The following is a 56,651-nucleotide window of genomic DNA, read 5'->3' as shown; positions in this document are numbered from 1 at the left end:
AGCAACTCGTCCCCGAGGACCAGCACTTCGGCGCGAGGGCGCGGGACGGCGTCGACCGCGTCGTATCCGGCGGCCGCGGCGAGCCCCAGTACGGCCGGGGTGACGAGCGTGCCGACGGGCAGCAGCTGGTCGCCGCTGCGGCACTCCTGGCCGCGCGGGCGGATGTCCTGGCCGGGGGCGACCTCCCGGGTCGCGTACAGGCGGCCCTTGTCGTCGGTACGGCCGTGCTCGCTGCGCAGGACGGCGGTGGTGTCCGGGGGGATGCGGGCGCCGGTGGCGATCTGGACGGCCTCGCCGTCGGACAGCGGCGTGGGCGAGGCGTGGCCGGCCAGGACTCCGTCGTCCCGTACGTCCCAGGGGGCGGGGCCCGCGACCGCCCAGCCGTCCATCGCGGAGGTGTCGAAGGAGGGGAGGTCGGTGAGGGCGTCGAGGGGGGTGGCGAGGGTGAGGCCGAGGGCGGCTTCGAGGGGCACGGAGACGGGGGCGCGTCGAGCGGCCCGGGCGGCGTTGCGGCCGGCGCGTTCGGCGACGGCGCGGGCCTCCGGCCAGGGGGTGGCGCGGTGACGGTCGGGCCGGGGAGAGGTGCCCGGGTGGCCGGGGGTGCGGCCGTCGTCCGTCTCGGCTCGTGGGGCGGGGGTGGGCCGGTGGTGGCCGTTGCTGTCGTTCACGAGGGCGAGCACCTCCTCGACGTCGAGGTCCTCGGCGTCCTCACCGGTCCGGGTACCGTGCGCGGTCATCCGGCGGCGTCCGGGCGGGTGTCCGGGGTCGCGTCCGGGGCGACGTCGGCCGGGGCACCGGAGGACCGAGCATCGGAGGACTGAGTACCGGAGGCCGCGGCACCGGAGGACCGGGCGTCGGAGGTGCTCTCCGCCGCCCAGCGGGCGGCGAGGGCCGCGGCCTTGCGGGCGGCCTCGGCGACCGCCTCGGGGCCGCCACCGGCACGCGCCGCGGCATAGCCGACGAGGAAGGTGGTCAGCGGTGCCGCGGGCCTGGCCACCCCGTGGGCGGCATCTCGGGCGAGGTCGAGCAGGACACCGGTGTCGACGTCCAGGTCGATCCCGAGTTCGTCCTTGGCGGCGGAAATCCATTCATCCAACACGTGCCCATGCTCCCTGATACGTGCCCTGGCGGTGGCGATGTCGTCCCAGGTGTCGCAGTCGAAGGACGCGACCGGGTCGGAGATGCGGGTGAGGCTCAGCTCGGCGACGAGGCGCCGCAGAGGAAGACCGGCGAGCCCGTCGTGCCGGTCGGCGAGGAGGGCGAGCACCTCGTGCAGCCGGGGCGCGCGGTACGCGGCCACGAGCGGCTGGTCACGGCCGTCGGGGTCGGTCAGCAGCACGCCGTCGGCCCCGCTCGTGCGCAGGGTGCTCAGCAGCCGGTCGACGGTGCGCTCCTGAAGGAACGGCAGGTCGGCGGAGAGCACCACGACGTGTTCCGCCGTGGTGTCCCGGAGCCCGGCGTCGAGCGCGGCGAGCGGTCCGCCGCCGGGTGGGTCCTCGCGGGCCCAGGTCACCGGCCGGGCGGTCGGGCGGGGCGCGGCGACGACGACGGTGGTGCGGGCTCCGGCGCAGGCGGCGAGTACGCGGTCGAGCAGGGCCCGGCCGCCTACGCGCACACCGGGTTTGTCGGCGCCGCCCAGTCGGCGCGCGCCACCTCCGGCCGGCACGACGGCGTCGTACCCGGCTGTGTCATGCCCGGTGATGGCATGCCCGGCGGGGTCTTGCCCGGCGGTGCCGGGTTCACCGGGCGGCTCGTTGGCGGTCACCCCCCGAGTATGCGTGCCCCCGCGATCACACGGAACGCGGGGGAACCGGCCCGATCACGAGCACCAGCTCATGCGAGGAACAGGAATCACAGCGTCCGCAGCAGCACCGCCGGCTGTTCCACGCAGTCCGCGACGTACCGCAGGAAGCCGCCGGCCGTGCCGCCGTCGCACACCCGGTGGTCGAAGGTGAGCGAGAGCTGCACGACCTGCCGCACCGCCAGCTCGCCCTCGTGCACCCAGGGCTTGGGGACGATGCGGCCGACGCCGAGCATGGCCGCCTCGGGGTGGTTGATGATCGGGGTGGAGCCGTCGACGCCGAAGACGCCGTAGTTGTTCAGCGTGAAGGTCCCGCCGGTGAGGTCCGCGGGTGTCAGCCTCCCGGCCCGGCCCGCCTCGGTCAGCCGGGCGAACTCGGCGGTGAGCGACTCGGCGTCACGCGCGTGCGCGTCCCGTACGACCGGGACGACGAGCCCCCGGTCGGTCTGCGCGGCGAAGCCCAGGTGCACCTGGTCGAACCGGACGACCTCCCTGGCCTCCGCGTCGACGGTGGAGTTGAGCTCGGGGAAGCGTGCGAGGGCCGCGGTGCAGATCCGGGCCAGCAGGGCCAGGACGGAGATCTTCGGTGCGCCGGCCGCGTTCATGGCGGTGCGCGCCCGCATGAACTCCGTGGCGTCGGCGTCCACCCAGCACGTCGCGTCCGGGATCTCGCGGCGACTGCGCGCCAGCTTGTCGGCGACCGCGCCCCGGATGCCCTTGAGCGGAGTGCGGATCTCGCCGGGGGCCGCTGCCGCGGCGGGCTGCGGTGCGGGGGCCGCTGTCGCGGCGGGCTGGGCAGCCGCGCGCAGGGCGTACTCCACGTCCGCCCGCAGGATCAGCCCGTCCGGCCCGGAGCCGGTCAGCTCCCGCAGGTCCAGGCCGTTCTGCCGGGCCAGCCTGCGGACCAGGGGCGAGATCACGGGGATGGGGCCGTCCTCGGTCTCGGCGCCACCGGTCTGCCCGTCGACCACCCCCGTGGGGGCACTGCCGTCGGCAGGTGCCGCCGCGCCCACCGGTGCCGCCCCAGCGGCGCGACCGCCCGCGGCCACGTCGTCAGGCGTACCACCCCCGTCGGACACCGGCCGGTCCTGCCGTACGCGGCGTCGGCGCGCCGGTGCCTCTGACGTGCCGTAGCCGACCAGGACGTTGCCCGAGCCCTCGGTGTCGGCTGCCGCGGTGCTGTCGGCGGGCATCCGCTCCCCCACCGCCACGGTGATCAGCGGCGCCCCGACGGGCAGTTCCGTGCCCTCCTCGCCGAAGCGGGCCGTGACCACACCGCCGTAGGGGCAGGGCACCTCGACCATCGCCTTGGCCGTCTCGACCTCGACGACGGGCTGGTCGACCGCGACCACGTCGCCGATCTCGACCAGCCAGCGCACGATCTCCGCCTCGGTGAGCCCCTCCCCGAGGTCGGGCAGCTTGAACTCCAGCACCTGTGCCATCAGCTCTCGGCCTCCCACTGCAGGCGCCCCACGGCGTCCAGGATCCGGTCCACACCGGGCAGGTGGTGGCGCTCCAGCATCGGCGGCGGATACGGGACGTCGAACCCGGCCACACGCAGCACCGGCGCCTCCAGGTGGTGGAAGCAGCGCTCCGTGACCCGGGCCGCGATCTCCCCGCCCGGGCCCCCGAAGGATCCCGACTCGTGGACCACGACCGCGCGTCCCGTCCGCCGCACCGAGGCGCACACCGTCTCGTCGTCGAACGGCACCAGGGAGCGCAGATCGACGACTTCGAGGTCCCAGCCCTCGGCCCGGGCCGCCTCGGCCGCCTCCATGCAGACGGGTACGGACGGCCCGTACGTGATGAGCGTGGCGCTCCGGCCCGAGCGCCGCACCACCGCGCGGCCTATCGGTTCAACGGGCGTCGGCTCCTGCGGGTTCCAGGAGTCCTTCGACCAGTACAGCCGCTTGGGCTCCAGGAAGACGACCGGGTCGTCGGAGGCGATGGAAGCGCGCAGCAGTCCGTAGGCGTCGGCGACGGTGGCCGGGGTGACGACATGGAGCCCCGGAGTCGCCGTGTAGTACGCCTCGGAGGAGTCACTGTGGTGCTCGACGCCGCCGATGCCGCCGCCGTAGGGGACGCGGATGGTGATCGGCAGGGGCATCTTGCCGCGGGTGCGGTTGCGCATCCGCGCGACGTGCGAGATCAGCTGCTCGAACGCCGGGTAGGCGAACGCGTCGAACTGCATCTCCACGACCGGGCGCAGGCCGTACATGGCCATGCCGACGGCCGTGCCGAGGATGCCCGCCTCGGCGAGGGGGGTGTCGGTGCAGCGGTCCTCGCCGAACTCCTTGGCGAGTCCGTCGGTGACGCGGAAGACGCCGCCGAGGGTGCCGACGTCCTCGCCCATGACGTGCACGGCGGGGTCGGCGGCCATCGCGTCGCGCATCGCGCGCGTGAGGGCCTGCGCCATGGTGGCCGGCTTGACGGCGACGGTGGTCATCGGTGCGTCCCCTCCGGATCGGCCTCGGCCTCCAGCTCCGCCCGCAGCTGCTCCCGCTGCTCGCGCAGCTGGGGGGTGGGCTCGGCGTAGACGTGGGTGAACAGGTCCATGGGGTCGAGTGCCGGGTCCTGGTTCATGTGCTCGCGCAAGGAGGCGGCCATCGTCTCGGCGGCGTCCCGCGCGGCCTGCTTGCCGGCCTCGTCGAGCAGGCCGCGCCCGGTGAGCTCCCGCTCCAGGAGCTGGATCGGGTCGTGCTCGCGCCAGGTCTCGACCTCGGCGTCGCCCCGGTAGCGGGTGGCGTCGTCGGCGTTGGTGTGGGCCTCGACGCGGTAGGTGATCGCCTCGACCAGGGTGGGGCCGCCGCCCGCTCGGGCGTGGCGCACGGCGTCGCTCAGCACCTCGTGCACGGCGACGGCGTCGTTGCCGTCGACCAGGCGGCCGGGCATGCCGTAGCCGACGGCCTTGTGGGCCAGCGACGGGGCCGCGGTCTGCTTGGCGAGCGGGACGGAGATCGCGAAGCCGTTGTTCTGCACCAGGAAGACGACCGGGGCCTGCCAGACGGCGGCGAAGTTCAGCGCCTCGTGGAAGTCGCCCTCGCTGGTGCCGCCGTCGCCGACCATGGCCAGCGCGACCACGTCGTCGCCCTTGAGGCGGGCGGCGTGCGCGAGGCCCACGGCGTGCGGCAGCTGGGTGGCGAGCGGGGTGCACAGCGGGGCGACCCGGTGCTCGTGGGGGTCGTAGCCGGTGTGCCAGTCGCCGCGCAGCAGGGTGAGCGCCTCGACGGGGTCCACTCCGCGGGCCACGACGGCGAGCGTGTCGCGGTAGCTCGGGAAGAGCCAGTCGCGCTCCTGAAGGACCAGTGCGGCGGCGACCTCGCACGCCTCCTGGCCGGTGCTGGAGGGGTAGACGGCGAGGCGGCCCTGCTTGGTGAGGGCGGTGGCCTGCGCGTTGTAGCGGCGGCCGCGGACCAGCTGCGCGTACAGCGTCCGCAGCAGCTCCGGGTCGGCCTTCGCGGCCGTCTCGGTGCCGAGGACGCGGTACGGCTCCGCGTCGGGCAGCAGCGGCGCGGGGTCCATGCGGGGCTGCCAGGCGGGCGGCGGGGTCGGCCGGTACGCGCCCCGCTGCTCCATGACCGTCATGACGGCACCTCCTCGTGGGAGCGGCTACGGAAGGCGTGTCGGCTGTGACCCGCCTCACCTACCGATTGTTCGGTCGTCGGCACATTTTGGCTACGGGTGGCCTCAGGCTGTGGACAAACGGTTCTCCACAGCCTGAGATGGACGCAGTACGTCCATGGCAGGGAGGGTGGTGCGGGTGGCATCTGAACAAATGGCCGAGAACACGGCCACGAGCCAGGACGATCACGGTGTGCTGCCGCCGCCGCGTCCGCTGGACGCCATCGACGAGGACATCCTGCGCATGCTCCAGGCGGACGGCCGCGCCTCGATACGCTCGGTCGCCGAGCGGGTCCACGTCTCGCGCGCCAACGCCTACGCCCGGATCAACCGGCTCGTCGAGGACGGGGTCATCCGCGGCTTCGGCGCCCGGGTCGATCACGAACGGGCAGGTCAGGGGACGTCCGCCTACATCACCCTGAAGATCGTGCAGAACTCCTGGCGCACGGTGCGCGAGGAGCTCAGACAGCTGCCCGGGGCCTCTCACATCGCCCTGGTGGGCGGCGACTTCGACGTGCTGCTGCTGGTGCACGTCTCCGACAACCGGGCGCTGCGGGAGCTGGTGCTCACCCGGCTCCAGGCGATCCCGCAGGTCCTCAGCACGCGCACGCTGCTGGTCTTCGAGGAGGAGGACCTGGAGCCGCAGAGCTGAGTTCAGGCCCCCTGGCGGAGCCCCCCGAACGCCAGCTGCACCACCGCGTCGGCCACCTCGCGTTCGCTCATGCCGCGCCCGTCCGGCCGGTACCACTCCACGATCGAGTTGATCATCCCGAAGACCAGCCGGGTCACCAGCCGCCCCTCGATGTCGCCGCGCACGTCGCCGTCCGTGGTCGCCGCCTTCAGCAGATCGGCCACCCGGTGGTCGAAGTCGCGGCGCCGCTCCAGGGCCCACCGCTCGGTGTCGGTGTTGCCGCGCACGCGCAGCAGGAGGGTCACGTAGGGCAGCTCGGCTATGAGCACCTCGACCATGCGCCGCACGACGTACTCCAGGCGCTCGGCGGCGCTCCCCACGCGCGCCTGCTCCTCCTCGAGGATCCCGAAGAGGCCGTCCAGGGCCCGGCTCACGGCCCGGCGCAGCAGCTCCTCCTTGCCGACGACGTGGTGGTAGATCGACGACTTGGAGATGCCGGCGGCCTTGGAGAGGTGCTCCATGGAGGTGCCGTCGTAGCCGCGCTCGTTGAACACCTGGACGGCGACGGACAGCAGCGTGTCCGGGGTGTAGGTGTCGCGCTTGGCGGTGGTCATGAGGCGGTGCCCTCCCGCTTGTCGGAGGCGTGGGCGTGGCGGTACAGCGCGAGGGACGGCGCGTAGCGGCCCGAGGGGTCGCGCACGTGCAGGTCGTCCAGGAGCGCGTAGGCCCAGTAGCGGCCGAGCCGGCGGCTCCACTCGAACGGGCCCAGGGGGTAGTTGACACCAAGGCGCATCGCGGTGTCGATGTCCTCCTCGGTGGCCACGCCCTTGGCGACGGCGTCGTGCGCCAGATCGATGATCCGCGCGACCGTGCGGGCGACGATCATGCCGGGGACGTCGCCGATGACGCTGACGTCCTTGCCGAGCGCCTGGAAGAGGCCGGTGGCCTCGGCGAGGGTCTGCGGGGAGGTGTCCTGGGAGGCGGACAGGGCGATCCGGCCGGCCTTGCGGTAGTCGAGGGCGAGGTCGAAGTAGACGACTTCCCGGAACTCCACGGAGGTCTGCCCGTCGGTGAGGACGAGCTGGCCGCCGCTGGGCAGCACCAGGCGGGTGCCGTTGTCCTCGTCCTCGTCGCGGACCGGGATGCCGGCCTCGCGGATCAGCGCGAGCAGGTCGGAGGCCGGCCCCAGGTCGCCCTCGGCGACGACGTACGCGGGCGGCTGCCGCTTCTCGGCGGTGTCCGGCTCCGGGCGCTCGGCGCCGTCCTGGTGGTCGTACCAGCCGTGGCCGGTCTTGCGGCCGAGGCGGCCCGACTCGACCAGGCGCCGCTGGGCGAGGGACGGGGTGAAGCGCACGTCCTGGAAGAAGGACTGCCAGACCGACCGCGTGACGGACTCGTTGACGTCCTGGCCGATCAGGTCGGTCAGCTCGAAGGCGCCCATCCGGAAGCCGCCGGACTCGCGCAGCACGGCGTCGATGGTGGCCGGGTCGGCGCCCTGGGCCTCGTACACCGCGAAGGCCTCGGCGTAGAAGGGCCGGGCGATGCGGTTCACGATGAAGCCGGGGGTGTCCGCGCAGGCGACCGGCGTCTTGCCCCAGGCGCGGGCGGTCTCGTACGCGCGGGTGGCCGACGTGACGTCGGTGGCGAACCCGGAGACGACCTCGACCAGCGGCAGCAGCGGCGCCGGGTTGAAGAAGTGCAGGCCGACGAAGCGGCCGGGGGTGCGCAGCGCGCCGCCGATGGCGGTGACGGAGAGGGAGGAGGTGTTGGTGGCGAGCAGGCAGTCGCCGTCGACGACGCCCTCCAGCTCGCGGAACAGCTCCTGCTTGACGTCCAGCCGCTCCACAACCGCCTCGACGACCAGGGCGCAGTCGGCGAGCTCGGCGAGGGTCTCGGCGGGCAGCAGCCGGGCGCGGGCGGCGTCCCGGTCGGCGCCGGTGAGCCGCTCCTTCTCGACGAGCCGGTCGAGGCGGGCCCCGATCGCGTCGGCGGCCTCCCGGGCCCGCCCGGGGACGGTGTCGTACAGCCGTACGGGATGGCCCGCGACCAGCGCGACCTGGGCGATGCCCTGGCCCATGGTGCCGGTGCCGACGACGGCCACGGGGCTGCTGAGGTCGAGTGCTGTCATGTGCGCGATCCTCCCGCACGGGGTTTTCCACAGATGCGGCGGACCCCCTTGAACCGACCGATCGTTCGGTTACTCTAGCTCTGTCCGAGTGTTCCTGCCCAGGTTTCTGCCCAGGTCATGAACTCGACGAGGAGTTCTTGAGACGAGGAGTTGGTCACCCATGACCGCCGCACTCTCGGCGCACGAGCTGATCGCCCGGCACCGGCCCACCCTCGACCAGGCGCTGGAAGCGATCCGCACCCGCGCGTACTGGTCCCCGCACCCCGAGCACCCCAAGGCCTACGGGGAGAACGGCAGCCTGGACGCGGCGGCGGGCAAGGCCGCCTTCGACGCCCTGCTCGGCACCCGCCTCGACCTCGGCCAGCCCGGCACGGACGACTGGGTGGGCGGCGAGACGTCCCCGTACGGCGTGGAGCTGGGCGTCACGTACCCGCACGCGGACCTCGACGTGCTGCTGCCCGCCATGAAGGCGGGGCAGCGCGCCTGGCGCGACGCGGGCGCCGAGCAGCGCGCGGTGGTCTGCCTGGAAATCCTCAAGCGCATCAGCGACCGGACGCACGAGTTCGCGCACGCGGTCATGCACACCTCCGGCCAGGCGTTCATGATGGCGTTCCAGGCGGGCGGACCGCACGCGCAGGACCGCGGCATGGAAGCGGTGGCGTACGCGTACGTGGAGCAGGTGCGCACGCCCGACAACGCCGAGTGGACCAAGCCGCAGGGCAAGCGCGACCCGCTGGCGATGAACAAGCAGTTCACGCCGGTCCCGCGCGGTGTCGCCCTGATGATCGGCTGCAACACGTTCCCGACGTGGAACGGCTACCCGGGCCTGTTCGCCTCCCTCGCCACCGGCAACGCGGTCCTGGTCAAGCCCCACCCGCGCGCGGTGCTGCCGCTCGCGCTCACCGTGCAGGTCGCGCGCGAGGTGCTCGCGGAGGCGGGCTTCGACCCGAACCTGGTGGCACTGGCCGCCGAGCGGCCCGGCGAGGGCATCGCCAAGACCCTCGCGACCCGCCCGGAGATCCGGATCATCGACTACACGGGCTCCACCGAGTTCGGCGACTGGCTTGAGGCCAACGCCCGCCAGGCCCAGGTGTACACGGAGAAGGCCGGCGTCAACACGGTCGTCGTCCACTCCACGTCCGACTACAAGGGCATGCTCTCCAACCTGGCGTTCTCGCTGTCCCTGTACAGCGGCCAGATGTGCACGACGCCGCAGAACCTGCTCGTGCCGCGGGAGGGCATCTCGACGGACCAGGGTCCCAAGTCCTACGACGAGGTGGTCGCGGATCTCGCCAAGTCGGTGGACGGGCTGCTCGGCGACGACGCCCGGGCGAACGCCCTGCTGGGTGCGATCGTCAACCCGGACGTGAAGGCGCGGCTGGAGGCCGCGGCGGGGCTGGGCGAGGTCGCCCTGGCCTCCCGTGAGATCACCAACCCGGACTTCCCGGGGGCGGTCGTGCGGACGCCGGTGATCGTGAAGCTGGACGGGGCCAAGCCGGACGCGGAGGCCGCTTACATGAGCGAGTGCTTCGGGCCGGTGTCGTTCGCGGTCGCCGTCGACTCCGCGTCCGACGCGGTGCAGTTGCTGCGGCGGACCGTGCGGGAGAAGGGGGCGATGACCGTCGGGGCGTACACGACCGACCCTGAGGTCGAGCGGGATGTGCAGGAGGCCTGTCTGGAGGAGGCGGCGCAGTTGTCGCTGAATCTCACGGGTGGGGTGTATGTGAACCAGACCGCCGCGTTTTCTGATTTCCATGGGTCCGGGGGGAATCCGGCGGCGAGTGCGGCGTTGTGTGACGGGGCGTTTGTGGCCAACCGGTTCCGGGTGGTTGAGGTGCGGCGGGAGGCCTAGGGGCTCGGGGGTTCTCGTTGTCGCGCGGGTGCCGGTGCGTTGTGGTTGCCCGCGCAGTTCCCCGCGCCCCTAGGACGCGAACCCACCGCAGCTCCAGTGGTACAGCGTCATCGCCACGCTGGTCGCGAGGTTGTAGCTGCTGACCTGGGGGCGCATCGGGAGGGACAGCAGGTGGTCCGCCCTCGCGCGGAGTTCGGGCGACAGGCCCGTGCGTTCGGAGCCGAAGGCGAGGACGGCGTCGTCCGGGAGCTTGGTGACCCGGAGGTCGTCGCCCTCCGGGTCGAGCGCGAACACCGGGCCGGGGGGCAGCTCGTCGACCGTCAGGCGTTCCACCGCCGTCGCGAAGTGCAGCCCCGCCCCGCCGCGTACGACCGTCGGATGCCAGGGGTCGACGGTGCCCGTCGTCACCACGCCGGTCGCGCCGAAACCGGCGGCCAGGCGGATCACCGCCCCCGCGTTGCCGAGGTTGCGCGGGTTGTCGAGGACCACGACCGGGGCGGTGCGCGGGGTGTGCGCGAGCCGTGCCAGGTTGGACTCGCGGGACGGCCGTACGGCCAGGGCGGCCACCGCCGTGGGGTGCGGGCGCGGCACGAACGACGCGTATGTCTCGTGCGGCACCTCCGTCAGCAGCGCGGCCAGCGCGTCCCGTACGTCCGGGGCCAGTTCGTCGGCGAGGGCGAGCGTGGCCGCCCGGTCGGCGGTGACCGCCACGGGCACCTCGGCGCCGAACCGCACGGCGTGCTTGAGGGCGTGGAAGCCGTCGAGCAGGACGGTGCTGCCGGCGAGCCGGTGCCAGACGGTGACGGGGTCGGTCATGGCCCGAAGCCTACGTGCGTGGCCTCGGGGTTCTCGGGGGCGTGCTGCTCGGTGACCGGCGTGCGCCGGTCGCGCCGCGGCAGCCGGTCACGCGCGCGTGCCGCCCAGCCGCCCAGGCGGCGCAGGAAGGCCGTCGGCAGGAACACCGCGTCGGCCGCGATCATCGCCAGCGAGAAGAACGGCAGGCCGAGCACGACGGCGATCACCGCGTGCTCGGTGATCATGAATGCCAGCAGGACGTTCTTCACCCGCCGGTTGAACAGCGTGAAGGGGAAGGCGACCTGCACGAGGACCGTTCCGTAGGTCACGAGCATCACGAGCGTGCCGCTGGCGGACAGCAGGTCGGCGAGGGCCGGCCAGGGCGAGAAGTACTCCAGGTGGAGCGGGTAGTAGACCGCGGTGCCGTCCTGCCAGCGGGAGCCCTGGATCTTGTACCAGCCGGCCGTGGCGTAGATCAGGCACGCCTCGGCCATGATCACGAGCAGGGCGCCGTTGTGCACGATGTTGGTGACGACGTCGAGCAGGATCCGCGGCTCACCGGACGGCACCCGGCGCCCGACCAGCCACCACAGGGCCTGCGCCGCCCACACGGTCCACAGCAGCGCCGGTATCAGCCAGTCGCCCTCCATCCGCCCGGCCAGGGTGACCGCCGCCAGCACCGATCCGAGCACGCACCACAGGACGGGGCCGGTCCGGTCGGTGACGCGTTCGCCCCGCTCGCGTGCCGCCCGGGCGCGGGAAGCCCGCCGGGCGTCCAGTGACCACACCTGGGCGCAGCGCGTGAACACCAGGTAGACCGACATCAGGTGCAGCACGTTGTCGCCGCCGTCGCCCATGAAGACGCTGCGGTTCTGCAGGGACAGCACACCGACCATGAACAGCACCGACATGGTGCGGGTGCGCCAGCCCAGCAGCAGCAGGGCACTGGCGAGGATCGCGAGGGCGTAGACGATCTCGAACCAGAGGCGGCCGTCCGACCACATCAGGACGGTGAAAGCCTCGTTGGTCCTGATCAGCTGCTCGGCGAGATCCCAGCTCCAGGGCCCGTCGGGGCCGTAGAGCTCGTGGCGGTGGGGGAGCTCGCGCAGCAGGAACAGCAGCCAGGTCGCGCTGAAGCCGATACGGATCACGGCGGTCTGGTACGGGCCGAGGGCGGCTTCGGCGACGCGGGCTATGCCGCGCGAGAAGGCCAGGGAGAAGCGGTTCACCGCATGCCACCCCCGGTCGCGGCCTCCGGCACGCTCCACCACGGCAGCTCGCGATAGGCCGGTGTCGTGGAGACCTTCTCCCGGCTCCACCCGGGCGGGGGCACGTTGCTGGTGCGGGACCGGACCTGGACGCGTTCGACGGCACCGCCGCCCCCGGTCGCGGCCCGCACCGCGTCGTCGCGGTCGAGACGCAGCTCCACGATCCGGCGCAGATACGTCTCGGAGAGCGAGCCGCGCAGGCCGACCGGGCGGTTCTCGCTGTCGTGCGTCGCGAGGAAGAAGTCCCAGGCGCGGCGCAGCTCGTTCTGCTGGGTGTGGCTGGGCAGCAGGTTGCCGTCGATGGCGCGGCCGTCCTCGGCGGACAGGTCGTACCAGCCGGTGGTCACCGTGCCGCCCTCCCCGTCCCTGACCTCGGCGCGGGCCTGGATCGAGATGTTCTGCTGGAGCGGGTTCGGCGCGAAGAGCTTCCAGTTCTGCTCGAACTCCGGGTAGATCCAGTCGTCCACCGCCTTGCCGTGCTCCCTGGTGACGGTGTTCGGCGGCGCTACGTGCAGGAACGTCATCCCGATGTGCACACAGACCCCGACCGCGACGACCGCGAGCGCCAGGACGACGCCGATCTGACAGGGGAGGGAGAGCGCGGCTATGCCGGTGTGGGGGGCCGTGGGCGGGCCCGGGGCGGGAGACGGGCCCTGGTCGAGGGACGGGCCGTGGGCGGGAGACGGGCCCTGGTCGAGAGGACCGTCCGGGGCGGCGGCGGTCGGGGACGGGTCGGCCGACGCGCTCCGTCCGAGTGGCCCGTCCGGCCCGTGCCGGGCGTTCGAGCCTTCGTCGTACGCGTCCAATTCCGCCCCGTTCCACGATCCCGGTCCGTCGTTCCGTCCGCCCGGCCGGCCGCGGAGGGCGTCCACCGCCCGCGCGACCGCTGCGCGGCGTCGGCACGGGAACGGTACTCAGGCCGCCCACCCGGGCACAGCCCCTGTCCGCCGGTCCCTGCCGTGGCCGTCGCCACACCCCCGGAGGCAGCACAGGAGTGACACCCTACGGCGCCCGCCGCACGCCCATTCCCTTCTTCTAGAACCTGTTCTATCTTGCCGCCCGTCAGCTCAACGGCACCGGCCGGAAGGACAGGCACCGTGGACTTCACCTTCACCGAGGAGCAGCAGGCGGCGGCCGAGGCGGCGAAGGGCGTGTTCGCCGGGGTCGCGCCGGACGCCGTGCCCAGCCCGGCCCTCACCCCGGGCGCCGTCGCCGACGCCTGCGACCACGCCCTGTGGGCCAGGCTCGCCGAAGCGGACCTGCTCAGCCTGCTGCTCGACGCCCGGTACGGCGGGGCCGGCCTGGACGCCATCGCGCTCTGTCTGGTGCTGCGGGAGTCGGCGAAGGTGCTGGCCAGGGTGCCGCTGCTGGAGAGCAGCGCGGCCGCCGCGGTGATCCAGGCCCACGGCGGCGAGGAGGCGAAGTCGGCCCTGCCGGCCCGGGCCGGCAGGGGCGAGCTGGTGCTGACCGTCGCCGCGCACGGCCGCACCGGCCACGACCCGGCCGAGCTCGCCGTGACCGCACGGCAGGACGGCGACGCTTGGGTGCTGGACGGCGTGCAGACGGCGGTGCCGTGGGCCTACGACGCGGACGTCACGGTCGTCCCCGCGCACACGGAGGCCGGCCGGACCCTGCTGGCCCTGGTCCCGCGCGGACACCGGGGGGTGATCCTCGCCGAGCAGTTCTCCACGAGCGGCGAACGCCTCGGCGAGCTGCGACTGGAGTCGGCGCGGCTCGCGGCCCGGGACGTGATCGACGCCGACGGGGCGTGGGAGTGGCTGCGGGACCTGCTGGCCACCGGCACCTGTGCGCTGGCACTCGGGCTGGGGGAACGGGTGCTGCGGATGACCGGGGAGTACGCGAGTGAGCGGGAGCAGTTCGGCTTCCCGATCGCCACCTTCCAGGCCGTCGCCGTGCAGGCCGCCGACCGCTACATCGACCTCCGCGCGATGGAGGCCACCCTGTGGCAGGCCGCTTGGCGGCTCGCCTCGGGGGCCCCGGGCGCGCTGCCCGCCACCGGGGACGTCGCCGTCGCCAAGATCTGGGCGGCGGAGGGGGCACGCCGGGTCGTGCAGACCGCGCAGCATCTGCACGGCGGGTTCGGCGCCGACGTCGACTACCCCCTGCACCGGTACCACGCCTGGGCCAAGCACCTGGAGCTGTCACTCGGCCCGGCGGCGGCGCACGAGGAGGCCCTGGGCGACCTGCTGGCGGCCCACCCTTTGGCCTGAACGCACCGGCGCGAGCGGCTGCTACAGAGCGCTGCCACAGAAGGCTGCTACAGCACGGCTGCTACAGCACGAACCCCGGCTGGCCGTCGTCCGTCACCACGGCACGGCCCGCCGCCTCCCACACCTGCATGCCGCCGTCTACGTTCACGGCGTCGATGCCCTGCTGGGCCAGGTACATCGTGACCTGGGCGGAACGGCCGCCGGAGCGGCAGATGACATGGACCCGGCCGTCCTGCGGCGCGGCCTCGGTCAGCTCGCCGTAGCGGGCGACGAAATCGCTGAGGGGGATGTGCAGCGCCCCCTCGGCGTGACCCGCCTTCCACTCGTCGTCCTCGCGGACGTCCAGCAGGAAGTCGCCGTCCTTGAGGTCCGCGACCGCGACCGTGGGCACACCAGCTCCGAAACTCATGCGTCCGACGCTACCCGAACCGGCCCGTGGGCCGGACGGGACGCGGCTCAGCCCTCCGTGAGCAGCCCGGCCAGCTCGTTCTCGCGCTCGGTGACCTGGGTGCGCAGCTGCTGCCCGATCTCGTCCAGGAGACCGTCCGGGTCGTCCGGGGCCAGCTGGAGCATGTGGCCTATGGCGCTCTCCTCCAGCTCCTTGGCGAGCAGGGCGAGCAGTTCCTTGCGCTGGGCGAGCCATTCGAGCCGGGCGTAGAGCTCCTCGGCGCGGCTAGGGCCCCGCTTCAGCTCGGGCCCCGCCGCCCACTCCTCGGCGAGCTCGCGCAGCTCCGCCTCGTCGCCCCGGGCGTAGGCGGCGTTCACCCGGGTGATGAACTCCTCGCGCCGCGCGCGTTCCTTCTCCTCCTGGGCCAGGTCCGGGTGGGCCTTGCGGGCGAGGTCGCGGTAGAGCTTGCGGGCCTCCTCGCTGGGGCGGACCCGCTGGGGTGGCCGGACCGGCTGCTCCGTGAGCATCGCCACGGCCTCCGGGAACAGGCCGCTGTCGTCCATCCAGCCGTGCAGCAGCTCCTCGACGCCGGGGATGGGGGCGAGGCGGGCCCGGGCCTCTTCCGCCCGGCGCCGGTCATCGGGGTCGCCGCTTCGGGCGGCTCTGGCCTCGAGGATCCGGGCGTCCAGCTCCTCCAGCCGGGCGTAGAGCGGACCGAGCTTCTGTTCGTGCAGCCGGGAGAAGTTCTCGACCTCGACGCGGAAGGTCTCCACCGCGATCTCGTATTCGATCAAGGCCTGCTCGGCGGCCCGTACGGCGCGCTCGAGCCGCGCCTCGGGGCGGGCGGCGTCGCCGCCGTCCTGCTCAGCTTCCGGGGTCGTCACCCGACCAGCCTAGGTCACGGGCCGACTGCCCCTGCCCCGGAGAGCGCCCTGCCCTGTCGCAGCCGGGAACAGGGCAGGGGCCCCCATCGCCCCAGCGGCACGACTGCCCGCGGCCTGAACGGCCACTGCCCGCACCTGGGTCAGACGCCCGGTTCCGCCGCGATCCTGCCCTCCCGTACCGCCGTCACCAGGTCCGAATGGTCCGCCTCCGTACGGTCCGCATACGCCACGGCGAACGCGGACACCGCCTCGTCCAGCTCCTCGTTCTTCCCGCAGTACCCGGCGACGAGCCGCGGATCGACGCTGTGGGAGTGGGCGCGGGCCAGCAACGCGCCGGTCATGCGGCCGTAGTCGTCCATCTGGTCGGCGGCCAGGGCGGCCGGGTCGACGCTGCCCTTGCGGTTGCGGAACTGACGGACCTGGAAGGGGTGCCCGTCGACCGTCGTCCAGCCGAGCAGCATGTCGCTGACGACCTGCATCCGCTTCTGGCCGAGCACGACCCGCCGGCCCTCGTGCTCGACCTCCGGGGCCTCGAAACCGGCCGTCACCAGATGCGGCACCAGCGCCGACGCCCGCGCCTCCTTCACCTGGAGCACCAGCGGTTCACCCCGGTGGTCCAGCAGCAGGACGACGTAGGACCGGGTGCCGACGCTGCCCGTGCCGACCACGCGGAACGCCACGTCGTGCACCGCGTGCCGGGCGAGGAGCGGCAGGCGGTCCTCCGACAGCGTGCCGACGTACTCCTCGAGGGACGCCGCCACCGCCGCGGCCTCCGCGTCCGGGACGCGCCGGAGCACCGGCGGGGCGTCGACGAAGCGGCGCCCGCCGTCCTCGGTGGCCTCCGTCGACTTGGCCGCGAAGCGGCCGCTGGTGTTGTGGCGGGCCTTCTCGGAGACCCGCTCCAGCGTGCCGAGCAGGTCATGGGCGTCCGTGTGGGAGACGAGTTCCTCGTCCGCGATGGCGTTCCACGCGTCCAGCACCGGGAGCTTCGCCAGCAGCCGCATGGTGCGGCGGTAGGCGCCCACCGCGTCGTAGGCGGCCTTGCGGCACCGGTCCTCGTCGGCACCGGCCTCCCGGCCCGCCAGCACCAGGGAGGCGGTGAGGCGCTTGAGGTCCCACTCCCAGGGCCCCCGCACCGTCTCGTCGAAGTCGTTCAGATCGATGACGAGTCCGCCGCGCGCGTCGCCGTACAGACCGAAATTGGCCGCGTGCGCGTCACCGCAGATCTGCGCGAGCACCCGCGTCATGGGGGTACGCGCCAGGTCGTACGCCATGAGGCCCGCGGCGCCGCGCAGGAAGGCGAACGGTGTGGCGGCCATGCGGCCGACCCGTATCGGGGTGAGCTCGGGGAGCCTGCCGCGGCCCGACTCCTCGACCGCGCTCACCGCGTCGGGCCGGGACGCGTCCAGGTCGAGTGTGGCGTGCGCGCCGCGCGGGATCCGCTTGCGCAGGGCCTTGCCCTCCTCCTTGGGGGAGCCCTCGGCCGGCCACTCGGCGAAACCCCGCACCCGGGGCAGCCGACGCCCCGCCGCGTCCTCCGCTCCAGCCCTGGCCGCTCCAGCCCTGGTCATACCGACCGCCTCCCCCGCACGTGCACGAACATCAACTCGTGCCGACCGTACAACCGGCGGCCGAAACGCGTCAGACCCTGGGGACAACTACACGACTGTGGACAACTCGTGCGGAAGCCGGTCGGAGGCGGTCCGGGCGGAGGCGACGCCCTACGCCCCCGAGGAAGCCCGCACCGCCCCCGGCGTGGTCTGCGCCGGCACCGCCGCCATCTGTTCCCGCCCCTCCGCCAGCACCCGCTCCGCCCGCTCCACCGAGATGTCGAGACGGGCCAGGACCGCGGGGACGGCGATGCTCGGCAGGAAGTGTTCGAACATCACGACGACCCGGCGGTCCAGATCCTGCCGCTGGCAGCGCAGCTGGGACAGCAGCTGCACCCCCGAGAAGCTGCCCACCAGCAGCTCCGCCGTCTCCGCCACGTCGACATGCGGCAGCAGTTCGCCCTGCGCCTTCGCATCGGCGAGCCGCTGCACGTTCTGGTCGAACCACATGCCGAAGGCCGGTGTGCGGTCGAGGTCCATGGCCCCCTGGTCGAGGGCCAGTCCCACGCTGGCCCGCACCAGCGGTTCGGACCGCAGCCGGCGGCCCAGCACCAGCCCGGAGTCGACGAGTTCCTGGAGCTTGCTGGACTGCGGCGGGAGCGCGATCGCGAGCTGCTCCTCGAACACCCCCACCGCCAGCTCCTCCTTGGAGCCGAAATGGAAGTACAGCGCGCCCTTGGTGACGCCTGCCCGGTCCAGGATCTCCCCGATGGTCGCCGAGGTGTAGCCGCGTTCGTCGAAGACGGCCGCGGCCGCCTCCAGGATGGTCCGCCGGGTGCGGATCGCGCGCTCCTGTCGCGCCATCGCATGCCTCCTGATCTCCGTCGATCTCTGTGAAACCGCTGTGCAGCGGGGCGCGAGAGGCCTGTTCCAGCGGTGAGGCCCACCCTTTGAAAAAAACCGGCTAGTCCGTATCTTAGTCAAGCTCCGAACACAGCCCGGCAGCCGATCCTGGGGGTTCTCATGCAGCAGTCAGGACCTTTAAGCGCACCCTTGGACGATCAGACCGGACACCGGGCCGCTCCGGCAAACGAAACGTCTGCGGCCGTCGAGAACGCGCCATACGCCACGGTCATCGATTCCATAGCACCCCCCGACTCCACCCCGGTCACCAAAGAGCTGGCCCACCGCACCACAGAGACGGACGTCTTCCCCGACCGGTGGAGCCGAATCTCCGAGACCCGTTTCCGCTTCACCGCTCACTGGCCCGCCGTCCACACCTTCTTCCACTCCGTGGACGACCGCCACCAGGATCCGATGATCGTGGGCGAAACGTTGCGGCAGGCCTCGATGGTGCTCGCCCACGCCGAGTTCGGCGCTCCCGGCGACACGCACTTCGTGATGTACGACCTGACCGTCTCCACCGATCCGTCCGCGCTCGCGCTGTCGGACGCCGCCGAGCCGGTCGAGATCGACGTCGTGTGCTCCGAGATACGCCGCCGCGGCCGGGGTCTGCACAGCATGCGCACCACCATGGAGTTCCACCGGGCGGGGCGCTTCGTGGCCCGGGGCACGGGCAGCACCGCCTGCACCTCCCCGCTCGCCTACCGCCGTCTGCGGGCCCGGCAGCTGGCCGCCCCGGTCACTCCCCTCCCGCTGCCGCCGGGCATATCGCCGAGGGACGCCGGCCGCGCTCGCGCCGAGGACGTCGTCCTCGCCCCCTCCGACCGCCCGGGCGTCTGGCGGCTGCGCGTCGACACCGGCCACCCGGTGCTCTTCCCCCGGCCCAACGACCACGTGCCCGGCATGGTCCTGTTCGAGGCGGCCCGTCAGGCCGCGACCGCCGCCTCCGGCCGGCACCCCTTCCTGCCCCGCGCGATGACGGCCGCCTTCGACCGGTACGCCGAGCTGGACAGCCCGTGCTGGATCGAGGCGGAGCTCCTCGACGGGGAGCCGGACGAGGTCACCGTGCGGGTCTCGGGACGGCAGGACGGCGAGACCGTCTTCAGCGCCACGCTGACCTGTGGGCAGCCGGACCGGGTACGGTCCCTGTCGTGACGGTCAACTTCCTGATCACGGGTGCGAGCGGCTTCGTCGGCAGCCGGGTGGCGGCCGTCGCACAAGAGCAACCGGGCATCCGCGTACGGCACTTGTCCCGCAGGACACAGCCGGGAGCGGTCCCCGGCGATCCCGGCCACGGCGAAACCGGCCACGGCGAACGGCTCTACGGCGATCTCCTCGACCCCCCGTCCCTGCGCGGCGTCTGCGCCGACACCGACGTCCTGGTGCACTGCGCCACGCTGATCGGCGGCGACGCCGAAACCGTCGAGGCCGTCAACGACCTGGGCACCCGCGCCCTGGTCGAGGAGGCCGTCCGCGCCGGAGTGGGCCGCATCGTGTACGTGAGCACGGCCGCGGTGTACGGCCGGGGCCCCTTCCGGGGCGTACGCCCCGGAGAGGTTCCGATCGCGCCCGCGTCGGCCACCAGCCGCACCCGGGCCGCCGCCGAACGGCACGTCCTCGACGCCGGCGGCCTGGTGCTGCGCCCGCACCTCGTGTACGGCGAGGGCGACCGCTGGGTCGTCCCCGGACTGGTCCGGCTGCTGCGCGAGCTGTCGGCGACCCTGACCGGCTGCGCGGCGCTGCAGTCGATGATCGACGTCGGCACCCTGGGCCGTGCGGTGGTGGCCGCCGCCCTGTCGCCGACGCTCGACGGCGGCGTGCACCACGTCAACCACCCCGAGCCCGTCGCGGCCGAGGAGCTGCTCGGGGCGGTGTGCGCGCAGGTGGAGGAGCCCGGCGGCGGCGCGGCGGTGGATGTCGCCACCGCTCTGGACCGGGCCGCCGGGACCCCCTTCGCCCTGCATCACCTCGGCATGCTCACGGTCGACCACTGGTTCGTGGACGACGTGTTCTGGAAGGACCTCGACTGCTCACCCGGCGACGGTTTCGCCGCCGCGTTCACACGCGCGGCACCTTGGTACCGCTCGTACCTCCGAGCTCCGTCAGCTTCCTGATCGCCCCGGCCTCCTCCGGGCGCGGGCCCGGCTGAGGACCCGGGCCCCGGCCGTGCAGCAGCACGGGCAGCTCCTGGTGCCCCGTGGAGATGATGGACCGCAGCCGCTTCGGCGGCCGGGCCGGGTCGGCCAGGGCCAGCCGCGGGAATCGGTCGAAGAGGGACGTCAGGGCCACCGTCGCCTCGGCCATGGCCAGAGGCCGGCCCAGGCAGTGGTGCACACCGTGGCCGAAGGACACGTGGTCGCGGCTGGTGGCCCGGGTGACGTCGAACCGTTCGGCGTCCGGCCCGTGGCGCTCGGGGTCGCGTCCGGCACCGGCGAAGGAGACCACGACCGCGTCGCCCTTCGGGATCGTCAGCCCCGGCTCGATCTCGATGTCCTCCACGGCGTAGCGCAGGCCCGACATGGCGCCGGGTGCCTCGAAGCGCAGCGACTCCTCGAGGGCGTCCTCCCAGGTCACCTGCCCGGAGCGGACGAGTTGGAGCTGGTCGGGGTGGGCGAGCAGGCTGTGCACCGTGTTGTCGATGAGGTTGACGGTCGTCTCGAAGCCCGCGGTGAGCAGCAGGATCAGGTTGTCCATCAACTCCTGTTCGCTGAGGCTGCCTTCGTCGCGCGCCGCGATGAGGGCGGTCGTCAGATCGTCGGCCGGGTGCTCGCGCTTGTCCTGGAGGAACGCGGTCAGCGTGCCGTACAGGTCGACGGCGTTGGCCTGGGCGTCCTCCAGGGAGATCGCCGTGTCGAAGAAGTTGTTGATGATCCGGTAGAGGGCCTTGCGCGGGCCGTCCTCGCCCCCCGGCACGCCGAAGAGTTCGCACACCACCTCGTGCGGCACCGGCGCCGCGAACGCCGCCCGCAGGTCGACGACTTCGCCGGTGGGGAGGCGCTCCAGGTCGTCCAGCGCCCGGTCGACGATCTCCTGGACGCGGGGGAGCAGCGCGTCGACGCGGCGTTTGGTGAAGGCGGCGGCCATCGGCTTGCGCAGCCGGCTGTGTTCGGTGCCGTAGGCGGTGACCATGTTGCGCACCGAGACCCAGATCGCGAGCGGCCAGGTGCGGGAGATGTCCCCGTTGATCCAGGCCGGCCAGTGCTGGAAGGCGTCCTTGCTCGTCTCGGGGCCGGACAGGAGCCGTTTGTTCAGCTCCAGGCCGTTGATCCACCACGCCCGTACACCGCCGGGGAGTTCGATCTCCACCGCCGGGCCCTGGTCTCGGATCCGGGATATCTCGCCGTACAGGTCTTGGCCGGACGCTTCGATCGTCAGGAAGGGGCAGGCCTGCTGTGCCATGACACATCGCTCCTCGGTCCAGGTGCAGGGACACCATCGTGCGTCGTGCACGACGGGAAAACTTGGCGTCCGGTTTGTTTTGGCCATGGTTCAACGCCGTGGGCGCTTCGGAGCCCGGCAGCGGTGGGGGCCTCGGCGCCCGCTACCGCAGCGCGAGCCCTGCCCGGCTGCGGTCCCCCTGCGGCGCGTCCGCGTCGACGTCCGGTCCCGCCTCGACGTCTCTTTCCACGTCGGCATCCAGCTCCACGAGGTGCGGCCCGCTTCCCGCCGGGTCCAGGGCGCCGGCCACGTGCGGTGCGGCCATGCACGGCAGGAGCAACTGCCACAGGTCGGTCAGCGCGTGCCGCCCGAGCCAGCCGTGGTCGTCCCGGGCCAGCACCTCGATGCCGGTCGTGGCGGCGAGGACGACGGCGATGGTGCGGTGCGGCGGCACTCCGGCGGCGAGTTCGCCGCTCCGGTCCGCCTCGGCCAGCAGCTCGTGCACGCACTCCCGCCACTCCCGGCGCAGGTCACGCACCCGCCCGGCGACCGCCTCGGCATTGAGCCGCAGCCCCGCGCGCACCACGACGTCGGCGCGCAGCAGCCGGCCGACGTGGTGGGTGACGTCCACCAGACGCTGCAACGCGCACCCGTCGCCGCCGTGGCCCAGGACCGCGGCCCGGCGCAGGGCACGGGCGGCGGCATGCTCGACGGCCTCGGCCACGGCGGCCTTGTTCGCGAAGTGGAAGTGCAGCGCCCCGGAGCTGACTCCGGCTCCGGCGCTGATCTCCGCCAGGCTGGCGCGGACGTATCCCCGTGCCTCGAAGTGCTCGGCCGCCGACCGGATCAGCGCGAGACGAGTCCGGACGGCCCGGTCCTGTTTGGTCACCCGTGGCTCCCCTGCACGGCTCTGATGGCGACGCAATGAAACCAACTCGGTGGTTTTTACACAACGCGTCGGCAGGCGCGGCGGCTTGGGGCCGGCCTCACGCCCGCAGGTACGTCAGCACGGCCAGCACCCGGCGGTGGGTGTCGTCCGCCGGCGGCAGGTCCAGCTTGGTGAGGATGCCGGAGATGTGCTTGCCCACGGCCGCTTCGGACACGACCAGTTCGCGGGCGATGGAGCTGTTGGACCGGCCCTCCGCGATCAGCGCCAGCACCTCCCGCTCACGCGGGGTGAGCCGTTCCAGCGGGTCGCGGCGGCGGCGCAGCAACTGCCGTACGACCTCGGGGTCGACGACCGTACCGCCGTCGGCGACCTCGCCGAGTGCCTCGACGAACTCCTCGACCTGGCCGACCCGGTCCTTGAGCAGGTAGCCGACGCCCGTGCCGTCACCGGAGTCGAGCAGTTCGGCGGCGTAGCGGCGCTGCACGTACTGGCTGAGGACCAGGACGGGTAGCGCGGGCCGCTCCTCGCGCAGCCGCACGGCCGCGTGCAGGCCCTCGTCCTGGAAGCCGGGCGGCATCCGCACGTCCGTCACGACCACGTCGGGATCGTGCTCCCCGACGGCCGTGACCAGCGCCTCGGCGTCCCCGACGGCCGCGACGACCTGGTGTCCGCAGCGGCCGAGCAGCCCGACCAGACCGTCCCGCAGCAGCACACTGTCCTCGGCCAGGACCACGCGCAGCGGACGCTCAACTCGCAGGGCCACAGGGGATCTCCACACGCAGCAGGGTCGGTCCGCCGGACGGGCTGGACAGGGAGAGTCTGCCATCGAGCACCGACACCCGGTCGGCGAGTCCGGTCAGTCCGCTGCCCGTCCCGGCCCGCGCGCCCCCGCACCCGTCGTCGCGGATCCGCAGGACCAGCAGGCCGTCGCGGTGCCCGCCACTCACCTGCGCCCGGCTCGCCCCGCTGTGCCGGTCCACGTTGGCGAGCGCCTCGCACACCACGAAGTACGCGGCGGCCTCGACCGCTTGGGGCAGCCGTCCGGGCAGCTCCAGGTCGACGTCGACGGGCACGGCCGAGCGGTCGGCGGCGTCGGCGACGGCGGCTTCGAGGCCGTAGTCGGCGAGCACCTTGGGGTGGATGCCGTGGATGAGTTCGCGCAGTTCCGCGAGGGCCGCGCCCGCCTCCCGGTGCGCTGTGGCGAGCTGGTCGGCCAGCGGGCCGGGCGGGGCGTCCAGCCGGGCCAGGCCGAGCGTCATCGTGAGGGCGACGAGCCGCTGCTGGGCCCCGTCGTGCAGATCGCGCTCGATGCGCCGCCGTTCCGCCTCGAAGGCGTCCACCAACCGAACGCGGGACTTGGCCAGTTCGACCACCCTGGCCCCCAGATCGGCCTCCCGCGAGGCGACCAGCAGCCGCGCCAGACCGGCCCGGGCGCCGGCCGCGACGCCCAGCAGGTAGGCGCCCACGACCAGCAGGCCCAGCCCGAGGACGGCGAAGCCGAAGGCCGCCGGCCAGCTGGAGACCAGCCACACCTTGAGCACCTTCGCCTCACCGGTGACGGCCACGACCAACGGGGTCGCGACCACGGTCAGCGGGCCCAGCAGGAAGACGGTGAGGGCGAGAGCGTCCACCGGCCACAACAGTCCGGCGAACAGCAGGGCATGGCCGAACTCCCGCCAGGTGGCCCGCTCCCGCAGCCGCGTCGACAGCCAGGCCCGCAGGCCCGGCTCCCCGGGGCTCTCGTGCGGATCGGGCGCCGGGCCCGGGTCCACCAGCCGCAGCCGGAGCCGCTCCAGCGCCGCCACCGGAATGCCCGCCAGAGCCGTCCCCAGCAGCAGGGGCAACCCCACCAGCGCCAGAGCGAGCACCCCGCCGGCCGTCACGGACGTCACGATCCCCACCAGCACGACCACGCCGGCCACCGTGCCGGAGAGCAGGTAGGCGGCCGCCCGCCAAGGCCACGCCGACAGCAGGTAACCGGGCCGGGCCATGGCCCGCCACACGTTGGGAGGGTGCATGCGGATCACCGTAGAAGCCCCTCGAATCCCCCGCCATGGGCTCAGCGGGAGGCCCGGGGTATGCCTGGCCCTACCCCAGGTCTAGGCCCCACCGCACTGCGCGGACCCGCCCCGGCGCGATTCCGTGGAGGCCAACGGTCAATCGACGTGAGGCAGGGACATGGACGCCATCCGGCTGGACTCGGTCACCAGAACGTACGGCCCCCTGAAGGCACTCGACGGGGTCACCCTGACGTTCCCCGCCGGGACCTTCACCGCCGTCATGGGCCCCTCCGGCTCCGGCAAGTCGACGCTGCTCCAGTGTGCCGCCGGCCTGGACCGGCCCACCTCCGGGTCGGTCAGCGTGGGCGGCACCGAACTCACCGGGCTGAGCGAGCGGCGGCTGACCCTGCTGCGCCGCGAGCGCGTCGGGTTCGTCTTCCAGGCGTTCAACCTGCTGCCCTCGCTGACCGCCGAGCAGAACGTGGTCCTGCCCCTGCGCCTGGCCGGCCGCCGCGTCCCGAAGGCCCGGGTGCGCCAGGCGCTCGAGCAGGTCGGCCTCGCCGACCGGGCCCGGCACAGACCGGCCCGGTTGTCCGGCGGTCAGCAGCAACGCGTAGCCCTGGCAAGGGCGTTGATCACCCGGCCCGAGGTGCTGTTCGCCGACGAGCCGACCGGAGCCCTGGACACGCGGACCGGCCGTGAGGTGCTCGCTCTGCTGCGCGGCCTGGTCGACCAGGACGGACAGACGGTCGTCATGGTCACGCACGACCCGGTGGCCGCCGCGTACGCCGACCGCGTGGTCTTCCTCGTCGACGGGCGCGTGCACGGGGAGTTGGCGGATCCGAGCGCCGACGCCGTCGCCGCGCGCATGACCCGGCTGGAGGCCGTCCCGTGCTGAGCGTCGCCCTGCGCACCCTGCGCACCCGCTGGGTCGCCTTCGCCGGCAGCTTCGTCGCGCTCGCGCTGGGCGTGGCCCTGCTCACCGTCTCGGGCCTCACCCTGGCCTCCTCGGCCGCCGCCCCGGAGCGCCCGCCCGAGCGCTTCGCGGCAGCGCCGGTCGTCGTCAAGGGACCGGACACGCTGCGCGTTGCGACGCCGATCGGTGACCGCGAGGCCCGGCTCGCCCACCCGCGCCCGGTGCCCACGGCGACCGTCGCGCGCCTTCGGGAGCTGGGCCGGGTCGTCGAGGACCGGGTCTTCGCCGTGCGCGCCGGACGCGGCCCCGCCGGCCTCGTCGGCCACCCCTGGTCCACCGCCGCGTTCGCCCCGTACGACCTCACCGCCGGCCGGGCGCCACACGCGGCCGGCGAGGTCGCCGTCACCGGCGACTGGACCCGCCCCGGTGAGCGGATCCGCACCGACCGGGGCACGCTGCGCGTCGTCGGCACCCTCGCCTCGCGCGGCTTCGAGCACGCCGTGTTCTTCACCGACGCGCGGGCCGCCCGCCTGCAGCCGGTGAGCGGTCAGCTGGTCGTCGGCGCCGAGCCGTCCGCCGTACGGGAGGCCGTGCGCGGCAGCGCCGAGGTCCTCACCGGGGACGCGCGCCGCCTCGCCGACGCCGACCCCGGCCGGGACGCCGAGGCGCTCACCGCGATGAACGCCCTGTTCGGCACGGCCGGGGGTGTCACCGCCTTCGTGTCGGTCTTCGTCGTGGCGTCGACGTTCGCGTTCGCGGTCGAGCGGCGGCGCCGGGAGTTCGCGCTGCTGCGCTCCGCCGGGGCGAGTCCGGGTCAGATCCGCCGGAGCGTCCTCGCCGAGGCCCTCGGCGTCGGCGCGCTCGCCTCGGCCACCGGCTGTGTGCTCGGTTCCCTCGGGGCGCCCCGGCTGGCCGCGTGGGTGGCCGACGAGGGCCTCGCCCCGGCCTGGTTCACCCTCGGCGACCACACCTGGCCGTACCACGCGGCCTTCTGGACCGGCCTGCTCGTCGCGCTGTGCGGGGCGACCGCGGCCTCCTGGCGGGCCGGCCGCACCGGTCCCACGGAGGCCCTGCGCGAGACGTCCGCGGACAGCGGGACCCTGCCCCGGGGCCGCCTGCTGTGCGGTACCGCCCTGCTGCTGACGGCCGCGGCGACCCTGGCCCTCGCCCTGACCGGCGACCCGGGGGACCTGCTGCAGCGCAAGACCTATATCAGCCGCCCCATGCTGCTGATCACCGCGGCCGCCCTGCTGTCGCCGCTCGTGCTGGGCCCCGTGATCAGGCTCCTCGCCCGGCTGCCGGGTGCCTGCGCCATGCTGGTGCGGGAGAACACCACCGCCCAGACACGCCGTACCGCCGCCCTCGCGGCCCCCGTCCTGGTCACGGTCGCCCTCGCGGGTTCCCTGCTCGGTGCCACCGCGACCCTGAACGAGGCGAGGACCGCCGAGACCAGGGAGCGCACCACCGCCGCCTTCGTCGTGACCCCGGCGGGCGGAACGGGCTTCGACGACACCACCCTGCGCAGGCTGCGGGCGGTACCGGGCACGGTGGTCTCGCCCTCCTCCTCGACGGCCGTCCACGTCCTGGAGGACGGCGTGGCCCTGGTCCGCTCCGAGGCCCGGGCCGCCGTACCCGGCCCGCTGGCGGCCACCGCGCGTCTGCCGCTCGCGGCCGGAGAGGTGGACGGCCTCGACGACGACTCGATCATCGTCAACGAGGAGTGGCAGCGGCACCGGGTGGGCGAGCGGGTCCGGGTGTGGCTGGGCGACGGGACACCGCGCACCCTGCGGATCGCCGCGGTGATGACCACCGGCACCGGCAACAACGGCGTCTACGTCACCCCGCGCAACGCCCCCGGCGCCCCGGTCGACCGGGTGGACGTGGCCCTGGCCGCCGGCGCGGATCCGGGAGCCGTGGCCACCGCCCTGCGCAAGGCGCTCGGCGCCGGGAGCGGACAGGTCCTCACCCGGGACCAGTGGATCAGCGACAGCCGTCCCGGCACCAACCGCACCACCCGCCTCGGCCTCCTGCTGGTACTCGGCGTCGCCCTGCTCTACACGGGCATCTCCGTGGCCAACACCATGCTCATGGCGACGTCCGACCGGGCCCGGGAGCTGGCGGCGCTGCGGCTGGCCGGGGCCACCCGGTGGCAGGTGCTGCGGCTGACCGGCGCGGAGGCCCTGGCGGTCGTGGCGGCCGGCGCGCTCCTCGGCCTCCTGGTCGCCACCGTCAACCTGGCCGGAATGGGGAGCGCCCTCGCCCTGCTGTCGGCCCCGGCCACGATCACGCTGCCGTGGCAGGCCCTGGGCATGACGACGGCGGCCTGCGCGGTCCTGGCCGTCACGTCCGCGCTCGTCCCGGCCGCCCTCACCCTGCGCCGCCGCCCGGTGGAACTGGCGGGTGTGAAGGAGTGACGTAGCGACAGCGGGTGCATCTCATGATGAAACCGATAACCTGGCAGCCGTGAAACGGACCTCGTTCGGCTCCTGGCCCTGCTCGATCGCCCGCACCGCCGACATCCTGGGCGACGCCTGGTCCCTGCTGGTGCTGCGCGAGGTCTTCTACGGCGAGTCCCGCTTCGACGGCTTCATCGGCACGCTCGGCATCGCCCGCAACACCCTCACCGACCGGCTGCGGCGGCTGGAGGCCGAGGGCCTGCTGGAGCGGCAGGCGTACCAGAGCGACCCGGTCCGCCACGCGTACCTGCTGACCGACAAAGGCCGGGACTTCTTCGGTGTGCTCGCCGCGATCAACGCGTGGGGCGACCGCTGGCTGGCCGGCGACGAGGGCGCCCCGGTGGTGCTGCACCACACCTCCTGCGACCACGACACCCGCGCCGAGGTCGTCTGCTCCTCCTGCGGCGAGCCCCTGCGCCACCAGGACCTGACCGCCCGCACCGGCCCCGGCTACCCGGCCCGGCTGCTCGACGACCCCGCTGTCAAGGCTCGCTTCGGGCAAGGTCGTCCGCTCGGGGACGGCGGCGCCGACGCCACCTGAGCTCGGGCGGCAGCCGAGCAGAAAACCCTCGAGAGCCGGATCAGTCCAGCGAACCCAGCAACGCGATCGCCCGCTCCAGGTACTCCTCGAAGTGGGCCAGCTCCTCGGCCGTGAACTCGGCGCTCAGCGAGCCCTCGACGCGCAGTGCCGCCTTGTCGGCCTTCTTGGCGATGGCACGGCCCGCCCGGGTCGCCCGGTTGACCACGACCTTCTGATGGAGTTCCGAGGGTTCCCGGTACACCAGATCGGCCTTCTCCAGATTGGTCAGGACCGTGGCCATCGTCTGCGGCGTGACCATGCACTCCCGGGCGAGCTGGGCCGCGGACATACCGTCGGAGACCGACAGCAGCAGCAGGACCGAGTACTGGGGCACCGTCAGGCCGAATTCCCGCAGCACTTCCGTCTTGCGCGCGATGAGAGCCTGTTCCGCCCGCTTGATCGTGTGCCCGAGTCGGCCGGCGGCGACCGTCCCCGTCGTCCTGTTCGCCATGTCAACAGTCTTCCATACGACAGAAGGCGAAGCCTTGGTCGTGCATTGCCTGATCGTCGCTGAGCCATGACCCCGTCCCTCAGTGCGCGGAGGCGGGCTCGGGCGACGCCGTGGACGGGTTGTCGGTCGCCTCGGCGGGCGCGTCACCGGACGGCTTCGCACCGGAGAGCAGGCTGAAGACCACGACCGCGCTGACCGCGCACGCCGCCGCGACGATCCACAGGGTGGTGTGCAGACCACTGGCGTACGCGTCGGTGACCGCGTGCACCGCCCGGTCCCGCACCTCGCCGGCCGGCAGCGACCCGGCGGCCTCGGTCAGTCCGCCCTGCAGCGCGCGCGAGGTCAGCGCCTCGGCACCGCCGGGGTACCCGGACACCGCGCCACTGTCGAGAGCGCTCTTGGTGAGCGCCGTGACGAGGGTGCCGAGCCCGGCCATGGAGACCGCGTCGGAGGCGAGCCGCACGGTGTTGAACATGCCCGCGGCCATGCCCATCCGCTCCGGCTCGACGGCTGAGACCGCCGCGCCGTCCAGGATGCCCAGCGAGATGCCGTAGCCGATGCCCAGGAAGAGCAGGGGCCCGGCCGGCGCGGCCGTGGAGGCACCCGCGTCCACCATGGCCAGCCAGGCCGCGCCGACGGCGGAGAAGCACAGCAGCACGACGAACAGCACGCGCTGCGAGACCTTCTGCGCGAGCACGCCGGTGATCGCCGGCATCACCAGGGACGGGCCCGTCAGGAGCAGCAGGACCAGGCCGATGCGGAAGGCCGACATACCGCTCGTGGAGGTCAGGTACGGCGGCAGCACGATGACGAGCGCCACGAAGCTGAAGGCCAGCACCAGCGGCACCAGGCAGACGGCCAGGAATTGCGGGCGGGCGAACAGGCCCAGGTCGAACATCGGGTGCTCGGTGCGGCGCTCGACCGCCACGAAGGCCGCCATCAGGACCAGGCAGCCGACGGCCGAGCCGAGCACCACCGGGTCGGTCCAGCCCCGGCCCGGCCCCTCCACCAGGGCAAGGACGAACAGGGCGACGCCGAAACCGAAGGCGAAAGTGCCGGTCCAGTCGAAGCGGGGTCCGCGGTGGGGCTCCGAGCGGGGCAGCAGCGGCGTGCTCAGCAGTACGAGCGCGGAGACCGCGGCCAGGACGAGGAAGACCGAACGCCAGCCCCCCAGGTTGACCAGGGCACCACCGAACATCGGCCCAAAGGCGAGGCCCGCGCCGAGGAACGTACCGAAGAGGCCGAACGCCTTGGCGCGGGCGGCGCCGTCGAAGGACTGGGCCAGGATCGCGGTGATGGAGGCGAGCGCCGCGCCGCTGCCGAAGCCGGCGACGGCGCGCGAGACGTCGAGCAGCAGAATGCTGTTCGCCAGGCCCGAGACCGTCATCCAGAAGGCGAAGAAGGCCATGCCCCAGGTGAACATCCTGCGGTGGCCGATGCGGTCGGCGAGCGAGCCCATGGCCGCGAGGCTGCTGGACGCGGTCAGCATGTAGCCGTCGACCACCCACTGGGCGGCGGCGAGTGAACTGTGCAGATCGGCGCCGATGTCGGGGACGGCCACGGACGGGCCGGTCACCACCAGGGTCATGAGCGGACCGACGACGCACGCCGCGGCGAGCGTGGCCCGCGGGTTGCCGGTGGACACGGAGGATCACCTCTGTCTGATCATGGACAGCTTTATGATCGATGTCAGTTTTATGATCGCTGTCATTGATGTATAAGAACTCTGGCATAGAGTAGAGGCCTGTGCACAGACGTGCACACGAGCGAGTGGGAAAGGCGGTGCGCACGGCGATGCGCAGGATCCAACTGGGCGGCTCGGAGCGGACCTTCGCGGCCGTCGGCCTCGGCTGCATGGGCATGTCGTGGGGGTACGACGAGCTGGGCCGGGACGAGAACGAGTCCATCGGGGTCATCCGGCGGGCCCTCGAGATCGGCGCCGACCTGATCGACACGGCCGACCAGTACGGCCCGTTCACCAACGAACTGCTCGTCGGAAAGGCGCTGCGCGGTCACCGCGACAAGGCGCTGCTCGCCACCAAGGGCGGCCTCGTCGTGGACGACCCCGCCACCTACCGCAGTCACCGGGACGGCCGGCCCGAGTACCTGCGCGCCGCCGTCGACGCGAGCCTGCGCCGGCTCGGCGTGGAGCACGTGGACCTCTACCAGCTGCACCGCATCGACCCGGAGGTGCCGGTCGAGGAGAGCTGGGGCGCTCGCGGAACTGGTGAAGGAGGGCAAGCTCGGCGCACTCGGCCTGTCCGAGGCGTCGGCGGAGGAGATCGGCCGGGCGCACGCGATCCACCCGGTCGCCTCCGTGCAGAGCGAACTCTCCCTGTGGAGCCGCGACGCCCTGACCGACGGCGTGGTGGAGCACTGCGGGCGCGAGGGCATCGCGTTCATCGCGTTCGCCCCGCTCGGCCGGGGTTTCCTGTCCGGGCTGATCAGCAGCCCGCAGGACCTGCCCGAGGTGGACGGACGGCACCGCATCCCGCGGTTCCAGCCCGAGGCCATCAGCGCCAACCAGGCGCTCGTCGACCGGGTGCGGGCCGTGGCCGAGGAGCTGGGTGCGACCGTGGCGCAGGTGTCGATCGCGTGGGTGCTGGCCCAGGGCGACCACGTGGGCGTCATCCCCGGCACGAAGACCCGCCGCTACCTGGAGGACAACGTGGCGGCGGGCTCCCTGATCCTGCCGCCGCAGGCCCTGGCGCAACTCGCCGAACTCCCCGAGGCGGTGGGCGCCCGCTGAGGGCCGCGGGGGCACCGGCGGAGTCGGTGACATCGCCGGACAGGGCTCATGGCCGGTCCGGACGCGACGATGCGGCCGGTGGCCTCGATCCTGTCCACGCCGGGCATGCACACGCCCATGAGGACGACGTCGGGGCGGAGCTCGGCGGCCATGCGGATGTCCTCGACTGCGTGTTCGGCTGGTCGTCGGCGATGCGGACGGTGGTCATGACATGCGCTCTCCCGGTGGTACGTCGAGCACGACGTCCACGAGCCGGCCGTGGCCGCTGTCGCGCGGCCCGATGACGATCGCCCAGGGCCACGGCGGCCGGCTGGAACTGGAGACGGCCGAGGGCCACGGCAGCGTCTTCCGGCTCGTGCTGCCCGAGGCCGGTGGCGGACCACCGTTGCCCGGCAGGCTCTCGCCGTGAGCTTCCTCACGGGCGGAGCCCGTCTCCCGCCGCCTGATCAGGCTGTGTGATGCCTCACAGCGACAACGGAAACGAGAAACGGGCCCCTGCGGTGACTTCGTCACCGACAGAGACCCGTGTCTCACTGTGCGCGAGGGGGGAGTTGAACCCCCACGCCCTTGCGGGCACTGGAACCTGAATCCAGCGCGTCTGCCTATTCCGCCACCCGCGCATTGGGTGTGTCCTGGGCGTTGGCCCCTTGGGGGCCGGCGCCTTCCGACACCCAGAACATTAGCACGCTGGACGGGGTGGGTTCACATCCGTTCTTCCGCAGGCAGGAGCCCCGCCGAACCTTCGGTGCCCTGGCCACGTATCAACGCGTACCGCTTCACGTATCAACCTCGTACCGGTACAGCCTGTCTCCCCAGGAGGCGGTCCGGGTCCACAGTCAGGTGCGGGACACTGGTCTGCGGCCGCCTCTACGATCCTTGCGAGGAGTACAAGAAGCGGTCGCGCGCAGCAGTATTAGCGGAGGAGTTCGATGGGGAGCTCCACAGGGAACTTTCGTCATCCGTCGACACCCGTCGACCGGCCTGACAGGGGGAACCAGCCGATCGAGCGGCGCGTGGATACGATCAGTAAGCAGTACCAGGCAAGTGGCCCGCAGGGCAGTACACAGGACGGCAGCGACGGAGGAGGTGCCCCATGGGAGTCCTGAAGAAGTTCGAGCAGCGTCTCGAAGGTCTGGTCAACGGCACCTTCGCCAAGGTGTTCAAGTCCGAGGTCCAGCCCGTGGAGATCGCCGGAGCGCTCCAGCGCGAGTGCGACAACAACGCCACCATCTGGAACCGTGACCGCACGGTCGTGCCCAACGACTTCATCGTGGAGCTGAGCACACCGGACTTCGAGCGGCTCAGCCCCTACTCCGGCCAGCTCGGCGACGAGCTCGCCGGCATGGTGCGCGACTACGCCAAGCAGCAGCGCTACACCTTCATGGGCCCGATCAAGGTGCACCTGGAGAAGGCGGAGGACCTCGACACCGGCCTGTACCGGGTGCGCAGCCGTACGCTCGCCTCCTCCAGCAGCCAGCAGGGCGGCCCCGCAGGCGGCGGCGCCGCGCCCGCCGCCCCGCAGGGCGGACGCCCCGGCGGCTACGGCTACCCGCCGTCCGCCGCGCCCGCGGGCGCCCCTCCCATGCCGTCCGCGCCGCCGCCCGGCGGCCGCCCCGGCGGATACGGCTACCCGCAGCCCGCGGGCGGCCAGCGGCCCCCGGCCGCCCCGGCAGCCGGCGGACGAACCCGCCACTGGATCGAGATCAACGGCACCCGCCATCAGATCTCCCGCGCGACGCTCGTGCTGGGCCGCAGCACCGACGCCGACGTGCGGATCGACGACCCCGGCGTCTCCCGCCGGCACTGCGAGATCCGGACCGGAACGCCCTCGACGATCCAGGATCTCGGATCCACCAACGGCATCGTGGTGGACGGGCAGCACACCACCCGCGCTACGCTCCGCGACGGCTCGCGGATCGTCGTGGGCAGCACCACCATCATTTACCGGCAAGCCGAAGGGTGAAGCGGGGGCAATGTCAGAGCTGACCCTCACGGTCATGCGGCTGGGTTTCCTGGCCGTACTGTGGCTGTTCGTGATCGTGGCCGTGCAGGTCATCCGGAGCGACCTGTTCGGTACGCGTGTCACCCAGCGCGGATCGCGCCGCGAGGCAGGCCGGCAGCAGCAGGCCGCCCGCCAGGCGCCGCCGCAGCAGCGCCAGCAGTCCACCGGCGGCCGCCGCGGCCGTAACGCCCCCACCAAACTGGTCGTCACCGAGGGCACCCTCACCGGCACCACGGTCGCGCTCCAGGGCCAGACCATCACCCTGGGCCGGGCGCACGACTCGACGATCGTGCTGGACGACGACTACGCCTCCAGCCGCCATGCCAGGATCTACCCGGACCGCGACGGTCAGTGGATCGTCGAGGACCTCGGCTCCACCAACGGCACCTACCTTGACCGGAACCGGCTGACGACTCCCACACCGATTGCGCTGGGCGCGCCGATCCGCATCGGCAAGACCGTCATCGAGCTGCGGAAGTAGTACGAAAATGAGCGAGCGGAGCGAGCACGCAGTGGCGGGCACCACCCCGGGCCCCGGCGCGCTCCCGACCGGAGGGTGGGCAGTGTGGCTCGACACGACCGGCTGTACCCGGAGCCGACGGGCGAGGTGCGCATGAGTCTGTCCCTGCGCTTCGCCGCCGGATCGCACAAGGGCATGATCCGGGAGGGCAACGAGGACTCCGGATACGCCGGCCCACGCCTGCTCGCCATCGCCGACGGCATGGGCGGCGCCGCCGCCGGCGAGGTCGCCTCCTCCGAGGCCATCTCCACCATCGTCGCGCTCGACGACGACGTCCCCGGCTCCGACGTCCTCACCTCCCTCGGCACGGCCGTCCAGCGCGCCAACGACCAGCTGCGCTCCATGGTCGAGGACGACCCGCAGCTGGAGGGCATGGGCACCACCCTGACCGCCCTGCTGTGGACCGGTCAGCGCCTCGGCCTGGTCCACGTCGGCGACTCCCGCGCCTACCTCCTGCGCGACGGCGTGCTCACACAGATCACCCAGGACCACACCTGGGTGCAGCGCCTGGTCGACGAGGGCCGCATCACCGAGGAAGAGGCCACGACCCACCCGCAGCGCTCGCTGCTGATGCGGGCCCTCGGCTCGGGCGACCACGTCGAACCGGACCTCTCCATCCGCGAGGTCCGCGCCGGCGACCGCTACCTGATCTGCTCCGACGGCCTCTCCGGCGTGGTGTCCCACCAGACCCTCGAGGACACCCTCGCCAGCTACCAGGGCCCCCAGGAGACCGTCCAGAACCTCATCGAGCTGGCACTGCGCGGCGGCGGCCCGGACAACATCACCGTCATCGTCGCCGACGTCCTCGACCTGGACACCGGCGACACCCTCGCCGGCCAGCTGTCCGACACCCCGGTCGTGGTCGGCGCCGTCGCCGAGAACCAGCACCAGCTGCACGACAACGGCATCATGCAGACCCCCGCCGGCCGCGCCTCCGGCCTCGGCCGCCAGGGCCACGGCCACGGCGGTTCGGGCGGCGAGTTCGGCCCGCCCGGCTCCGGCGACACCACCGGCTACGTCCCGGCGGCCGGCTTCGACTACGGCGACGACGACTTCGTCAAGCCGAAGAAGCGCGGCAGGTGGCTGAAGAGATCGTTCTACGGCGCCCTCGCGCTGGCCGTCGTCGGCGGCGGTCTGTACGGCGGCTACCGCTGGACACAGACCCAGTACTACGTCGGCACCGAGGACGAGCACGTCGCGCTCTACCGGGGCATCAGCCAGGACCTGGCCTGGGTCTCGCTCTCGAAGGTCGAGAAGGACCACCCCGAGATCGAACTCAAGTACCTGCCGCCCTACCAGCAGAAGCTGGTCGAGGCGACCATCGCCGAAGGCGGGCTGAAGAACGCCCAGGCGAAGATCCAGGAACTGTCGGTCCAGGCCTCCGCGTGCAAGAAGCAGGCGCAGCGGCGCGAGGCCGAGAGCCGGAACAACGCCAAGACCGGCGAGGGCGAGGCCGGGGGCACCACGGGAACCACTCCCGCCTCCTTCACGTCCAAGGCCACACCGACGCCGAACCCGTCGAACCCATCGGGCTCGCCGTCGACGCCTGAGAAGTCCACGCCCCCGACCACGACCGCACCCACTCCCAGCCCCGGCCCCAGCCTCTCGGAGGAAGAGCAGAAGGTCGTCTCGCTGTGCGGGAAGCAGTAGGCAAGCCGTGAGAGGCCCTGTCACAAGATGAGCGGTACGAATACGTCGCACTCGTCGACGCACCACACGTCCACGATCGGCGCGATCGGTGCGCCGAGTCGCCGCAACACCGAGCTCGCGCTGCTGGTGTTCGCCGTCGTCATTCCGGTGTTCGCCTATGCCAACGTCGGCTTGGCGATCAACGACTCGGTGCCTCCGGGCCTGCTGAGCTACGGGCTCGGACTGGGCCTGCTCGCGGGCGTCGGCCATCTCGTCGTACGGAAGTTCGCGCCGTACGCGGACCCGCTGATGCTGCCGATCGCGACGCTGCTGAACGGACTCGGCCTGGTCGTCATCTGGCGCCTGGACCAGTCCAAGCGACTCAGCAACTACGCCGAGGCCGCACCGCGTCAGCTGCTGTACTCGGCGTTGGGTGTCGCCCTGCTGGCGGCCGTGGTGATCTTCCTCAAGGACCACCGCGTTCTGCAGCGCTACACGTACATCTCCATGGCCGGAGCGCTGTTCCTGCTGATCCTGCCGCTCGTGCCCGGACTTGGCGCGAACATCTACGGCGCGAAGATCTGGATCAAGATCCCCGGTCTCGGCACGCTCCAGCCCGGCGAGTTCGCAAAGATTGTCCTCGCCGTCTTCTTCGCCGGCTACCTCATGGTCAAGCGAGACGCCCTGGCCCTGGCCAGCCGCCGCTTCATGGGCCTGTACCTGCCGCGCGGCCGCGACCTCGGCCCGATCCTCGTCGTCTGGGTCATCTCGATCCTCATCCTGGTCTTCGAGACCGACCTCGGTACGTCCCTGCTGTTCTTCGGGATGTTCGTCATCATGCTGTACGTCGCCACCGAGCGGACCAGCTGGATCGTCTTCGGTCTGCTGATGTCCGCAGCCGGCGCCGTCGGCGTGGCGAGCTTCGAGCCGCACATCCAGACGCGTGTCCAGGCCTGGCTCGACCCGGCGCACGAGTTCAAACTCTCCCGCGCCGGCGTCCAGGACGGCGTCGTCCACTCCGAGCAGGCCATGCAGGCCCTGTGGGCCTTCGGCTCCGGCGGCACCCTCGGCACCGGCCTCGGCCAGGGCAACTCCGACCTCATCGGCTTCGCCGCCAACTCCGACTTCATCCTCGCCACCTTCGGCGAGGAACTCGGACTGGCCGGCGTCATGGCGATCCTGCTCCTCTACGGCCTGATCGTCGAGCGAGGTGTTCGCACCGCACTCGCGGCCCGCGACCCGTTCGGCAAACTGCTCGCCGTCGGCCTCTCCGGTGCCTTCGGCCTCCAGGTCTTCGTCGTGGCCGGCGGTGTCATGGGCCTCATCCCGCTGACCGGTATGACGCTGCCGTTCGTCGCCTACGGCGGATCCTCCGTGATCGCCAACTGGGCCCTGATCGGCATCCTGCTACGCATCAGCGACACCGCACGCCGTCCGGCACCTTCTCCCGCCGGCAACCCCGACGCCGAGATGACCCAGGTGGTCCGCCCGTCATGAACAAGCCCCTGCGCCGGATCGCGATCTTCTGTGGCCTGCTCGTGCTGGCCCTGCTCATCCGCGACAACTGGATCCAGTACGTCCAGGCCGACGAACTCCGCACCGACAAGAACAACCGCCGCGTCATCATCGAGCGGTACGCCTCGCCCCGCGGCGACATCATCGTCGACGGCAAGCCCATCACCGGCTCCAAGGAGACGTCGGGCAGCGACTTCAAGTGGAAGCGCACCTACAAGGACGGCGCGATGTGGGCGCCGGTCACCGGCTACGCCTCGCAGGCCTTCGGCGCCACACAGCTGGAGAACCTCGAGGACGGCATCCTCACCGGCAACGACGACCGGCTCTTCTTCCGCAACACCCTCGACATGCTCACGGGTAAGAAGCAGGAAGGCGGCAACGTCGTCACGACCCTGAACGGCGCCGCCCAGAAGGCCGCCTACGACGGTCTGAAGAAGCAGGGCGGCAAGGGCGCCGTCGCCGCCATCGAGCCGTCCACCGGCAAGATCCTCGCCCTGGCCTCCTACCCGTCGTACGACCCGTCGTCCTTCGCCGGGAACTCCACGACCACGGACACCAAGGCCTGGCAGAAGCTGGAGAAGAAGAACAACCCCGACGACCCGACGCTCAACCGGGCGCTGCGCGAGACCTACCCGCCGGGCTCCACCTTCAAGGTGCTCACCGCGGCCGCCGCGCTGGAGGACGGGCTGTACACGGACCCGGACCAGAACACCAAGACGCCGCTGCCGTGGACCATGCCGGGCACCACGACCCCGCTGAAGAACGAGGGGAACATCCCCTGCAAGAACGCGACCCTGCGGACGGCGCTCCAGTACTCCTGCAACACCGTGTTCGGCAAGATCGGCTCCGACCTCGGCAACGAGAAGATGCTGGCGATGGCCAAGAAGTTCGGCTTCACCGAGGAGCATTTCACCCCGGTGCGCGCCAACGCCTCGGTCTTCGGTGACGACATGAACCCGTCGGAGACCGCGCTGTCGTCGATCGGCCAGTTCAACACCGCCGCGACCCCGCTGCAGATGGCCATGGTGTCCTCGGCCATCGCCAACGACGGCAAGCTGATGAAGCCGTACATGGTCGACGAGCTCCAGGCCCGCAGCGTCGACACCATCGAGAAGACCGAGCCGGAAGAGCTCAGCCAGCCGCTGTCCTCGGACAACGCCCAGATCCTGCAGTCCATGATGGAGACGGTCGTCGAGAAGGGCACCGGCACCAACGCCCGCATCCCGAATGTCACCGTGGGCGGCAAGACCGGTACCGCCCAGCACGGTGTCGACAACAAGGAGAACCCCTACGCGTGGTTCATCTCCTACGCCAAGGGCGAGGACGGCAGCTCCCCCGTGGCGGTGGCGGTCGTGATCGAGGACGACAAGGCCGTCCGTGACGACATCTCCGGCGGTGGCCTCGCGGCGCCGATCGCGAGGAACGTGATGGAGGCGGTCATCAACAGCAAGAAGTGACCCCGCTCACGTCTGTTTCACATCGGTGCACGTTGCGATACCGGTCCTGTATCGGCTGACGGGCTTGGCCAGGTCACACAAAGCGAGCCGGGTACGGTAGGCCCGGACGGCAGCCTCCGGCCGCAGCAGTTTGCGGTCGGGACCGACGGAGAGGGCTGGTAGGTAGCTATGGAAGAGCCGCGTCGCCTCGGCGGCCGGTACGAACTGGGCCAGGTGCTCGGGCGTGGTGGCATGGCGGAGGTCTACCTCGCGCATGACACCCGCCTCGGCCGCACCGTGGCGGTGAAGACGCTGCGCGCGGATCTCGCGCGCGACCCTTCCTTCCAGGCCCGGTTCCGCCGGGAGGCCCAGTCGGCCGCCTCGCTCAACCATCCCGCGATCGTCGCGGTCTACGACACGGGCGAGGACTACATCGACAACGTGTCGATCCCGTACATCGTCATGGAGTACGTGGACGGCTCGACCCTCCGTGAGCTGCTGCACTCCGGCCGCAAACTGCTGCCGGAACGCGCCATGGAGATGACCATCGGCATCCTCCAGGGCCTGGAGTACGCCCACAGAAACGGCATCGTCCACCGCGACATCAAGCCCGCGAACGTCATGCTGACGCGCAACGGCCAGGTCAAGGTGATGGACTTCGGCATCGCCCGCGCCATGGGCGACTCCGGCATGACGATGACGCAGACCGCCGCGGTCATCGGCACGGCCCAGTACCTCTCGCCGGAGCAGGCGAAGGGCGAGCAGGTCGACGCCCGGTCCGACCTGTACTCCACCGGCTGTCTGCTGTACGAACTGCTGACCGTCCGCCCGCCCTTCGTCGGCGACTCCCCGGTCGCCGTGGCCTACCAGCACGTCCGGGAGGAGCCGCAGTCGCCGAGCGTCTTCGACCCCGAGATCACGCCCGAGATGGACGCGATCGTGCTGAAGGCGCTCGTCAAGGACCCGGACTACCGCTACCAGTCGGCCGACGAGATGCGCGCCGACATCGAGGCCTGCCTCGACGGCCAGCCGGTCGCGGCGACGGCCGCGCTGGGCTCGGTGGGCTACGGCGGCTACCCCGACGACCAGCCGACGACGGCCCTGCGCGCGGACTCCGGCGCCGGCGCCACGTCGATGCTGCCGCCCATGAACCCGGACGACGGCGGCTACGGCTACGACGACCGCCCGGACCGGCGCCGCGGACAGCAGCGCAAGGGCAACACCTCCACGATCCTGCTGGTGGTGGCGGGCGTCCTCGTCCTGGTCGGGGCGATCCTCATCGGGCGGTGGGCGTTCAGCGGAGACGGGGTCGCCAACGACACGGTTCCCGCTCCGAACCTCGTCGGTGAAACGCTGCCTACCGCCAGACAACTGGCGAAGAACAGCGATCTCAAGCTGAGCACCACCAACAAGCCCTGCGAGGACCAGAGCAAGGGCAAGGTCTGCGACCAGGACCCGGACGCCGGGGTGAAGGTCAAGAAGGGCGACACCATCAACCTCGTGGTGTCGACCGGGGCGCCGAAGGTGGCGGTGCCGAGTGTCGTCGGCGACAGCCTGGATGACGCCAAGGCGACGCTGACGGGCGACAAGTACCAGTTCGAGGTCGAGACGGAGACGAAGGAGTCCTCGGAGGACCCCGGCACCGTCCTCGAGCAGAACCCGGCGCTGGGCGAGGAGGTGGAGAAGGGCTCCACCATCACCCTCACCATCGCCAAGGCGGAGGCGAAGTCCACCGTCCCGGACGTGCTCGGCCAGAGCTGTGACCAGGCCAAGGCGCAGATGACCGCCAACGAACTGGTGGGCAACTGCACCGAGGTCGACACCCAGGACGACAACCAGGTCGGCAAGGTCATCCAGACCACGCCGCAGGCCGGTGCCTCGGTCGACAAGAACTCGTCGGTCAACATCCAGATCGGCAAGAAGCAGAAGCAGAAGACCCGCGTGCCCCAGGTCGTCGGCCAGACGGTCGGCCAGGCCAAGCAGGCCCTCGCCCAGGCCGGCTTCACGAACATCCAGTTCGCGAACGGCAGCGACCAGAACGACAACGCTCTCGTCGCCGGCCAGGACCCGCAGCCCAACCAGGAGGTCGACGACCCGGCCTCCACGACGGTCACCCTGCAGACCGTCGGCGTCGGAGGCAACAACAACGGCGGCAACGGCAACGGCGGCATCTTCGGCGGCCTCACCGGCCGCAACGAGGACTGACCTCCACCCGTAACGCGGACAGCAAGGCGCCCCAGCACCCTCCGTGCTGGGGCGCCTTGCTGTCCGTCCGCCTGGCCGGAAAGGAGTGACGGGCACCACCCCGAAAAGCCCCACAGACATGGCTGGATCCTGCGTTATGATCACGTCTTGTTCGCGTCTTGAACGCGACATGACCATATGGGGGTAATCATCAAGAAGCGAATCGTGGCCGCCCTGGGGGCTGCCTGCGCCCTGACCTTCCTCGCCTCGGGAACGGCCAACGCCGGGACCAACAGCGGCTTCGTCTACACGACGGACTGGGACCCGGGCGGCAAGGGTGCTTTCGGTCATGACGGGGACTGCCTGACCGTCTACGACGACCAGAGCGACGGGTACGCCGTCGAGATCCACCTCTTCAGGATGAGCGACTACAAGACGATCGCCGAACTGAAGACGACGCAGCCCGCCCTCTCGCACGAGTACAAGTGCTTCGGCAGCCAGGTGCCCGAGAACATCAAGGTCGGCGTGCGCGTCTCGCTCATCAAGAGCGGCGACAAGTTCAGCGGCTTCAAGTACAACCTGACCACCTGAGCCGCGGCGGAATGACGAGTGGCTGAAAGAAGGGCCGGCCCGCAGGACCTGCGGGCCGGCCCTTCTCCGTGTCGCTAGGGCCTGTCGTTTGGATCAGGTCGGCTGAGAGGGACTGTGTCTTTCAGCCGAGCCGAGCGGGGCGTGGTGCGTGCAGCTGCAAGGCGGAGGAGGGAGTCGACGCGGAGCGTCGGCGACCGACGACAACGCGGCAGATGTGCGTGCCACGCCCCGCGACGCCGGCATGATCCAAACGACAGGCCCTAGGCCGCGCGCCGTGCGAACGAGCGGGCCCTGCTGCGCCGCCCGGGGTCGAACGCGTCCGTCGCCCCAGCCCCCTGGTCCCCGGGGCCTTCCTCCCATCCGAGGATCTTCCGGGCAACGCCCTTCAGCCGCGGATGCCCCGGCTTGACGCCGATCTCGAAGTGGGACTCCTTCGCCGGAGTGAAGTCACCGCCCCAGCGGACGACTCCGTCCAGTTCGGCGAGGATGTCCCGGACCACGACGACTTCGTTCGGGTACAGGCCGTCCTTCACGCCGACCGGGTACGCCCTCGGCCGGATGGCGATCGCCGTGCCGGAGAGGTAGTTCGACTCGTACTCCGTCGAGATCCGGCGCTCACCCACCCAGCCCTGGACGTCGCCGTCCCGCAGCCGGTCGATCTCGTAGTGGAACCGGCGAGCCACGTGCAGCAGAACCACGGCGGCGTCACCGCCGGCGAGTCTGACCTCCTGGTCACTGCCCTCGATGGTGAACGACTCCGCCTCCTCCAGAAGGGGCCAGCCGTTGCCGGTGGTGTCCTCCGTCCAGGAACCGGCACCGGCCCCGGTCACCGCGACGGCCTGTCCGGCGGGCAGCAGCGAGCCCAAGGCCGCCGCACCCGCCACGCCGACGGTGGCCCCGGCGAAACGACGCCTCGTCAGGTCACCCATCTTCATCTGTTTCTCCTCGTCCTCAGAGCCGTCACCACTGCGGCAGCGAGGCACAGCACGCCGATCGCCGCCAGCAGCACGAAGAACACAATGGCTGGGTTGACCCAGGCGGGAACCAGGTCGAAGTCCTCGTTGCACTTGCTGTGCAACGGGAACCAACGGTTGAACTCCTGCGCGTGTGCTTCCCGGAAGGCATCGTCGTAGCGGACACCGTGCCCGTAGACACAGGCCTCCTGGACGTCCAGGCCGCCGGAGAAGATCCCGGTCAGATAGGCCACCACGAAACCGCCGACCCCGGTGGACACACAGGCCACGCCCAGGGACAGCCAGGTCCTGGGCCGGCTCCATCTGCCGGCCCGCACGGCGCGGACACCGCTGCGGCCTCCGGCGACCATGCCGATACACAGCACAGCCGCCACCGACGTCACGACGATGCCGGTGCCGCCGAGGAGGAACAGCAGCGCGACGCCCATCACCGCGAGTCCGGCCAGGTAGGCGAACCGTTCCGGCCGGAAGGACTTGTTCCCGCCGGTCATGACTCAGTCCCGGGCGGAACGCGCGGCCCGGCTGCGCGCCGCCTTGAGGAAGGCCTCGTGGTTGGCCCGGTACTGCGCCGCCTTGCTCTTCTCCATGCCCATGCGGGCGAGGAGAGCGTCCACGAATCCCTGCTCGAACCTCTGGAGCTTGTCGAATCCACCCGGAGCATTCTGGTAGACCGCCGGCAGCACGGCGCCCTTGAGACTGATGAGCTGCTTACGGCCCGGCCCCAGGACGGTGTCGGAAGCGGTCAGGGCGTTGTGCGCGGAGTCCTTGCAGTCGGTCGCGTTCCCCCAGCGCTGGGCGAAGTAGTTGTTGAAGCGACGCAGCCCGCCGTCCTTCTGGTAGTGGTCCTTGACCGCGTCGACGATGGTCCTGTTGTTGCGGACCGCGCGGGCGATCAGGTAGCCGTCCGCGTCCTCGATGAGGTCCTCGAAACCGAACGAGGACGACACACCGGGTACGGCGAGCCTGTCGTGGCAGAAGGCGAGCGGATCGGCGTACTCCTTCTCGGAGTTGCGCCAGTCGGACCAGAACGTCATCAGGTCACCGGCCCAGCCTCCGACGTCACCCCCGTTGGCGCCCTTCCGGTTGGACGGCTGGTCCGTCAGGAGATGGGCGTTCGCGGTGGCCATCATGTGCTCGGCGCCCAGGTCGTAGCCGGTGAAGGGATCCTTGAAGCTCTTCCTCACCGACATGCCGCGGTCGTTGCAGTAGTTGACGAACCCCTGGTCGTACCCGCCGATCAGGTACCACCAGCCGATCTTGTTCAGCGTGTCCTTGTCGCCGTACTCGTGGTGGCGGATGTACTCCATGACGAGCTGGCTGCGCTTCTGCCCGCTCGCCCCGTAGGAGCCGGCCAGGTCGTACAGCGTCTGGACGTAGGCGATGAAGTCGTCCGCCGGTTTGGCCTTGTCGCTGATCGAGGACGCACCGCGGTCGCGCCCGGAGGAGACGTCGCGGTCGAGGTCGAAGGAGTCGGTCCCGTTCTGGACCTTGAACTCCTTGATCTGGTTGAACGACCAGTTCCGCGGGATCGGGAAACCGAGGTTCCCGGAGAACCCCCAGGACATGCCGGAGACGAAGGAGTAGCGGGCGAACGTCTTGTTGGTGACGTTGATGCAGACGTTGCGGGATCCGTAGACGCCGTGGTTGTACTTCTTTCCCTTGCTGGCAAGGGCGGCCTGCACACCGTGGAAGTAGGCGACGACTCCTTGCGGTTCGCTGTCGATGGCTTCCTGGGTGGCGTCGTAGTCGACGGCGAAGTAGATGGTGGTGCCGCGGTTGAAGCCGTACCCGCTGGCCAGCTGATGGGCGTTCAGACCGTGCTGGTAACCCTGCTGGTAGGTGAAGTCGCTCAGCTCGCGGGCGTTGTCCTGGTAGATGGGGAAGACGCTCAGTCCGTGGGAGAAGATCGTCTCCAGCTCCCCGGGCTTGATCTCCTTGTCCTTGGTGGAGCCCGGCGGATCGTAGAGATAACGGCCGACGACCTCGAAGCCGTTGTCCTTGAGCCACTTCGCGCGCGACGCGGTGATCTCGAACCGCGTGTCCGATCCCGTGGCCGGCCGGTCGGGGTCGCCCATGGAGACCAGGAGCTGGGACCAGGTCTGGTAGTCCCCCTTGCCGGTCTGGCTCAGCCTGTTGAACTTCTGGAAGGCGCGGAGCCACTCGGCGAGCTTCGCGTCGAACGTGTCCCGCCAGGAGGTACGCACCTCCTGGAGCTCGTCGTCGTAGGTGGGGGAGTTGAAGACACAGGCGGCGGAGAAGATCTTCGTCAGGGTGCCGCCGGCTCCCTGGTCGAGGGTGCGGGTCCGCAGGCCCGCCTGTGTGGCCGGGCCGTAGTTGCCGTTCGGCTCCGCGATGCCCAGCTCGTACTGAAGGGCGATCATGAGCGACTTCTGCACGTCACGGGAGTAGATCCCGTCCGTGGGCCCGATGTTGTAGGCGCTCTTGCTCCAGTAGTCCTTGTTCAGCCACTGCTGGATGCTGCGGATCTCCTCGCTTCCGCCCGCGACGACGACGTAGGCGTCCATGTTGAGGATCGCCTTGATGATCTTCGCGTTGAGCGTGCCGTCGCCTTCGGGAAGACCCATGTTGGAGCGGAGCTTCTTGACGGCGTCACGCGTGACGCCGGTGAACCAGCCCTCGCTCTCCGGCTCGACGGCCCAGTAGCCCTTGCACCACATGCCGAACTGGATGCAGGCCAGCAGGTTGCGGTTCTTGTCCCACCCGAACCCGATCTCGCCCAGGGCGGCGACGCGGGAGTAGGTCCCCGGGCCGAAGCTCGCGACGACCGGACTGATGCCGAGTTCGTGCTGGAGCCCCATCGTCAGGCTGTACATGGTGGACCAGCCGCTGCGTCCGTCCTCCGGGCATCGCTGGTAGCCGGCGACGCTCTTGTACTTCTCGTTGACCCACTTCTGAGCTCTGAGGACTTGTTGGTCCATCGCAGGTTCCTCTCTCGGTAACAAGGGGGGTGGCGGAACGCGGGACTCAGGCAGGACGGCGGCCCCTGCCGTGTGGTGCGGGGGCCGGAGGCCGGTGTGCTCAGGGCGTCGAGCGACGATCAGCGCGGATGGCCGCGGTGCGACGGCTCGCGAGGGATCGGCGGCATCTCGTCAGCGCCGGAGAGCCCGGCGCCTGCGGTGTTGCGGGGGCGTGTGCGCGGGCGGGCGGCGACAGCCCCGCCCACGCACACGCGTCGCGGATCAGCAGCGCGGCCCGTAGCTGCGCTTGCCGCTGATGAGCCAGGTGGTGTCCGCCTCGTTCCGCATCTTGTACGCGGCGGTGAAGCAGCCGGTGTCGGTGATCGTGATCGGACCGGCGTGGGACGCGTAGTCACCGTGGTCGGTGCCGCATCCGGGACCGCTCACCTTGCCCGGGCAGACGTTGAAGTACATCTCGTTCTTCCCGCCCGGCGTCTCGTTGTAGAAGACGACGCACAGGTAGCCGGTGCCGCCCGCGTAGGCGACCATGCTGCCGTCGTCGTTGCCGCCGTCTCCCGGGAGGCGTCCGTCGACGTAGGCGATGGTCTGGTACGGACCGCCGCACGGATTGCCCGCCGCCTGGGCCGGGGCACTGCCCACGGCGAGGAAGGAGGCGGCGCTGAGGGCGGAGATACCGATGGCCAGTGACTTCTTGAGCATGCGGACACACCTTTCTTGGCGTGCCCCTGACACGCCAACGGAGACAGGAAGGCACTCCGGGAAAACCGGGACACGCCCTCTTGCCGAACTGCGGGATTACGGAAGGCCCTGGCCGTGACGGTCAGAAGAACGCAGACAGGGAAGAGACACGCAGACGCGCTACGACGCCGCACCCGGGGACGTCGAGGAAGGTTGGACCATCGCCTTCACCGGAGACACGGGTGACCTTGGTGGCCTCGGTGTTGACAGCACAGCGATATCCACAGAAAACCCATCCCCCCAGGTGGTCAACCGTGCGATTACCCTACCAAGGAAGCGCCAGTTCCCCACACAATTCCCCCCTCACCGACGCCCCGGCCTGCCCCGCACACACTTCCCATGATCAACAACGGCGCTGGGTCAAGGCCCTGTCGCTACTGCCGGACGGGATGCATGTGACGACGGCGATGGTGGCGGCGTACTTCGAGGTCGGCCTCGAAGCCATCAAGTCCAACGCATCACCCACATCCTGAGCAAGACCGGGCGCGAGTTCGAAGAACACGTCGTCGTGCAAGGCGGCGGGAGGAACCGCGGCATCGACATCACCGCGCTCACGGCCGGCGGACGGCAGCTCGTCGTCCAGTGCGACGCCCTGAACATCGCGGCGGAGAGCGGCATCACCGCCGTACATCGTGGACAACCGGACGGCGACAAAAGGCCCGAAGCCGCAAAACAAGGTTGCGGCTTCGGGCCTCCGTCATGGCACCGGCCGATCTCTCACGAGAAGGGCGGTCAGAGCAGCTCCTTCGGAGGCGTTCGCTCGCTGTCGACCTTCTGCACCCGCTCCAGCTCACCCCACACGACATACCGGTACGTGCTCGTGTACACCGGCGTGCAGGTCGTCAGGGTGATGTAGTGGCCCGGCTTCTTCCTGCCGGACTCCTTCGGGACCGCCGAGAGGACCTTGACGTTGTACTTCGAGGTCTCGGGAAGGATGTCGTAGACCTTGTAGACGTACCACTTGTCCTTCGTCTCGAAGACGATCGGGTCGCCCTTCTTCATCTTGTCGATGTTGTGGAACTTGGCACCATGACCGTCGCGATGGGCGGCGAGAGCGAAGTTGCCGGTCTTGCCCGACATCGGGAGAGCCGACTTGACCGGATCGGTGTAGTAACCGGCGACACCGTCGTTGAGGATCTTGCTCGAGGTGCCCTTCTCGACCAGGACCTCACCGTTCTTCATGGCCGGCACATGCAGGAAGCCGATGCCGTTCTTGGTGTCCAACGCCCCGGGCCCACCCCGGCCGTGCGCCCAGCCGTCACGAACCTTGTCGGCCTGCTTCCCGGCCGCGCGGTCCGCGACCACGTTCGTCCACCACAGCGAGTAGACGACGAACAGGCCCAGCACCAGGCCCGCGGTGATGAGGAGTTCCCCGAAGACACTGACCGCCATCGCGATCGGACCGGGACGGCGGCGTGCCGCCGACGGCCGGGACGCCGCCGCGCCGGTGTGCTCTTCGTGCTCCGTGTCGGTGGTCGCTGCCACTGGTCATCTGCCCTTAACTGACGAGCGCATCCGGCTTGCCCTTGCTGCGCGGCCGTTCCTCGACCATCTTGCCCCAGACGATCATCCGGTACTTGCTGGTGAACTCCGGCGTGCACGTGGTCAGCGTGATGTAACGGCCGGGCCCGGTGAACCCCGACCCCGTCGGGACCGGATTCAGGACGCTCGTGTTGCTCGGCGAGGTCACCGGCAGGATGGACGACATCTTGTACACGTAGTACTCGTCCTGCGTCTCCACGACGATCGGATCGCCCGGAGACAGCTTGTTGATGTACCGGAACGGCTCACCGTGCGTGTTGCGATGACCCGCGAGCCCGAAGTTCCCCGACTTGTCACCGGGCATCGCGGTCTTCAGCGCACCCTCGGCGTAGTGGCCGACCATGCCACGGTCCAGGACCCCCTTGTTGCTGGTGCCCTCGGCGATCGGCACCACCACGTCCAGCTTCGGAATGTGCAGGATGGCGAAACCCTGCCCCGGCTCGAAGGCCCCCGGATTGCGCTTGCCGCTCGCCCAGTCGTTCTGCAGACTGCTCGCCTCGCTGCCCGCCTGCGCATGCGCCCGGACGTTCGTCCACCACAACTGGTAGGTGACGAACAGCAGCATCAGCACACCGGTGGTGATGAACACCTCACCGATGGCCCGACTGGCGACCACCGCCGGGCTCGCCTTGCGCGCCCGCGCCTGCCGCCTCGCCTCGACCCGCGACAGCGGCGCCCGCCGCTCCTCCCGAGCCTCCTCAGCCCTCTGCGCGGATCCCGCAGCCGAGCCCGTGCCCGGAGCACCGCCATGACGCCCGTGACGGCGCTTGGCGGCCTTCCTGCGGGCCGCCCGGCCCCCATGGGAGGATCCGGCACGCCGCGCAGCGGAAGAGGCCGGAGAACCGGACACGGCGGCACTGCCCGCGGCCGGCGGATCCGGTATCCGCAGCGCCACCGTCTCCTCGTCGACAGGCGGCAGATACGACTCGTCCGGCAGCGGCTCGTCCGGCAACGGCTCGTACGACGCCGAGTACGACCCTGGCTCCGGCGCAAACAACTCGGACCGGGACGCGACCGGCTCCGGCTGGGCCCCGTAAGACTGCGACTGCGGCGGCTGCGACGGCGCCTCCGGCCGCGGAGAAGCCCCGTACTCCCCACCCGCCGGCCAGTCCTCGAACGCACCCGGCACCCCGTACGACTGCTGCCCGTACGAGGTGTCGGACTCGCGCTCGGGGCGCAGCGCCGTCACGCCGAGGCCCTGCCCACCACCGGGGCGAGCCCGGCCGACCTCGCCACGGCACCCTGGTCGCCGCACTCCACCAGCCAGTTGGCCAGCATCCGGTGCCCGTGCTCCGTCAGCACCGACTCGGGATGGAACTGCACGCCCTCGACCCGGAATTCACGATGCCGCAGACCCATGACGATGCCGTCCTGCGTCCGGGCCGTCACCTCCAGCTCAGCCGGCACCGTCTCCGGCTCGGCCGCCAGCGAGTGATAGCGCGTCGCCGTGAACGGCGACGGCAACCCGGCGAAGACACCCCCACCGGCGTGCTCCACCAGCGAGGTCTTGCCGTGCAGCAGCTCGGGCGCCCGGTCCACCACACCGCCGTACGCCACCTGCATCGACTGCATACCCAGACAGACCCCGAAAACCGGGACCCCGGTGGCCGCACAGTGCCGAACCATCTCGACACACACCCCCGCCTCCTCCGGAGTCCCCGGCCCCGGAGAGAGCAGGACACCGTCGAAACCGTCCTGAGCGTGAGCCGTCGACACCTCGTCGTTACGCAGGACCTCGCACTCGGCACCCAGCTGGTACAGGTACTGGACCAGGTTGAAGACGAAGCTGTCGTAGTTGTCGACGACGAGAATGCGCGCACTCACTGGTTGTCCACCGTCACATCGTTGAAGGGCAGCAGCGGTTCCGCCCACGGGAACACGTACTGGAAGAGGACGTAGACCACGGCCACGACCAGGGCGAGTGAGATCAACGCCCTCACCCACGTGTTCCCCGGCAGATGCCGCCAGATCCAGCCGTACATGCCGTCCCTTCCGTCGTACCACGGCACCAGACCCACGCCGTACAGCCACCAGACTAACGGCGCAACGCCTCAGGTTCCCCGGCCTCCACGGGCTGTGTGGAGTCCAGGTGCGCCCAGACGATCAACCGATGACTGTGCCCCCATTCCGGTTCGCACGTGGTCAGCGTCAGATACCGGCCCGAACGCGTGTACCCGGATGTACGTGGGACAGGGTCGATCACCTCGACATCCGTCGGCACTGTTTTGTACGGGCCTTTGTCGATCCGATACGTGAACCAGGTCCTACCGTCGGTCAGCACCACGGCGTCACCCCGCCGGAGCTCGGGAAAGTCCTTGAAGGGATCACCATAGGTACGGCGGTGGCCGGCGACCGCGAAGTTCCCCTTCTGCCCCAGCTGCGCGGTCTCCGCGTAGTGCCCCAGCCCCTTCTTCAGGATGCCGGTACCGGTGCCTTCCAGGACCGGCTTGTTCCACGTGAAACCAAGGCGCGGAATGTACATGATCGCGAAAGGCCTGCCCTCGGCGTACGGCGCCGGTCTCGCAGGACTCGCGGACGCGGAACCGGACGTCACGGGAGGCGCGCCCGCCTCCGACCACTGCTCCCGAAGCTGATCGATCTGGTCGTCCATGACGTCGTCGGCCCGTACACCCGTCCAGAACAACGCGTAGACCACGAACAGCACGATCAGGCTGCCCACGGTGATGCACAGTTCGCTGACGGTCCTGACGATCACGCGCACCGGCAGCTCCCCCGGTTCGGCTACTGCTCCACAGGCTTCGCGTAATGCAGATCCACTGTGCCCGAGTAGCCGGGCAGAGTCACCGGGCCGTTCTCCTCGACTTTCCAGCCGAGCCCGTAGACATTGACGTAGACCATGTAGTTCTGGATCGCCGGAGAGGCCGCGAGCGCCTTCTGGAGCTTGTCCGTGTCACCGACCGCCGTGATCTTGTACGGCGGTGAGTAGACACGGCCCTGGAGGATCAGCGTGTTGCCCACACAGCGCACCGCGCTGGTGGAGATCAGCCGCTGGTCCATGACCTTGATGCCCTTGGCACCGCCCTGCCACAGCGCGTTCACCACGGCCTGGAGATCCTGCTGGTGGATGACCAGGTAGTCGGGCTGCGGCTCGGGATAGCCGGGGAGCTTCGCCGTGGCGTCCGGCGGAGCGTCGTTGAGCGTGACCGTGAGCCCCTTGCCGCTGAGCCGCTGCGTGCCCGCCCGCTCCTCCAGGGCGCTGAGCTTCTCGTCCTCCGCCTTGGTGCTGCCGTCGTCACGCTCGGCGAGCGCCTCTATCTCCTTGCGCAGGGTGCCGTTGGTCTCGTCCAGCGCACCGTTCCCCCGGCTCCGCTCGTGGATGAGGTCGGACAGCTTCAGCAGGGAGGTGTCCGTACGGATGTTGGTGCCCTTGGCGGTGTTGAAGCTGGTGAAGAAGATGAGCCCCGCGAGAGCGAAGACGGCCGCCGTGAGGATCCGCACGGGCCGAAAACGACGCGCGCGCTCAGGGTTGGAACCCGTCCCGGGGGAGTCGGCAGAATTGCTCAACGTACCCTTATCTCCTTCGGCGCCGCGGAAGCACTACGCTAACGGACGCCCGGGGGAGCACTCGGAGTCCCCTACGCCACCCCGAGCCCGACCCAGTTCCCTGCGCGGCCACGCAGCGCATCGACAGGAGAGACCCTCGTGCCGAAGTCACGTATCCGCAAGAAGGCCGATTACACGCCGCCGCCCGCGAAGCAGGCGACAGCCCTCAAGCTGAACAGCCGTGCCTGGGTCGCGCCCGTCATGCTGGCCATGTTCCTGGTGGGCCTGGCCTGGATCGTCGTCTTCTACGTCACGGACGGCTCGCTGCCCATCGACTCTCTGGGCAACTGGAACATCGTGGTGGGCTTCGGCTTCATCGCCGCCGGATTCGGTGTCTCGACCCAGTGGAAGTAGCGGTCACCGGACGGTGAACGCAGCTCTGCCCAGGGCTGTTCGCTGAGTTATCCACAGCAGTTATCCACAGGTGGATAATGAAGACGATCTGTGGATAACTCGTTGGACGTTGACGCCGGTATGACGGAAGTACCGGTAGTCGAAAACCTGTTCGCCCCCTGTCTGACCTGCGGAAACGCAGGTCGGTTACAGGGGGCACATGTGTTCCCGCACCGTGTGCACAAGATCCGACACCCGCTGTGGACAACACTCGCGCTCAGCTGAGCTGGGCGGTCCTCAACAGGGTCATCAGAACGACCACGCCCAGGACCAGCGCACAGGTGCCGTACTGGATCAGGGCGCGTCGCTCGCGCGGGGCGTGGACCATGGCGTATCCGACGACGACACCGGCGACGAGACCGCCGATGTGGGCCTGCCAGGAGATGTTGAAGCCCGGGCTGAAGGTGAAGATCAGGTTGATCGCCAGCAGGGCGATGATCGGCCGCATGTCGTAGTTGAGCCGGCGCATCAGCACGGCCGTGGCGCCGAAGAGGCCGAAGATCGCGCCGGAGGCACCGAGGGTCGCGGTGTTCGGAGGGGCCAGCAGGTAGGCCAGTGCGCTGCCCGCGAGTCCTGAGACGAAGTAGAGCGCGAGGTAGCGGGCGCGGCCGAGTGCGGCTTCGAGCGGGCCGCCGAGCCACCAGAGGCTGAGCATGTTGAACGCGATGTGCCAGATCTCCTGGTGGGTGAACATCGATGTCACCAGGCGGTACCACTCGCCGTCCGCCACGCCCTGGGTGGGTGTGAAGGGTGCGGGCGGCCAGGCGCCGAGCAGGACGATGTCGTTGAGCAGCGACTCGTGGACCTGGACGGCGATGAAGACCGCCAGGTTGATGCCGATGAGGATCTTGGTCAGCAGGCGGGGGTCGGACGCGATGCTGCCGCCCGCGATGGTCCGGGGCATGGTGGCCGTGGGTGCGTGGCCGGTGCCGGAGCCGCTGCGGACGCACTCGGGGCAGTGGAAGCCGACGGAGGCGTTGACCATGCATTCGGGGCAGATCGGGCGTTCGCAGCGGGTGCAGCGGATGCCGGTCTCGCGGTCCGGGTGGCGGTAGCACTTGGGGACGCTGTGGGCGTCCTGCGAGCTGCCCGCAGCCTGGTCGTCCATGAGATCCCCTGGGTCGTTGGTGAAGAAAAGCCGGCCCCGCCCTTCCTTACGGATGAGCGGGGCGATTGGTTCCCTATGGGAGCCTTCGCGCTCAGCGGGTCTCGATGACGACCGACTCGATGACCACGTCGTTGAGCGGCCGGTCGGTGCGCGGGTTCGTCTGGATCGTGGCGATGGTGTCCACGACCTTCTGGCTGCCCGCGTCGGTGACCTCGCCGAAGATGGTGTGCTTGCGGTTCAGCCAGGCCGTCGGGGAGACGGTGATGAAGAACTGCGAGCCGTTGGTGCCCGGGCCGGCGTTGGCCATGGCCAGCAGGTAGGGCTTGTCGAAGCGCAGGTCCGGGTGGAACTCGTCCTCAAACTGGTAGCCGGGACCGCCGGTGCCGTTGCCCAGCGGGTCTCCGCCCTGGATCATGAAGCCACTGATCACCCGGTGGAAGACCGTGCCGTCGTAGAGCTTGTCCGTGGACTTCTGGCCCGTCTCCGGGTGGGTCCACTCCCGCTCGCCCTGGGCGAGCTCGACGAAGTTCTTGACCGTCTTGGGGGCGTGGTTCGGCAGCAGCCGGACCTCGATGTCGCCGTGGTTGGTCTTCAGGGTGGCGTAGAGCTGCTCAGCCACGATCTGCCTTCCGTTGTCTTTCTGTGACTCCCTGATCCTCGCATGGACGGGGCTCCGCGTCGCCCGACCTCCGTTCAGCGGAGGGAAACCGGGCCGATCGGTTGCAGAAAACCGGTCTGGTCGTCCCGGGGCGGGGGCGCCTGGCAGCGATCCGTGGCATTGTCGACGACAAGCTCACGTTGCCCCCTATTCATCCGTAGTTGTACTCGATCAAGGCCATCGGCACCCGTATGCCCGTCTCGCATGGCGCGAAGCGTCCGGACAGGCATGATCCGTAAAAGGGTGGAAAGTCGAAATACCGTACGCCACCGAGGAGGAGGATCCCGTGACCCGCATCGACAGCGTGCGCGCCGCGACCGGTTCGGCGAAGGACAGCGTGCTGCACGCCGCGGAAGTGGTGGCGCCCTACGCCGACACGGCCAAGGACAGGGCCGCGCACTACGCACAGGAGGCGCGCGTACGGCTGGCGCCCAAGGTGACGCAGGCCGCCGGACAGGCACGTGTCCAGTACGGCGCCCATGTGCAGCCATATCTGAATCAGGCCCGCTCGCATGTGCCGCCGAAGATGGACCAGGCCGCCCACGAGGCCGCCGTCCGCACCCGTAAGGCCGCCCGGCAGGCGGCGGAGTACTCCCGGCCGAGGCTGGAGCAGGCGGTGGCCGCGGCTGGGCCCGTCACGACCGAGGCGGCGGCGCGGAGTGTGGCCGCGATGGCCGCGTTGCGCGGTCAGGTCTCGTCGAAGGAGATCAAGAAGCTGGTCCGCAAGCAGGAACGGCGGGCGAAGGCCGGCCGGGCCATGAAGTCCCTGGTGATTCTGGGGGCTGTCGCGGGCGGTGCCTTCGCCGCCTGGAAGTGGTGGGACAAGCAGGCCAATCCGGACTGGCTGGTGGAGCCGCCCGCCGCGACGGAGGTCCCTGAGTCTGGCCGTCTGTCCTCTGTGGACGGCAGTGGCCAGTCGGTGCTGGACCCCGAGGTGGAGGCGAAGCAGGCCGAGGAGGAGGCCGCCCGGCGCGACGACCGTTCCTGACGGCAGCCGCCCCTACAGCACGGCGGGGCGGGAGACTTGAGGCTCGTCCTTGGGTCCCCCGCCCCGCCGTGCTGTTTCACGTGAAACACCGGTCGCTGGGGGCGCCTGGGCCATGGAAAATGCCCTCCGGACCGCGTTTCCGCAGTTCGGAGGGCATCCGGTTGTGGAGCCTAGGGGAGTCGAACCCCTGACATCTGCCATGCAAAGACAGCGCTCTACCAACTGAGCTAAGGCCCCGGAAGAGGAACGACCAACCGGAGAAATCACGTCTCGGTGGGCGTCGGAGACCAGAGTACCGGGTCACCCCCGTGATTCCGCAAAAGGATTGGGGGTCCCCGTGACCGACCACTCTCCGTAAGATGCTCGGCGTGGTTCGCTACCGCGAACCGCCGTACTTGGGGAAGCGATGGGGAGACGCAATGGACGCCGCACAGCAGGAAGCCACCGCAAGAGCGCGGGAGCTGCAGCGGAACTGGTACGGGGAGCCGTTGGGGGCGCTCTTCCGTAGGCTGATCGACGATCTTGGTCTCAACCAGGCTCGTCTCGCGGGGGTTCTGGGACTGTCCGCGCCGATGCTGTCGCAGCTGATGAGCGGTCAGCGGGCGAAGATCGGCAACCCTGCCGTGGTGCAGCGGGTACAGCTGCTGCAGGACCTGGCGGGGCAGGTCGCGGACGGCAGTGTGAGCGCGGCCGAGGCCACCGAGCGCATGGAGGAGATCAAGAAGTCGCAGGGGGGGTCGGTGCTCAGCAACACCACGCAGACGACGAGCAGTTCGGGGGCGCCCACGGTCAAGCGCGTGGTCCGGGAGATCCAGTCGCTGCTCCGCTCGGTCGCGGCGGCGGGCGACATCATCGATGCGGCGGACACACTCGCGCCGACCCACCCGGAGCTGGCGGAGTTCCTCCGGGTGTACGGCGCCGGCCGCACCTCGGACGCGGTTTCGCACTACCAGTCCCACCAGAGCTGATCCCGCAGCCCGGCGGGCCGAAGGGGGTTCGGCAGCCGGCTCGGGTGATGTGACGGGGGGTGCGGGGGTGTGGGGGATGGACCGCTGTTACGGGGGACAGCGCAGGGCCTGGACGGCACAGGCGGACACGTGGGGGCGTGTTCCGCACGGGGGGCCGGCCGGCGCGGGGGATTCGTATCGCTCATCGGGGGCCGCACCGCTCGTCGGGTCCGGCACCGCACCGCCTGTCTCGTCGGGTCCGGCACCGCCCGTCGGGAGCCGTTCGGCCCGTGAGGGGGACTCGTTTCGTCCGTCGAGGACTCGTTTCGCCCGTCGGGGAGTCGTTTCGCTCGCCGAGGGGGAAGCAAGGGGGGAGACCGCAGGGGGAGGAGCGACGTACAGCCATGGGTGAGGTGTTCGCCGGCCGGTACGAACTGGTCGACCCGATCGGGCGTGGAGGGGTCGGTGCCGTCTGGCGTGCCTGGGACCACCGCCGTCGTCGCTATGTGGCCGCCAAGGTCCTGCTCCAGAGCGACGCGCACTCGCTGCTGCGCTTCGTCCGGGAGCAGGCTCTGCGGATCGACCACCCCCATGTGCTCGCCCCCACCAGCTGGGCCGCCGACGACGACAAGGTCCTGTTCACCATGGATCTGGTGGCGGGTGGTTCCCTGGTCCACCTCGTCGGGGACTACGGCCCCCTGCCTCCGGCCTTCGTCTGCACCCTGCTCGACCAGCTGCTGTCGGGGCTGGCCGCGGTGCACGCGGAGGACGTCGTGCACCGTGACGTCAAGCCCGCCAACGTGTTGCTGGAACCGACCGGCACGGGTCGGCCGCGGCTGCGGCTCTCCGACTTCGGCATCGCGATGCGGCTGGGCGAACCCCGGCTGACGGAGACGAACCTGGTGGTGGGGACGCCCGGCTATCTCGCGCCCGAGCAGATGATGGGCGCTGAGCCGGACTTCCCCGCCGACCTGTTCGCCGCTGGGCTGGTCGCGCTGTATCTGCTGGAGGGCGCCAAGCCGGACAGCAAGGCGCTCATCCAGTACTTCGCCGAGCACGGGACGCCCAGTGCCCCCAAGGGCATTCCGGAGCCGCTGTGGCAGGTGGTGGCCATGTTGCTGCAGCCGGATCCGCAGGCGCGGTTCCGTACGGCCACGGGGGCGCGCAAGGCGCTCGCCGCCGCCGCGGAGCTCCTCCCGGAGCCGGGACCGGACGACGAACTGATCGAGATCTTCGACCAACTCGGCCCGCTTCCACAGGGGTTCGCCCCAGAGGGCCCTCTGGAGAGAGCGCGGGGGCTCGGCCCGAGAGGGGAGCCGGCCGGCACGGGGACAGGCGAGGAGAGGCCAGGGCAGAGGCCCGGCGAGAGGCTCGAACACAGGGCCGACCAGAGCGTCGGCGAGGAGCAGCCCCGCGAGGACGCCCAGGCGCCCTCAGGATCGGACCCGGCGT

General features: G+C 70.9%; 53 protein-coding genes, 2 tRNA genes and 2 pseudogenes (2 of these 57 cut by a window edge). 21 read left to right on the top strand and 36 right to left on the bottom strand.

Translation table 11 applies throughout. The features are described from left to right. The 5 genes from ABZ016_RS31300 to pdhA all read right to left on the bottom strand — a co-directional run. Positions 1 to 737: the 5' portion of a molybdopterin molybdotransferase MoeA gene (locus ABZ016_RS31300; RefSeq protein ID WP_356920052.1), read on the bottom strand. 649 nt of this gene lie to the left of the window's left edge; only the first 737 of its 1,386 coding nucleotides appear in the window; the start codon lies at positions 735 to 737; its stop codon lies off the left edge, out of view. Then, positions 734 to 1,702 carry an NTP transferase domain-containing protein gene (locus ABZ016_RS31295; RefSeq protein ID WP_356920069.1) on the bottom strand — a complete coding sequence of 323 codons (969 nt, stop codon included), beginning with the start codon at positions 1,700 to 1,702 and terminating at the stop codon, positions 734 to 736. The genes ABZ016_RS31300 and ABZ016_RS31295 overlap by 4 nt, the downstream gene beginning before the upstream one ends. 149 nt (positions 1,703 to 1,851) lie before the next feature. Then, positions 1,852 to 3,243, bottom strand: a complete 1,392-nt coding sequence (locus tag ABZ016_RS31290; protein ID WP_356920051.1) for a dihydrolipoamide acetyltransferase family protein — start codon at positions 3,241 to 3,243, stop codon at positions 1,852 to 1,854. Beyond that, positions 3,243 to 4,247, bottom strand: coding sequence for an alpha-ketoacid dehydrogenase subunit beta (locus ABZ016_RS31285; protein ID WP_356920050.1), 1,005 nt, complete (start codon positions 4,245 to 4,247; stop codon positions 3,243 to 3,245). The genes ABZ016_RS31290 and ABZ016_RS31285 overlap by 1 nt, the downstream gene beginning before the upstream one ends. Further along, the gene (gene pdhA, locus ABZ016_RS31280; protein WP_356920049.1) at positions 4,244 to 5,386 is read right to left on the bottom strand and encodes a pyruvate dehydrogenase (acetyl-transferring) E1 component subunit alpha; all 1,143 of its coding nucleotides are present in this window, start codon (positions 5,384 to 5,386) and stop codon (positions 4,244 to 4,246) included. The genes ABZ016_RS31285 and pdhA overlap by 4 nt, the downstream gene beginning before the upstream one ends. A 190-nt stretch (positions 5,387 to 5,576) precedes the next feature. On the opposite strand from pdhA, the gene ABZ016_RS31275 reads away from it, so the two are divergent. Further along, positions 5,577 to 6,074 carry an Lrp/AsnC family transcriptional regulator gene (locus tag ABZ016_RS31275; RefSeq protein ID WP_356920068.1) on the top strand — a complete coding sequence of 166 codons (498 nt, stop codon included), beginning with the start codon at positions 5,577 to 5,579 and terminating at the stop codon, positions 6,072 to 6,074. 2 nt (positions 6,075 to 6,076) lie between these two features. Here the strand turns inward: ABZ016_RS31275 and ABZ016_RS31270 are convergent, their stop codons facing one another. Then, the gene (locus ABZ016_RS31270) at positions 6,077 to 6,667 is read right to left on the bottom strand and encodes a TetR/AcrR family transcriptional regulator (RefSeq protein ID WP_356920048.1); all 591 of its coding nucleotides are present in this window, start codon (positions 6,665 to 6,667) and stop codon (positions 6,077 to 6,079) included. Beyond that, entirely contained in the window at positions 6,664 to 8,181 is a 1,518-nt protein-coding gene (locus ABZ016_RS31265; protein ID WP_356920047.1) for a 3-hydroxyacyl-CoA dehydrogenase, read from the bottom strand. Before ABZ016_RS31265 ends, ABZ016_RS31270 begins: the two co-directional genes overlap by 4 nt. Positions 8,182 to 8,341: 160 nt before the next feature. On the opposite strand from ABZ016_RS31265, the gene paaN reads away from it, so the two are divergent. After that, on the top strand, positions 8,342 to 10,033 hold the full coding sequence (paaN, locus tag ABZ016_RS31260; RefSeq protein WP_356920046.1) for a phenylacetic acid degradation protein PaaN: 1,692 nt from the start codon (positions 8,342 to 8,344) through the stop codon (positions 10,031 to 10,033). 69 nt (positions 10,034 to 10,102) lie between these two features. Here paaN and ABZ016_RS31255 read toward each other — a convergent pair whose 3' ends face one another. From ABZ016_RS31255 to ABZ016_RS31245, 3 genes are read right to left on the bottom strand one after another with little or no spacing between them, the layout of a single operon-like run. Next, positions 10,103 to 10,849 (bottom strand): TrmH family RNA methyltransferase, encoded by a 747-nt coding sequence (locus ABZ016_RS31255; protein WP_356920045.1) that lies wholly within the window; start codon positions 10,847 to 10,849, stop codon positions 10,103 to 10,105. After that, a complete protein-coding gene (locus ABZ016_RS31250) occupies positions 10,846 to 12,057 on the bottom strand; it encodes an HTTM domain-containing protein (protein WP_356920044.1) in 1,212 nt (403 codons plus the stop codon). Before ABZ016_RS31250 ends, ABZ016_RS31255 begins: the two co-directional genes overlap by 4 nt. Then, a complete protein-coding gene (locus tag ABZ016_RS31245) occupies positions 12,054 to 12,902 on the bottom strand; it encodes a DUF5819 family protein (RefSeq protein ID WP_356920043.1) in 849 nt (282 codons plus the stop codon). Before ABZ016_RS31245 ends, ABZ016_RS31250 begins: the two co-directional genes overlap by 4 nt. 291 nt (positions 12,903 to 13,193) lie before the next feature. Here ABZ016_RS31245 and ABZ016_RS31240 point away from each other — a divergent pair, with 291 nt between their 5' ends. Beyond that, positions 13,194 to 14,327 (top strand): acyl-CoA dehydrogenase family protein, encoded by a 1,134-nt coding sequence (locus ABZ016_RS31240; protein WP_356920042.1) that lies wholly within the window; start codon positions 13,194 to 13,196, stop codon positions 14,325 to 14,327. Positions 14,328 to 14,388: 61 nt separating this feature from the next. Here ABZ016_RS31240 and ABZ016_RS31235 read toward each other — a convergent pair whose 3' ends face one another. The 4 genes from ABZ016_RS31235 to ABZ016_RS31220 form a co-directional block, all read right to left on the bottom strand. Further along, positions 14,389 to 14,718, bottom strand: coding sequence for a rhodanese-like domain-containing protein (locus tag ABZ016_RS31235; RefSeq protein ID WP_003991565.1), 330 nt, complete (start codon positions 14,716 to 14,718; stop codon positions 14,389 to 14,391). A gap of 65 nt (positions 14,719 to 14,783) precedes the next feature. Beyond that, complete coding sequence (locus ABZ016_RS31230; protein ID WP_356920041.1) at positions 14,784 to 15,599, bottom strand: hypothetical protein; 816 nt, start codon at positions 15,597 to 15,599, stop codon at positions 14,784 to 14,786. 140 nt (positions 15,600 to 15,739) lie between these two features. Next, positions 15,740 to 17,170, bottom strand: a complete 1,431-nt coding sequence (locus ABZ016_RS31225) for a DUF2252 domain-containing protein (RefSeq protein ID WP_356920040.1) — start codon at positions 17,168 to 17,170, stop codon at positions 15,740 to 15,742. A 150-nt stretch (positions 17,171 to 17,320) separates the two neighbouring features. Beyond that, positions 17,321 to 18,013, bottom strand: coding sequence for a ScbR family autoregulator-binding transcription factor (locus tag ABZ016_RS31220; RefSeq protein WP_356920039.1), 693 nt, complete (start codon positions 18,011 to 18,013; stop codon positions 17,321 to 17,323). Between the two features lie 189 nt (positions 18,014 to 18,202). Between ABZ016_RS31220 and ABZ016_RS31215 the strand changes: the two genes are divergently transcribed. Both ABZ016_RS31215 and ABZ016_RS31210 read left to right on the top strand, forming a co-directional pair. After that, entirely contained in the window at positions 18,203 to 19,207 is a 1,005-nt protein-coding gene (locus ABZ016_RS31215) for a ScbA/BarX family gamma-butyrolactone biosynthesis protein (RefSeq protein WP_356920038.1), read from the top strand. Further along, positions 19,204 to 20,166, top strand: a complete 963-nt coding sequence (locus tag ABZ016_RS31210; RefSeq protein ID WP_356920037.1) for an NAD-dependent epimerase/dehydratase family protein — start codon at positions 19,204 to 19,206, stop codon at positions 20,164 to 20,166. Before ABZ016_RS31215 ends, ABZ016_RS31210 begins: the two co-directional genes overlap by 4 nt. Here the strand turns inward: ABZ016_RS31210 and ABZ016_RS31205 are convergent. The 4 genes from ABZ016_RS31205 to ABZ016_RS31190 all read right to left on the bottom strand — a co-directional run bounded on the left by ABZ016_RS31205 (position 20,111) and on the right by ABZ016_RS31190 (position 24,337). Further along, entirely contained in the window at positions 20,111 to 21,451 is a 1,341-nt protein-coding gene (locus ABZ016_RS31205; RefSeq protein ID WP_356920036.1) for a cytochrome P450, read from the bottom strand. The genes ABZ016_RS31210 and ABZ016_RS31205 overlap by 56 nt on opposite strands. A gap of 142 nt (positions 21,452 to 21,593) precedes the next feature. Then, positions 21,594 to 22,319: a ScbR family autoregulator-binding transcription factor gene (locus tag ABZ016_RS31200; protein ID WP_356920035.1), complete on the bottom strand. Its 726-nt coding sequence runs from the start codon at positions 22,317 to 22,319 to the stop codon at positions 21,594 to 21,596. A gap of 97 nt (positions 22,320 to 22,416) precedes the next feature. Continuing rightward, complete coding sequence (locus ABZ016_RS31195; RefSeq protein WP_356920067.1) at positions 22,417 to 23,076, bottom strand: response regulator transcription factor; 660 nt, start codon at positions 23,074 to 23,076, stop codon at positions 22,417 to 22,419. After that, a complete protein-coding gene (locus ABZ016_RS31190) occupies positions 23,066 to 24,337 on the bottom strand; it encodes a sensor domain-containing protein (RefSeq protein ID WP_356920034.1) in 1,272 nt (423 codons plus the stop codon). Before ABZ016_RS31190 ends, ABZ016_RS31195 begins: the two co-directional genes overlap by 11 nt. Before the next feature lie 160 nt (positions 24,338 to 24,497). On the opposite strand from ABZ016_RS31190, the gene ABZ016_RS31185 reads away from it, so the two are divergent. Genes ABZ016_RS31185 through ABZ016_RS31175 form a run of 3 tightly spaced genes read left to right on the top strand, consistent with a single transcriptional unit; the run spans position 24,498 to position 28,232 of the window. Beyond that, positions 24,498 to 25,217: an ABC transporter ATP-binding protein gene (locus tag ABZ016_RS31185; RefSeq protein WP_356920033.1), complete on the top strand. Its 720-nt coding sequence runs from the start codon at positions 24,498 to 24,500 to the stop codon at positions 25,215 to 25,217. Then, on the top strand, positions 25,211 to 27,649 hold the full coding sequence (locus tag ABZ016_RS31180; protein WP_356920032.1) for an ABC transporter permease: 2,439 nt from the start codon (positions 25,211 to 25,213) through the stop codon (positions 27,647 to 27,649). The genes ABZ016_RS31185 and ABZ016_RS31180 overlap by 7 nt, the downstream gene beginning before the upstream one ends. A 49-nt stretch (positions 27,650 to 27,698) precedes the next feature. Then, positions 27,699 to 28,232, top strand: a complete 534-nt coding sequence (locus ABZ016_RS31175) for a helix-turn-helix domain-containing protein (RefSeq protein WP_356920031.1) — start codon at positions 27,699 to 27,701, stop codon at positions 28,230 to 28,232. Between the two features lie 40 nt (positions 28,233 to 28,272). Here the strand turns inward: ABZ016_RS31175 and ABZ016_RS31170 are convergent, their stop codons facing one another. After that, a complete protein-coding gene (locus ABZ016_RS31170; RefSeq protein ID WP_356920030.1) occupies positions 28,273 to 28,722 on the bottom strand; it encodes a MarR family transcriptional regulator in 450 nt (149 codons plus the stop codon). Positions 28,723 to 28,801: 79 nt separating this feature from the next. Continuing rightward, positions 28,802 to 30,367, bottom strand: coding sequence for an MFS transporter (locus ABZ016_RS31165; protein ID WP_356920029.1), 1,566 nt, complete (start codon positions 30,365 to 30,367; stop codon positions 28,802 to 28,804). A gap of 149 nt (positions 30,368 to 30,516) precedes the next feature. Here ABZ016_RS31165 and ABZ016_RS31160 point away from each other — a divergent pair. Continuing rightward, positions 30,517 to 31,471 (top strand): annotated as a pseudogene (locus tag ABZ016_RS31160) (aldo/keto reductase). A gap of 56 nt (positions 31,472 to 31,527) precedes the next feature. Here ABZ016_RS31160 and ABZ016_RS31155 read toward each other — a convergent pair. Continuing rightward, positions 31,528 to 31,679 (bottom strand): annotated as a pseudogene (locus ABZ016_RS31155) (DNA-binding response regulator); the annotation flags it as partial. Positions 31,680 to 31,682: 3 nt separating this feature from the next. On the opposite strand from ABZ016_RS31155, the gene ABZ016_RS31150 reads away from it, so the two are divergent. Beyond that, a complete protein-coding gene (locus ABZ016_RS31150) occupies positions 31,683 to 31,880 on the top strand; it encodes a hypothetical protein (RefSeq protein ID WP_356920070.1) in 198 nt (65 codons plus the stop codon). 127 nt (positions 31,881 to 32,007) lie between these two features. On the opposite strand, the gene ABZ016_RS31145 is transcribed toward ABZ016_RS31150, so the two are convergent. Next, positions 32,008 to 32,091: transfer RNA gene (locus tag ABZ016_RS31145), tRNA-Leu, on the bottom strand. A gap of 473 nt (positions 32,092 to 32,564) precedes the next feature. Here ABZ016_RS31145 and ABZ016_RS31140 point away from each other — a divergent pair. From ABZ016_RS31140 to ABZ016_RS31110, 7 genes are all read left to right on the top strand, one after another. Continuing rightward, positions 32,565 to 33,434, top strand: a complete 870-nt coding sequence (locus tag ABZ016_RS31140; RefSeq protein ID WP_356920028.1) for a DUF3662 and FHA domain-containing protein — start codon at positions 32,565 to 32,567, stop codon at positions 33,432 to 33,434. A 10-nt stretch (positions 33,435 to 33,444) separates the two neighbouring features. Then, positions 33,445 to 33,954, top strand: a complete 510-nt coding sequence (locus ABZ016_RS31135) for an FHA domain-containing protein (protein WP_356920027.1) — start codon at positions 33,445 to 33,447, stop codon at positions 33,952 to 33,954. A 132-nt stretch (positions 33,955 to 34,086) separates the two neighbouring features. Continuing rightward, positions 34,087 to 35,643, top strand: a complete 1,557-nt coding sequence (locus tag ABZ016_RS31130) for a Stp1/IreP family PP2C-type Ser/Thr phosphatase (protein ID WP_356920066.1) — start codon at positions 34,087 to 34,089, stop codon at positions 35,641 to 35,643. A 27-nt stretch (positions 35,644 to 35,670) separates the two neighbouring features. Continuing rightward, positions 35,671 to 37,119 (top strand): FtsW/RodA/SpoVE family cell cycle protein, encoded by a 1,449-nt coding sequence (locus ABZ016_RS31125; RefSeq protein WP_356920026.1) that lies wholly within the window; start codon positions 35,671 to 35,673, stop codon positions 37,117 to 37,119. Further along, entirely contained in the window at positions 37,116 to 38,594 is a 1,479-nt protein-coding gene (locus ABZ016_RS31120; protein WP_356920025.1) for a penicillin-binding protein 2, read from the top strand. Before ABZ016_RS31125 ends, ABZ016_RS31120 begins: the two co-directional genes overlap by 4 nt. Before the next feature lie 168 nt (positions 38,595 to 38,762). Continuing rightward, positions 38,763 to 40,778, top strand: a complete 2,016-nt coding sequence (pknB, locus tag ABZ016_RS31115; protein WP_356920024.1) for a Stk1 family PASTA domain-containing Ser/Thr kinase — start codon at positions 38,763 to 38,765, stop codon at positions 40,776 to 40,778. Between the two features lie 204 nt (positions 40,779 to 40,982). Next, positions 40,983 to 41,348 (top strand): hypothetical protein, encoded by a 366-nt coding sequence (locus ABZ016_RS31110; protein WP_158681063.1) that lies wholly within the window; start codon positions 40,983 to 40,985, stop codon positions 41,346 to 41,348. 260 nt (positions 41,349 to 41,608) lie between these two features. Here ABZ016_RS31110 and ABZ016_RS31105 read toward each other — a convergent pair whose 3' ends face one another. The 11 genes from ABZ016_RS31105 to ABZ016_RS31055 all read right to left on the bottom strand — a co-directional run bounded on the left by ABZ016_RS31105 (position 41,609) and on the right by ABZ016_RS31055 (position 51,066). After that, a complete protein-coding gene (locus tag ABZ016_RS31105) occupies positions 41,609 to 42,277 on the bottom strand; it encodes a hypothetical protein (RefSeq protein ID WP_356920065.1) in 669 nt (222 codons plus the stop codon). A gap of 2 nt (positions 42,278 to 42,279) precedes the next feature. Beyond that, a complete protein-coding gene (locus tag ABZ016_RS31100) occupies positions 42,280 to 42,813 on the bottom strand; it encodes a hypothetical protein (protein ID WP_356920023.1) in 534 nt (177 codons plus the stop codon). A gap of 3 nt (positions 42,814 to 42,816) precedes the next feature. Next, on the bottom strand, positions 42,817 to 45,261 hold the full coding sequence (locus ABZ016_RS31095) for a glycoside hydrolase domain-containing protein (RefSeq protein ID WP_356920022.1): 2,445 nt from the start codon (positions 45,259 to 45,261) through the stop codon (positions 42,817 to 42,819). A gap of 261 nt (positions 45,262 to 45,522) precedes the next feature. Further along, a complete protein-coding gene (locus tag ABZ016_RS31090; protein ID WP_356920021.1) occupies positions 45,523 to 45,960 on the bottom strand; it encodes a hypothetical protein in 438 nt (145 codons plus the stop codon). 382 nt (positions 45,961 to 46,342) lie between these two features. Then, a complete protein-coding gene (locus ABZ016_RS31085) occupies positions 46,343 to 46,630 on the bottom strand; it encodes a hypothetical protein (RefSeq protein ID WP_356920020.1) in 288 nt (95 codons plus the stop codon). A gap of 101 nt (positions 46,631 to 46,731) precedes the next feature. Next, entirely contained in the window at positions 46,732 to 47,484 is a 753-nt protein-coding gene (locus ABZ016_RS31080; RefSeq protein WP_356920019.1) for a class E sortase, read from the bottom strand. Positions 47,485 to 47,497: 13 nt separating this feature from the next. Beyond that, positions 47,498 to 48,730, bottom strand: a complete 1,233-nt coding sequence (locus tag ABZ016_RS31075) for a class E sortase (RefSeq protein ID WP_356920018.1) — start codon at positions 48,728 to 48,730, stop codon at positions 47,498 to 47,500. Next, a complete protein-coding gene (locus ABZ016_RS31070; protein ID WP_356920017.1) occupies positions 48,727 to 49,365 on the bottom strand; it encodes an aminodeoxychorismate/anthranilate synthase component II in 639 nt (212 codons plus the stop codon). Before ABZ016_RS31070 ends, ABZ016_RS31075 begins: the two co-directional genes overlap by 4 nt. After that, positions 49,362 to 49,559 (bottom strand): hypothetical protein, encoded by a 198-nt coding sequence (locus tag ABZ016_RS31065; RefSeq protein WP_059417127.1) that lies wholly within the window; start codon positions 49,557 to 49,559, stop codon positions 49,362 to 49,364. Before ABZ016_RS31065 ends, ABZ016_RS31070 begins: the two co-directional genes overlap by 4 nt. Before the next feature lie 17 nt (positions 49,560 to 49,576). Further along, complete coding sequence (locus ABZ016_RS31060) at positions 49,577 to 50,263, bottom strand: class E sortase (protein ID WP_356920016.1); 687 nt, start codon at positions 50,261 to 50,263, stop codon at positions 49,577 to 49,579. Between the two features lie 20 nt (positions 50,264 to 50,283). After that, positions 50,284 to 51,066, bottom strand: coding sequence for a DUF881 domain-containing protein (locus tag ABZ016_RS31055; RefSeq protein WP_356920015.1), 783 nt, complete (start codon positions 51,064 to 51,066; stop codon positions 50,284 to 50,286). Positions 51,067 to 51,204: 138 nt separating this feature from the next. Here ABZ016_RS31055 and crgA point away from each other — a divergent pair, with 138 nt between their 5' ends. Then, the gene (gene crgA / locus ABZ016_RS31050) at positions 51,205 to 51,459 is read left to right on the top strand and encodes a cell division protein CrgA (RefSeq protein ID WP_356920014.1); all 255 of its coding nucleotides are present in this window, start codon (positions 51,205 to 51,207) and stop codon (positions 51,457 to 51,459) included. Between the two features lie 256 nt (positions 51,460 to 51,715). Here the strand turns inward: crgA and ABZ016_RS31045 are convergent, their stop codons facing one another. Both ABZ016_RS31045 and ABZ016_RS31040 read right to left on the bottom strand, forming a co-directional pair. Next, positions 51,716 to 52,606, bottom strand: a complete 891-nt coding sequence (locus tag ABZ016_RS31045; protein WP_356920013.1) for a rhomboid family intramembrane serine protease — start codon at positions 52,604 to 52,606, stop codon at positions 51,716 to 51,718. Positions 52,607 to 52,697: 91 nt separating this feature from the next. Then, entirely contained in the window at positions 52,698 to 53,225 is a 528-nt protein-coding gene (locus ABZ016_RS31040) for a peptidylprolyl isomerase (RefSeq protein ID WP_345661446.1), read from the bottom strand. Between the two features lie 325 nt (positions 53,226 to 53,550). On the opposite strand from ABZ016_RS31040, the gene ABZ016_RS31035 reads away from it, so the two are divergent. Beyond that, a complete protein-coding gene (locus tag ABZ016_RS31035) occupies positions 53,551 to 54,252 on the top strand; it encodes a DUF5324 family protein (RefSeq protein WP_356920012.1) in 702 nt (233 codons plus the stop codon). Between the two features lie 164 nt (positions 54,253 to 54,416). On the opposite strand, the gene ABZ016_RS31030 is transcribed toward ABZ016_RS31035, so the two are convergent. Continuing rightward, a tRNA-Ala gene (locus tag ABZ016_RS31030) sits at positions 54,417 to 54,489 on the bottom strand. 182 nt (positions 54,490 to 54,671) lie between these two features. On the opposite strand from ABZ016_RS31030, the gene ABZ016_RS31025 reads away from it, so the two are divergent. Both ABZ016_RS31025 and ABZ016_RS31020 read left to right on the top strand, forming a co-directional pair. Then, positions 54,672 to 55,220 carry a DNA-binding protein gene (locus ABZ016_RS31025; protein ID WP_030846998.1) on the top strand — a complete coding sequence of 183 codons (549 nt, stop codon included), beginning with the start codon at positions 54,672 to 54,674 and terminating at the stop codon, positions 55,218 to 55,220. Between the two features lie 383 nt (positions 55,221 to 55,603). Then, positions 55,604 to 56,651: the 5' portion of a protein kinase gene (locus tag ABZ016_RS31020; RefSeq protein ID WP_356920011.1), read on the top strand. The gene runs 509 nt beyond the window's last position; only the first 1,048 of its 1,557 coding nucleotides appear in the window; the start codon lies at positions 55,604 to 55,606; the stop codon falls past the right edge of the window.

The organism is Streptomyces sp. NPDC006372, from assembly GCF_040612515.1.
Taxonomy (GTDB): Bacteria; Actinomycetota; Actinomycetes; order Streptomycetales; family Streptomycetaceae; genus Streptomyces.
Note: the sequence above shows the minus strand (reverse complement) of the source record. Positions and strands in the feature narration are given on the sequence as shown.

Bases quoted from the DNA above. Each gene is read 5' to 3' on its own strand.
- ABZ016_RS31190 (WP_356920034.1), bottom strand. From the start codon at position 24,337: ATGCACCCTCCCAACGTGTGGCGGGCCATGGCCCGGCCCGGTTACCTG.
- ABZ016_RS31255 (WP_356920045.1), bottom strand. From the start codon at position 10,849: ATGACCGACCCCGTCACCGTCTGGCACCGGCTCGCCGGCAGCACCGTC.
- ABZ016_RS31105 (WP_356920065.1), bottom strand. From the start codon at position 42,277: ATGGGTGACCTGACGAGGCGTCGTTTCGCCGGGGCCACCGTCGGCGTG.
- pdhA (WP_356920049.1), bottom strand. From the start codon at position 5,386: ATGACGGTCATGGAGCAGCGGGGCGCGTACCGGCCGACCCCGCCGCCC.
- ABZ016_RS31185 (WP_356920033.1), top strand. From the start codon at position 24,498: ATGGACGCCATCCGGCTGGACTCGGTCACCAGAACGTACGGCCCCCTG.
- ABZ016_RS31085 (WP_356920020.1), bottom strand. From the start codon at position 46,630: ATGTACGGCGGTGATGCCGCTCTCCGCCGCGATGTTCAGGGCGTCGCA.
- ABZ016_RS31285 (WP_356920050.1), bottom strand. From the start codon at position 4,247: ATGACCACCGTCGCCGTCAAGCCGGCCACCATGGCGCAGGCCCTCACG.
- ABZ016_RS31265 (WP_356920047.1), bottom strand. From the start codon at position 8,181: ATGACAGCACTCGACCTCAGCAGCCCCGTGGCCGTCGTCGGCACCGGC.
- ABZ016_RS31225 (WP_356920040.1), bottom strand. From the start codon at position 17,170: ATGACCAGGGCTGGAGCGGCCAGGGCTGGAGCGGAGGACGCGGCGGGG.
- ABZ016_RS31290 (WP_356920051.1), bottom strand. From the start codon at position 3,243: ATGGCACAGGTGCTGGAGTTCAAGCTGCCCGACCTCGGGGAGGGGCTC.
- pknB (WP_356920024.1), top strand. From the start codon at position 38,763: ATGGAAGAGCCGCGTCGCCTCGGCGGCCGGTACGAACTGGGCCAGGTG.
- ABZ016_RS31140 (WP_356920028.1), top strand. From the start codon at position 32,565: ATGGGAGTCCTGAAGAAGTTCGAGCAGCGTCTCGAAGGTCTGGTCAAC.
- ABZ016_RS31135 (WP_356920027.1), top strand. From the start codon at position 33,445: ATGTCAGAGCTGACCCTCACGGTCATGCGGCTGGGTTTCCTGGCCGTA.
- ABZ016_RS31130 (WP_356920066.1), top strand. From the start codon at position 34,087: ATGAGTCTGTCCCTGCGCTTCGCCGCCGGATCGCACAAGGGCATGATC.
- ABZ016_RS31150 (WP_356920070.1), top strand. From the start codon at position 31,683: ATGCGCTCTCCCGGTGGTACGTCGAGCACGACGTCCACGAGCCGGCCG.
- ABZ016_RS31025 (WP_030846998.1), top strand. From the start codon at position 54,672: ATGGACGCCGCACAGCAGGAAGCCACCGCAAGAGCGCGGGAGCTGCAG.
- ABZ016_RS31100 (WP_356920023.1), bottom strand. From the start codon at position 42,813: ATGACCGGCGGGAACAAGTCCTTCCGGCCGGAACGGTTCGCCTACCTG.
- ABZ016_RS31220 (WP_356920039.1), bottom strand. From the start codon at position 18,013: ATGGCGCGACAGGAGCGCGCGATCCGCACCCGGCGGACCATCCTGGAG.
- ABZ016_RS31125 (WP_356920026.1), top strand. From the start codon at position 35,671: ATGAGCGGTACGAATACGTCGCACTCGTCGACGCACCACACGTCCACG.
- ABZ016_RS31120 (WP_356920025.1), top strand. From the start codon at position 37,116: ATGAACAAGCCCCTGCGCCGGATCGCGATCTTCTGTGGCCTGCTCGTG.
- ABZ016_RS31170 (WP_356920030.1), bottom strand. From the start codon at position 28,722: ATGGCGAACAGGACGACGGGGACGGTCGCCGCCGGCCGACTCGGGCAC.
- ABZ016_RS31270 (WP_356920048.1), bottom strand. From the start codon at position 6,667: ATGACCACCGCCAAGCGCGACACCTACACCCCGGACACGCTGCTGTCC.
- ABZ016_RS31095 (WP_356920022.1), bottom strand. From the start codon at position 45,261: ATGGACCAACAAGTCCTCAGAGCTCAGAAGTGGGTCAACGAGAAGTAC.
- paaN (WP_356920046.1), top strand. From the start codon at position 8,342: ATGACCGCCGCACTCTCGGCGCACGAGCTGATCGCCCGGCACCGGCCC.
- ABZ016_RS31205 (WP_356920036.1), bottom strand. From the start codon at position 21,451: ATGGCACAGCAGGCCTGCCCCTTCCTGACGATCGAAGCGTCCGGCCAA.
- ABZ016_RS31045 (WP_356920013.1), bottom strand. From the start codon at position 52,606: ATGGACGACCAGGCTGCGGGCAGCTCGCAGGACGCCCACAGCGTCCCC.
- ABZ016_RS31090 (WP_356920021.1), bottom strand. From the start codon at position 45,960: ATGCTCAAGAAGTCACTGGCCATCGGTATCTCCGCCCTCAGCGCCGCC.
- ABZ016_RS31275 (WP_356920068.1), top strand. From the start codon at position 5,577: ATGGCCGAGAACACGGCCACGAGCCAGGACGATCACGGTGTGCTGCCG.